Annotated in this window: 55 protein-coding genes and 2 pseudogenes (1 of these 57 running past the window's edge); 24 read left to right on the forward strand and 33 right to left on the reverse strand. The window is 59.6% G+C overall.

The window, feature by feature from the left end; translation table 11 throughout:
• The 5 genes and pseudogenes from QP891_RS05360 to QP891_RS05380 all read right to left on the reverse strand — a co-directional run.
• A pseudogene (locus QP891_RS05360) lies at positions 1-131 on the reverse strand (IS256 family transposase); the annotation flags it as partial.
• Between the two features lie 85 nt (positions 132-216).
• The gene (locus QP891_RS05365; protein ID WP_284770297.1) at positions 217-348 is read right to left on the reverse strand and encodes a DMT family transporter; all 132 of its coding nucleotides are present in this window, start codon (positions 346-348) and stop codon (positions 217-219) included.
• A gap of 145 nt (positions 349-493) precedes the next feature.
• A complete protein-coding gene (gene accC, locus QP891_RS05370; RefSeq protein ID WP_284770296.1) occupies positions 494-1,867 on the reverse strand; it encodes an acetyl-CoA carboxylase biotin carboxylase subunit in 1,374 nt (457 codons plus the stop codon).
• Between the two features lie 17 nt (positions 1,868-1,884).
• Positions 1,885-2,436, reverse strand: coding sequence for an acetyl-CoA carboxylase biotin carboxyl carrier protein (gene accB, locus QP891_RS05375; protein ID WP_284770295.1), 552 nt, complete (start codon positions 2,434-2,436; stop codon positions 1,885-1,887).
• Positions 2,437-2,438: 2 nt separating this feature from the next.
• Positions 2,439-3,995, reverse strand: a complete 1,557-nt coding sequence (locus QP891_RS05380; protein WP_284770294.1) for a hydroxymethylglutaryl-CoA lyase-like TIM-barrel protein — start codon at positions 3,993-3,995, stop codon at positions 2,439-2,441.
• A 425-nt stretch (positions 3,996-4,420) separates the two neighbouring features.
• On the opposite strand from QP891_RS05380, the gene QP891_RS05385 reads away from it, so the two are divergent.
• On the forward strand, positions 4,421-5,767 hold the full coding sequence (locus QP891_RS05385; protein ID WP_284770293.1) for an MFS transporter: 1,347 nt from the start codon (positions 4,421-4,423) through the stop codon (positions 5,765-5,767).
• 74 nt (positions 5,768-5,841) lie between these two features.
• Here the strand turns inward: QP891_RS05385 and QP891_RS05390 are convergent, their stop codons facing one another.
• Both QP891_RS05390 and QP891_RS05395 read right to left on the reverse strand, forming a co-directional pair.
• Positions 5,842-6,483, reverse strand: coding sequence for a 3-oxoacid CoA-transferase subunit B (locus tag QP891_RS05390; protein ID WP_237792597.1), 642 nt, complete (start codon positions 6,481-6,483; stop codon positions 5,842-5,844).
• Positions 6,483-7,226 (reverse strand): CoA transferase subunit A, encoded by a 744-nt coding sequence (locus tag QP891_RS05395; protein WP_284770292.1) that lies wholly within the window; start codon positions 7,224-7,226, stop codon positions 6,483-6,485. Before QP891_RS05395 ends, QP891_RS05390 begins: the two co-directional genes overlap by 1 nt.
• Positions 7,227-7,341: 115 nt before the next feature.
• Between QP891_RS05395 and QP891_RS05400 the strand changes: the two genes are divergently transcribed.
• Positions 7,342-8,115, forward strand: coding sequence for an IclR family transcriptional regulator domain-containing protein (locus QP891_RS05400; protein ID WP_284770291.1), 774 nt, complete (start codon positions 7,342-7,344; stop codon positions 8,113-8,115).
• 9 nt (positions 8,116-8,124) lie between these two features.
• Positions 8,125-9,342 carry an acetyl-CoA C-acetyltransferase gene (locus tag QP891_RS05405; RefSeq protein WP_284770290.1) on the forward strand — a complete coding sequence of 406 codons (1,218 nt, stop codon included), beginning with the start codon at positions 8,125-8,127 and terminating at the stop codon, positions 9,340-9,342.
• 46 nt (positions 9,343-9,388) lie between these two features.
• On the opposite strand, the gene QP891_RS05410 is transcribed toward QP891_RS05405, so the two are convergent.
• Positions 9,389-10,675, reverse strand: a complete 1,287-nt coding sequence (locus QP891_RS05410; protein ID WP_284770289.1) for an acid phosphatase — start codon at positions 10,673-10,675, stop codon at positions 9,389-9,391.
• 125 nt (positions 10,676-10,800) lie between these two features.
• Complete coding sequence (locus tag QP891_RS05415) at positions 10,801-10,944, reverse strand: hypothetical protein (protein ID WP_284770288.1); 144 nt, start codon at positions 10,942-10,944, stop codon at positions 10,801-10,803.
• 138 nt (positions 10,945-11,082) lie between these two features.
• Here QP891_RS05415 and QP891_RS05420 point away from each other — a divergent pair, with 138 nt between their 5' ends.
• Complete coding sequence (locus QP891_RS05420; RefSeq protein WP_023023385.1) at positions 11,083-11,364, forward strand: hypothetical protein; 282 nt, start codon at positions 11,083-11,085, stop codon at positions 11,362-11,364.
• 66 nt (positions 11,365-11,430) lie between these two features.
• Here QP891_RS05420 and dnaG read toward each other — a convergent pair whose 3' ends face one another.
• Positions 11,431-13,350, reverse strand: coding sequence for a DNA primase (gene dnaG, locus QP891_RS05425; protein ID WP_284805855.1), 1,920 nt, complete (start codon positions 13,348-13,350; stop codon positions 11,431-11,433).
• 225 nt (positions 13,351-13,575) lie between these two features.
• Here dnaG and QP891_RS05430 point away from each other — a divergent pair, with 225 nt between their 5' ends.
• Positions 13,576-13,998 (forward strand): guanyl-specific ribonuclease, encoded by a 423-nt coding sequence (locus QP891_RS05430; protein WP_284770286.1) that lies wholly within the window; start codon positions 13,576-13,578, stop codon positions 13,996-13,998.
• A gap of 2 nt (positions 13,999-14,000) precedes the next feature.
• Positions 14,001-14,234, forward strand: coding sequence for a hypothetical protein (locus QP891_RS05435; protein ID WP_284770285.1), 234 nt, complete (start codon positions 14,001-14,003; stop codon positions 14,232-14,234).
• A 188-nt stretch (positions 14,235-14,422) separates the two neighbouring features.
• On the opposite strand, the gene QP891_RS05440 is transcribed toward QP891_RS05435, so the two are convergent.
• Both QP891_RS05440 and QP891_RS05445 read right to left on the reverse strand, forming a co-directional pair.
• Positions 14,423-15,715 (reverse strand): deoxyguanosinetriphosphate triphosphohydrolase, encoded by a 1,293-nt coding sequence (locus tag QP891_RS05440; RefSeq protein WP_284770284.1) that lies wholly within the window; start codon positions 15,713-15,715, stop codon positions 14,423-14,425.
• Positions 15,716-15,726: 11 nt separating this feature from the next.
• On the reverse strand, positions 15,727-16,314 hold the full coding sequence (locus QP891_RS05445; RefSeq protein WP_284770283.1) for a YdcF family protein: 588 nt from the start codon (positions 16,312-16,314) through the stop codon (positions 15,727-15,729).
• A 71-nt stretch (positions 16,315-16,385) separates the two neighbouring features.
• Here QP891_RS05445 and QP891_RS05450 point away from each other — a divergent pair, with 71 nt between their 5' ends.
• A complete protein-coding gene (locus QP891_RS05450; RefSeq protein WP_284784829.1) occupies positions 16,386-18,425 on the forward strand; it encodes a TPM domain-containing protein in 2,040 nt (679 codons plus the stop codon).
• Between the two features lie 63 nt (positions 18,426-18,488).
• On the opposite strand, the gene QP891_RS05455 is transcribed toward QP891_RS05450, so the two are convergent.
• From QP891_RS05455 to QP891_RS05465, 3 genes are read right to left on the reverse strand one after another with little or no spacing between them, the layout of a single operon-like run.
• Positions 18,489-19,022: a hypothetical protein gene (locus tag QP891_RS05455; protein WP_284770281.1), complete on the reverse strand. Its 534-nt coding sequence runs from the start codon at positions 19,020-19,022 to the stop codon at positions 18,489-18,491.
• The gene (locus QP891_RS05460) at positions 19,022-19,531 is read right to left on the reverse strand and encodes a hypothetical protein (protein ID WP_284770280.1); all 510 of its coding nucleotides are present in this window, start codon (positions 19,529-19,531) and stop codon (positions 19,022-19,024) included. The genes QP891_RS05455 and QP891_RS05460 overlap by 1 nt, the downstream gene beginning before the upstream one ends.
• A 4-nt stretch (positions 19,532-19,535) precedes the next feature.
• On the reverse strand, positions 19,536-20,915 hold the full coding sequence (locus tag QP891_RS05465; RefSeq protein WP_284770279.1) for a glycine--tRNA ligase: 1,380 nt from the start codon (positions 20,913-20,915) through the stop codon (positions 19,536-19,538).
• Positions 20,916-21,103: 188 nt separating this feature from the next.
• Between QP891_RS05465 and QP891_RS05470 the strand changes: the two genes are divergently transcribed.
• Together QP891_RS05470 and QP891_RS05475 are read left to right on the forward strand one after the other, a co-directional pair.
• Positions 21,104-21,394: an ArsR/SmtB family transcription factor gene (locus tag QP891_RS05470; RefSeq protein WP_005278104.1), complete on the forward strand. Its 291-nt coding sequence runs from the start codon at positions 21,104-21,106 to the stop codon at positions 21,392-21,394.
• A 68-nt stretch (positions 21,395-21,462) separates the two neighbouring features.
• Positions 21,463-21,882, forward strand: coding sequence for a Fur family transcriptional regulator (locus QP891_RS05475; RefSeq protein ID WP_034658244.1), 420 nt, complete (start codon positions 21,463-21,465; stop codon positions 21,880-21,882).
• A 44-nt stretch (positions 21,883-21,926) separates the two neighbouring features.
• On the opposite strand, the gene QP891_RS05480 is transcribed toward QP891_RS05475, so the two are convergent.
• The 12 genes from QP891_RS05480 to hemW form a co-directional block, all read right to left on the reverse strand.
• Positions 21,927-22,679: an isoprenyl transferase gene (locus QP891_RS05480; RefSeq protein ID WP_284770278.1), complete on the reverse strand. Its 753-nt coding sequence runs from the start codon at positions 22,677-22,679 to the stop codon at positions 21,927-21,929.
• A 10-nt stretch (positions 22,680-22,689) separates the two neighbouring features.
• Positions 22,690-23,406: a DNA repair protein RecO gene (gene recO / locus QP891_RS05485; protein ID WP_284770277.1), complete on the reverse strand. Its 717-nt coding sequence runs from the start codon at positions 23,404-23,406 to the stop codon at positions 22,690-22,692.
• Positions 23,407-23,412: 6 nt separating this feature from the next.
• The gene (era, locus tag QP891_RS05490; protein WP_284770276.1) at positions 23,413-24,450 is read right to left on the reverse strand and encodes a GTPase Era; all 1,038 of its coding nucleotides are present in this window, start codon (positions 24,448-24,450) and stop codon (positions 23,413-23,415) included.
• Between the two features lie 65 nt (positions 24,451-24,515).
• The gene (locus QP891_RS05495) at positions 24,516-24,758 is read right to left on the reverse strand and encodes a hypothetical protein (protein WP_284770275.1); all 243 of its coding nucleotides are present in this window, start codon (positions 24,756-24,758) and stop codon (positions 24,516-24,518) included.
• A 599-nt stretch (positions 24,759-25,357) separates the two neighbouring features.
• Entirely contained in the window at positions 25,358-26,377 is a 1,020-nt protein-coding gene (locus QP891_RS05500; RefSeq protein WP_284770274.1) for a formamidase, read from the reverse strand.
• Positions 26,378-26,503: 126 nt separating this feature from the next.
• Positions 26,504-27,352, reverse strand: a complete 849-nt coding sequence (gene pdxY / locus QP891_RS05505) for a pyridoxal kinase PdxY (protein ID WP_284770273.1) — start codon at positions 27,350-27,352, stop codon at positions 26,504-26,506.
• A gap of 51 nt (positions 27,353-27,403) precedes the next feature.
• The gene (gene ybeY, locus QP891_RS05510; protein WP_284770272.1) at positions 27,404-28,024 is read right to left on the reverse strand and encodes an rRNA maturation RNase YbeY; all 621 of its coding nucleotides are present in this window, start codon (positions 28,022-28,024) and stop codon (positions 27,404-27,406) included.
• Positions 28,025-29,002, reverse strand: coding sequence for a PhoH family protein (locus QP891_RS05515; RefSeq protein WP_284770271.1), 978 nt, complete (start codon positions 29,000-29,002; stop codon positions 28,025-28,027).
• 10 nt (positions 29,003-29,012) lie between these two features.
• A complete protein-coding gene (locus QP891_RS05520; RefSeq protein WP_284770270.1) occupies positions 29,013-29,756 on the reverse strand; it encodes a 16S rRNA (uracil(1498)-N(3))-methyltransferase in 744 nt (247 codons plus the stop codon).
• Complete coding sequence (gene dnaJ / locus QP891_RS05525) at positions 29,756-30,913, reverse strand: molecular chaperone DnaJ (RefSeq protein ID WP_284805854.1); 1,158 nt, start codon at positions 30,911-30,913, stop codon at positions 29,756-29,758. Before dnaJ ends, QP891_RS05520 begins: the two co-directional genes overlap by 1 nt.
• A gap of 80 nt (positions 30,914-30,993) precedes the next feature.
• Complete coding sequence (gene hrcA / locus QP891_RS05530) at positions 30,994-32,034, reverse strand: heat-inducible transcriptional repressor HrcA (protein ID WP_284770268.1); 1,041 nt, start codon at positions 32,032-32,034, stop codon at positions 30,994-30,996.
• A gap of 164 nt (positions 32,035-32,198) precedes the next feature.
• Positions 32,199-33,338 (reverse strand): radical SAM family heme chaperone HemW, encoded by a 1,140-nt coding sequence (hemW, locus tag QP891_RS05535; protein WP_023023436.1) that lies wholly within the window; start codon positions 33,336-33,338, stop codon positions 32,199-32,201.
• Between the two features lie 149 nt (positions 33,339-33,487).
• Here hemW and QP891_RS05540 point away from each other — a divergent pair, with 149 nt between their 5' ends.
• The 4 genes from QP891_RS05540 (at position 33,488) to QP891_RS05555 (ending at position 38,330) form a co-directional block, all read left to right on the forward strand.
• Positions 33,488-34,876, forward strand: coding sequence for a hemolysin family protein (locus tag QP891_RS05540; protein WP_284770267.1), 1,389 nt, complete (start codon positions 33,488-33,490; stop codon positions 34,874-34,876).
• Positions 34,876-35,934, forward strand: a complete 1,059-nt coding sequence (locus tag QP891_RS05545) for a CNNM domain-containing protein (protein WP_284770266.1) — start codon at positions 34,876-34,878, stop codon at positions 35,932-35,934. Before QP891_RS05540 ends, QP891_RS05545 begins: the two co-directional genes overlap by 1 nt.
• Positions 35,935-36,044: 110 nt before the next feature.
• A complete protein-coding gene (locus QP891_RS05550) occupies positions 36,045-37,199 on the forward strand; it encodes an ATP-binding protein (RefSeq protein WP_284770265.1) in 1,155 nt (384 codons plus the stop codon).
• A gap of 165 nt (positions 37,200-37,364) precedes the next feature.
• Positions 37,365-38,330, forward strand: coding sequence for a hypothetical protein (locus tag QP891_RS05555; RefSeq protein WP_284770264.1), 966 nt, complete (start codon positions 37,365-37,367; stop codon positions 38,328-38,330).
• Between the two features lie 131 nt (positions 38,331-38,461).
• Here QP891_RS05555 and QP891_RS05560 read toward each other — a convergent pair whose 3' ends face one another.
• From QP891_RS05560 to QP891_RS05575, 4 genes are all read right to left on the reverse strand, one after another.
• Positions 38,462-39,142 carry a hypothetical protein gene (locus QP891_RS05560; RefSeq protein WP_005284226.1) on the reverse strand — a complete coding sequence of 227 codons (681 nt, stop codon included), beginning with the start codon at positions 39,140-39,142 and terminating at the stop codon, positions 38,462-38,464.
• Between the two features lie 224 nt (positions 39,143-39,366).
• Complete coding sequence (locus QP891_RS05565; RefSeq protein ID WP_284816984.1) at positions 39,367-41,199, reverse strand: AMP-dependent synthetase/ligase; 1,833 nt, start codon at positions 41,197-41,199, stop codon at positions 39,367-39,369.
• Between the two features lie 151 nt (positions 41,200-41,350).
• Complete coding sequence (locus QP891_RS05570) at positions 41,351-41,626, reverse strand: hypothetical protein (RefSeq protein WP_284770262.1); 276 nt, start codon at positions 41,624-41,626, stop codon at positions 41,351-41,353.
• Positions 41,619-41,822 (reverse strand): hypothetical protein, encoded by a 204-nt coding sequence (locus QP891_RS05575; RefSeq protein ID WP_284816986.1) that lies wholly within the window; start codon positions 41,820-41,822, stop codon positions 41,619-41,621. The genes QP891_RS05570 and QP891_RS05575 overlap by 8 nt, the downstream gene beginning before the upstream one ends.
• 38 nt (positions 41,823-41,860) lie before the next feature.
• Here QP891_RS05575 and QP891_RS05580 point away from each other — a divergent pair, with 38 nt between their 5' ends.
• Positions 41,861-43,123 carry a carboxylesterase family protein gene (locus QP891_RS05580; RefSeq protein ID WP_284770260.1) on the forward strand — a complete coding sequence of 421 codons (1,263 nt, stop codon included), beginning with the start codon at positions 41,861-41,863 and terminating at the stop codon, positions 43,121-43,123.
• Between the two features lie 12 nt (positions 43,124-43,135).
• Here the strand turns inward: QP891_RS05580 and idi are convergent, their stop codons facing one another.
• Both idi and QP891_RS05590 read right to left on the reverse strand, forming a co-directional pair.
• Entirely contained in the window at positions 43,136-43,678 is a 543-nt protein-coding gene (idi, locus tag QP891_RS05585; RefSeq protein ID WP_284770259.1) for an isopentenyl-diphosphate Delta-isomerase, read from the reverse strand.
• Positions 43,675-44,223 (reverse strand): hypothetical protein, encoded by a 549-nt coding sequence (locus QP891_RS05590; protein ID WP_284770258.1) that lies wholly within the window; start codon positions 44,221-44,223, stop codon positions 43,675-43,677. The genes idi and QP891_RS05590 overlap by 4 nt, the downstream gene beginning before the upstream one ends.
• Positions 44,224-44,390: 167 nt before the next feature.
• Here QP891_RS05590 and QP891_RS05595 point away from each other — a divergent pair.
• The 10 genes and pseudogenes from QP891_RS05595 to QP891_RS05640 form a co-directional block, all read left to right on the forward strand.
• Positions 44,391-46,276: pseudogene (locus QP891_RS05595) on the forward strand (ABC transporter ATP-binding protein).
• Positions 46,277-46,318: 42 nt separating this feature from the next.
• Positions 46,319-47,449 carry a MalY/PatB family protein gene (locus QP891_RS05600; RefSeq protein ID WP_284770256.1) on the forward strand — a complete coding sequence of 377 codons (1,131 nt, stop codon included), beginning with the start codon at positions 46,319-46,321 and terminating at the stop codon, positions 47,447-47,449.
• Between the two features lie 213 nt (positions 47,450-47,662).
• Positions 47,663-49,090, forward strand: a complete 1,428-nt coding sequence (gene brnQ, locus QP891_RS05605) for a branched-chain amino acid transport system II carrier protein (protein WP_284770255.1) — start codon at positions 47,663-47,665, stop codon at positions 49,088-49,090.
• Between the two features lie 187 nt (positions 49,091-49,277).
• Positions 49,278-50,297, forward strand: a complete 1,020-nt coding sequence (locus tag QP891_RS05610; RefSeq protein WP_284770254.1) for an LLM class flavin-dependent oxidoreductase — start codon at positions 49,278-49,280, stop codon at positions 50,295-50,297.
• A gap of 188 nt (positions 50,298-50,485) precedes the next feature.
• Positions 50,486-52,006, forward strand: a complete 1,521-nt coding sequence (locus QP891_RS05615; RefSeq protein WP_284805853.1) for an ABC transporter substrate-binding protein — start codon at positions 50,486-50,488, stop codon at positions 52,004-52,006.
• Entirely contained in the window at positions 52,003-52,968 is a 966-nt protein-coding gene (locus QP891_RS05620) for an ABC transporter permease (RefSeq protein ID WP_284770252.1), read from the forward strand. The genes QP891_RS05615 and QP891_RS05620 overlap by 4 nt, the downstream gene beginning before the upstream one ends.
• Positions 52,965-53,786 (forward strand): ABC transporter permease, encoded by an 822-nt coding sequence (locus QP891_RS05625; RefSeq protein ID WP_284770251.1) that lies wholly within the window; start codon positions 52,965-52,967, stop codon positions 53,784-53,786. Before QP891_RS05620 ends, QP891_RS05625 begins: the two co-directional genes overlap by 4 nt.
• Positions 53,783-55,231 carry an ATP-binding cassette domain-containing protein gene (locus QP891_RS05630; protein ID WP_284770250.1) on the forward strand — a complete coding sequence of 483 codons (1,449 nt, stop codon included), beginning with the start codon at positions 53,783-53,785 and terminating at the stop codon, positions 55,229-55,231. The genes QP891_RS05625 and QP891_RS05630 overlap by 4 nt, the downstream gene beginning before the upstream one ends.
• Before the next feature lie 60 nt (positions 55,232-55,291).
• Positions 55,292-56,983, forward strand: a complete 1,692-nt coding sequence (locus QP891_RS05635; protein WP_284770249.1) for an FUSC family protein — start codon at positions 55,292-55,294, stop codon at positions 56,981-56,983.
• A 144-nt stretch (positions 56,984-57,127) separates the two neighbouring features.
• On the forward strand, positions 57,128-57,671 hold the start of the coding sequence (locus QP891_RS05640) for a BCCT family transporter (protein ID WP_284770302.1). It continues 1,259 nt past the right edge of the window; only the first 544 of its 1,803 coding nucleotides appear in the window; the start codon lies at positions 57,128-57,130; its stop codon lies off the right edge, out of view.

Genomic DNA, 57,671 nt, shown 5'->3' on the forward strand with positions numbered 1-57,671 from the left:
TGGTCTGCTTGAGTCGATAGGATTTGGTTGATGAATCCTTGAAGCATCTCGCGCATGAGATCTGGGGATGCTTGGGCAAGCAATTCGTCTAAGTAGGTAGTCGGGTCTATAGAATATGGGCTAGCGGCCATCGTGGTTATCCCTTTCGAGGAAGTGTGGTTACGGAATCGAAAGGTACTACGGTGGTCGCCAGCCTCATTCATAAGGGGCCCACCGTCAGTTACAGATACACCACGCTACTGGACGCAACCCGGCGATGGGTGAGCCCACGGACTCGCGCAGACGCGTATTAATGGCCGTTTGCGCCGGGACGATGGCGCCGACCAGCATGGCGGCGATAACCAACATTGTTTTTCCTTCCCCACAGGTTTGGGTCTAAGCAAAGCCTGGGACTAGGCGTGACATAGAGATGTAATTTTAGAGACTTAAAATGCAAAAGAGTGCAGGCCGGCACAAAGCGGAACCTGCACTCTCTCGCTAGAAGGAGCCGGGTTTAGTCATCCGTAGGGATGGAGTCGGTACCTTCCAGCAGCTTGGCAACATAACCAGTGTTGAACTCGCCGCTGCGGAACTTTTCACTGTCCAACAGCATGGCCTGGAATGGCGCCGTGGTGACAACGCCTTCTACCTGCAGCTCGTCGATGGCACGCAGCATACGGGTAATGGCCTCATCGCGGTCTTCTGCCCATACGATGAGCTTGCCCACCATGGAGTCATAGAACGGCGGAATGGTGTAGCCCGTTTCGATATGGGTATCCATGCGCACACCGAAACCACCTGGCACGCGGTAGTGTTCGATCTTGCCCGGCCGCGGCGCGAAGTTCTGGTTCGGATCCTCGGCGTTGATGCGGCACTCGATGGCATGGCCACGAATCTCCACATCATCCTGGGTGATGGACAACTTCTGCCCGGAGGCAATGCGCAACTGCTCCTTGATGAGGTCCACACCGGTGATCATCTCCGTTACGGGGTGCTCCACCTGGATGCGGGTGTTCATCTCGATGAAGTAGAACTTATCCTCGGTGTTATCGAAGACGAACTCGATGGTTCCGGCGTTCCTGTACTTCACCTCTTTACACAGGTTAATCGCGGCTTCCTGCATTTCCTGGCGCAGCTCATCAGTCAGCACCGGCGAAGGGCCTTCCTCAATGAGCTTCTGGTTGCGGCGCTGCGAAGTGCAGTCGCGCTCTCCCAGAGCGACGGCATTTTCGCCATCTGCCAGCACCTGAATCTCGATGTGGCGGATATCCGTCAAGAAGCGCTCGATGTAGACCGACGGGTCATTGAACGCGGACTCAGCCTCGTTCATGATCTCGTTGAGGTCCTTTTCCAGCGTGTCCTCGGATTCCACGACGCGCATACCGCGTCCACCACCACCGGCGGCAGCCTTAATCAGCAGCGGGAAGCCGGTCTCGCGGGCAACCTCCAGGGCCTCATCGAACTCGGTGACCACGCCGTCGGAGCCCGGCACGGTGGGAACACCGGCGGACTTGGCGATGCGCTTAGCCGCGATCTTGTCACCCATCAAGCCGATGTGCTCAGCCGAAGGGCCAACAAAGCCGATCTCTTCTTCCACCATGCGGACAAAGTCCGGCTTTTCGGACAAAAAGCCATAGCCCGGGTGAATGGCATCAGCCTTGTATGCCATGGCGGCAGAAATAACCAGCTCGGGGCTGTTGTAGCTCTTGGAGACATTCGCTGGGCCGATGCAGACTGCTTGATCGGCGAGCTTTACCGGCAAGGAGTCCTTATCGCCTTCGGAATAAGTAAGGATGGATTTGATGCCCAATTCCTTGCAGGCGCGAATGATGCGAAGCGCAATCTCACCGCGGTTAGCAATGAGCACGCTACCTAATAGATCTGACATATTTTCCTCCAGGTCGATTACTTCGGCTGGATGACCATGATGGGCTGGCCGTGCTCCACGGCGTCCTCGTTATCAACGAGGATTTCCTTCACGGTGCCGGCAACCTTGGACTCGATGTTGTTCATCAGCTTCATAACCTCGACGATGCACAGCACCTGGCCAACCTCGACCTCGTCGCCGACCTTGACGAACGGATCTGCGCCCGGCTTCGGAGCAGCGTAGAAGGTACCGACCATGGGAGCCTTAACGGTCTCGCCCTCTGCGGACGGCTCACCGGAGCCGGAAGCCTGTGGCTCTTCCTTCGGTGCTTCCTCTTGTGCAGAAGCAGGCTTGGACTCAGGCTCAGCGGCAGGCGCGGAAGCCGGTGCGGCTTCCTGTGCTGGTGTTGCTGCTGGAGCTGCGGCCGGAGCGGCTTCCGGAACCGGCGCCGGACGGTTCAGGCCGCCCGGGGTGCGGGACATCGCGAGCTCGACATCGCCGTACTTAATCTGCAGCTCTTGGATGTCATCAGAAAGGTTGGCCCACTTCAGCAGGGACTTCAGGTCGTGCAAGTTGGTGGAATCAGTCATGATTACTTTTCTCCTTTGGTGAGGTTGATTTCCAAGTCGGAAGTCTTGAGGTGGAAGTCGGTGGTATCGGAAGAGTCGTAGATTTGCTGTACCAGGGAGGTAAGGACGCCGCCCTTGACGCCTTCGCCCTCGCCGCCGCGGCCTTCGGCCACAAAGCGCTTCATCTCATCGACCTGGCTGCCGGCGAACATCACGCGAAGCAGCAGGGTGTCGATGTCCTCGTCCGGGTGAGCCTTCTTCAGGTCCGGCAGAACCGGCTTGAGTTCTGGGATTTCCTCCGTGATTTCGGAGGAACCGTTGGCCATGATCTTCTCCAGCACGTCTGGGTCCAGCGGGGCGAGCGGCTCGCCGTAGTAACCCAAGGCGTACTTTTTAATCTCGTTCGGGACCACGGAGTAACGGTCACCCGTCATCACGTTCATGACGGCCTGGGTACCCACGAACTGGGCAAACGGCGTAATCATGATGGGGTATGCGAGCTCTTCACGGACGCGAGCTACCTCGTACAGCAGCTCTTCGAAGCGGTCACCCAACCCAGCGGTTTCCAGCTGGGATTCGAAGTTGGTAAGCATGCCGCCGGGTAGCTGGTGCATGTAGTGCAGGCCATCGAATGCGCGCGGAACGCCTACTGGCTTATCTTCCGTATCGGCAATTTCCTGAATGCGCTCGCTGGCAGAATCGATGCGCTCATCGTCGACGTCCACCGTGTAACCCAGTGCGCGAAGGTCGCGCACCAAGGCCTGGGTGGCCGGCTGTCCCGGGCCATTAGCCAGAGGAGCGATGGAGGTGTGGATGGAATCCACGCCCAATTCCGCCGCGAAGAGGTAGGAAAGGGGCGACAGGCCGGTCAGCGAGTGGGTGTGCACCTCGAGCGGTACGTCACCGATGGAGCTGCGGATCGCCGGGATGAGGGTCTTCAAACGGTCCGGAGTAAGCAGGCCGCCGGCGTCCTTCAGCATGATGCGGTCCACATCGGTGCGCTCGAGCAGCTCCGTAGCCTTCCGCTTGTACAGGTCATCGGTGTGCACTGGGCTCAAGCAGTAGGACAATGCGCCGAAGGTTTCGGCACCGAGTTCCTTGGCCAGTTTGAGGCCCTGGTCGATGTTGTCGATGTCATTCAAGCCATCGAAGGAGCCGATCACACGGAAGCCATTGGCGTAGAGACGCTCGGTCCAGTTCAAGATGGCGTCATCCGGCAGGAAGTCGAAAGAAGCCAGGTTCTTGGAACGAATGAGGGCGCGGAACTTGGTGCCCGGCGCGGCGTTCTCATGCACGAGGCGAACGCGCTCCCACGGGTCTTCCTTGAGGTAGCGCACGGAGACGTCGAACTGGATGGGCGCTACCAAGTCCACGTGCTCGAAACCAGCGTTGGTGATGTCATCCAACAGCGAAAGGATGTGGTTCGTGGTCATGCGGGTGGCCCAGATGCTCTGGTGCGCATCACGCAGGGTGGTATCGATGATGTTGATCTTGCGCTCGCTATCGGCTGGGCGTCCGCCCGCGGCCATGATTTCGGCGAGGCCTTCTGTGCTTAGTTCCTCGGGACTAAGAGCAGTCATAAATCCCTCCTTAGGGTGTGGCTCCGGAAAGACTCGGTTGGTTCACAGTGATGGTTCACTTTGGTGGTTCAAGACTCTTCGAAAACCTTCCGTGTCGTGGCTCACACGCTACACCACACCTAAATTCTCGGTGCTGGAATTCCGGCCAGAAATGTCCTTTTCCTGCGAATTCCAAGCTCGTTACGGCAAAGAATTTGCCCAAATACCCCTATACGGGGTCACAGTGCGCACTACTGTTCACCTGGCGAACGCGTAGTTTTTTCGGCCTCCTCCCCTAAAAAGTGGTGGAAGACATGCAGTTTCTAGTCAGTAACCAAATCCACCTCGATAGTGCCGGGATTTTCGTGGTCCACATCGCGGACTAATCGAAGTGTGATGTGCGTAATATCTTCTTCAATATTTCGGACCCATCCCTAGGAGGAACATTGACTTCTACCGCCCCGCCGAGCCCCACACCCACTTCGCCATCGGGCTCAACCAAAACGGACCGCAAATCCCTCGCAGCCAGCCTGACCGGCCAGGTCCTTGAATGGTACGAGTGGAGCTCCTATGCGGTTTTCGCCCCATTTATCGCCGCGGCGATGTTCGACAAGAGCGATCCTGCTTCCGCACTGCTTGCCACCTTCGGTGTTTTCGCCGTTGGCTTCTTGGTCCGCCCGCTGGGCGGCATCATCTTTGGCCGCATCGCTGACCAGCGCGGCCGCAAGACCGTCTTGATGACCACCATCATCATGATGGCCAGCGCCTCCGTCCTCATCGGCTTGCTACCCACCTACGAATCCATTGGCATCTGGGCTTCTGTCGGCCTGCTCTTCATCCGCGTGCTGCAGGGCTTTGCACACGGCGGTGAATCCGCAGCCGCCAATAGCTACATCCCCGAGATCGCTCCAAACGCCCACCGCGGCCGCTGGGGTTCCATGGTCTATGTCTCCATCTTCGGCGGTTCGGTCATCGCCTACGTCTTGGGCGGCGGCATTTCGCTGGTCCTGACGGACGAGCAGATTGGTGCTTGGGGCTGGCGCATTCCGTTCCTCTTGGGTGCCGTCGCAGCGCTGATCGCGTTGTACCTGCGCCGCCACATGAAGGAATCGGATCACTTCCAGGAAATCGATAGCGCCGAGCCCACCGTTGAGGCTCCGAAGCGCACCAAGAAGTCCGTGAACTCGGAAAAGCCGGCTTCGGTTGCCCGCCCGGCATGGCAGAATATCTTGCTCGTCGTGGGTATGGTCTCCGGCGTTACAGCCTCGCACTACACGTGGACCTCCTATGTTTCCACCTACGCCATTAGCCACGAGGGCATGTCCACTCAGGGTGCTTATTGGGTCACCGTGGCCGCACAGACCGCTGGTCTCATCGCCCTCCCGCTGTGGGGCAGCCTGTCCGATAAGATCGGCCGCAAACCCGTCATTTATATCTGTGCCATTGGCCTAGCCATCCTGCAGATTCCACTGATGAACTTCATCGATGATCGCCCCTGGACCCTGCTGGTGGCCTCCACCATCGGCGTAGTCATCGTTGCTGCCGGCGGCGCGCTGTTGTCCTCCATCATGTCCGAGGTCTTCCCCACCGCTCAGCGCACCCGCAGCATCGGCCTGGCCTACTCGCTGTCTGTCGCCGTCTTCGGCGGTACCGCACCGTATATCTACCAGTGGTTCGTGGCCCACGGCCTTACTTGGGCTTCTGGCTTCTACGTCGTCGCACTGTGCATCCTGACGCTTATCAGCATGTACATCCTGCCTGAAACCAAGGGCGTAGACCTGCGCGATGTCTAATCCACTCACGGAACACTAAATCGCCGCTTCCCAGCCTTTCCCGGGAAGCGGCGATTTTTCACGTCCACAACTAATTAGTCGAGCGCTACCTTAAAGGGTGCGTCCGTGACCTCGCGGATGGACTCCTCGGTTTCGCCCTCGGCGACCTCGATAAGTGTCAGACCCTCCAGCTCGTCCACGGTGAATACGGCGCGGTCCGTGATAATCAGATCCACACAGCGAGCGCCGGTCAGCGGCAGCTGGCACTCCGCCAGAATCTTGGAATCGCCGTGCTTGGATACGTGCTGCATCATCACCACGATGCGCTTGGCTCCATGCACTAGGTCCATCGCACCGCCCATGCCCTTGACCATCTTGCCGGGGATCATCCAGTTGGCTAGGTCGCCAAACTGGGATACCTCCATGGCGCCGAGCACCGCAACATCGATGGCGCGGGAGCGGATCATGGCAAAGGACTCGGACGAGGAGAAGAAGGATGCACCAGGGGCTTCGGTAATGGTTTCTTTACCGGCATTGATTAGCTCCGGATCCACCTTGCCCTCTTCAGGGTAGGCACCAACGCCCAAGATTCCGTTCTCAGAGTGCAGGACCACCTCGCGGCCCTCTGGCAGGTAGCCGGGGATGAGCGTCGGCATGCCGATGCCCAGGTTGACGTAGTCACCATTGTCCAGTTCTTGTGCGGCGCGTGCCGCCATTTCTTCGCGTGACCAGGTCATTACTTGCTCACCGTCCTGAATTCGATTCCGGTTTCTTGCTTACCCACTTCCACTACGCGGTCTACGTAGATTCCGGGCACATCCACCTCAGCGGACGGTACGGCCTCGACCAGCTGCTCCGCTTGCACGATGGTGATATCGGCGGATTTAGCCGCATCGGGGTTGAAGTTCTGGGCGGTCTTATTAAAGGCGAGGTTGCCAAAGCGATCCGCGCGAGCGGCGTGGACGAAGGCAAAGTCTGGGGTGAGGGCTTCTTCCATGACGTAGAGCTCGCCGTTAAACTCGCGGGTTTCCTTCGGTGCAGAGGTCTCCGCAATGGTGCCGTCGGGGTTGTAGCGGGTGGGGATATCGCCATCGGCAAGCGGCGTGCCCACGCCAGCCTTGGTATAGAAGGCTGGAATGCCCGCGCCACCGGCGCGCATGCGCTCTGCCAAGGTACCCTGCGGGGTGAACTCGACAGTGAGCTCACCCTCGAGGTACTGACGTGCATATTCCTTATTGGTTCCCAGGTAGGAACCGATGGAACGGGCGATGCGGTGATCCTTGAGCAGCAGGCCTAGGCCAAAATCATCCGTACCGAGGTTATTGGAAATGATGGTGAGCTCGCTCGCGCCTTGGGAACGCAGCGCAGCAATGAGTTGCGCCGGGATACCCACAAGGCCGAATCCGCCCACCGCGATGGAGGAACCGTCCGGGATATCCGCGACGGCCTCCTCTACTGAGGCTATGACTTTATTCAACATGGCCTTAGACTACGTGTGGTTCACAGACAGCACAAGGGTTCAGAATGCGAACATTATCGGGTACACTAAAGAGACCTGGGCCACTTAACCCTGAAAATAGCTTGGAGGACACACCGTGGCAGACACCCCCGTAGTGCAATCACTAGCCCGCGGACTCAACGTCATTCACTCGTTCAATGGCGAACGCCGGCGGCAAACACTGGCCCAGGTTGCCGAGGTCACAGGCTTAGCGCGCGCCACCGCACGTCGCTTTTTACACACGCTTGTCGCAGAAGGTTATGCCCGCACCGATGGCTCAGATTTTTGGCTCACCCCACGCGTTTTGGAACTGGGCTATTCGTACCTATCGAGCTTGGGCCTGCCGGATATTTCCCAGCCCCATTTGAGGGAGTTATCCACCAAACTCGATGAGTCCTGCTCCGTGAGCGTGCTCGACCGCGACACCGTGGTCTATATCGCCCGCGCCGCAGCGCACCGCATCATGTCCACCAATATCACCATCGGTACGCGCTTCCCGGCGCACGCCACCTCCATGGGCCAGGTGCTACTCGCCGATTTAACGCCGGCAGAGCTGGATGAGTATTTCGCCACCACCGCTCCGCTCGAGCAGGTCACCCCGCATACCCTGGTATCCCAGGACGCGCTGCGAGCCCGCCTCGGCGAGGTGCGGCGGCGCGGCTGGGTCATCGTGGATCAAGAGCTAGAAATCGGCCTGCGCTCCATTGCCGTTCCCATCCGGGATCGCACCGGGCGGGCCGTGGCGGCCATCAACATTTCCACCCAGACCTCCGTGTATTCCCCCCAAGATCTCACCGCGCAGATCCTCCCGGAGCTCCTCACTACGTGCGCGGCCATTTCCCACGATCTCACTACCACCGAAATTTCCTAAGGAGAATCCATGCAAACCCAAGACGTAGTCCTGTGCTACCCCAAGCGCACCCCGGTCGGCCGCTACGGCGGCGCGCTGAAATCCGTCCCCGTCCAGGATCTGGCCAGCCTGGTGGTATCCACCATCGTGGAAGAATCCGGCATCGACCCAAACATCATCGATGACGTTATCCTCGGCCAAGCCTCCCCCAACGGGGCTGCGCCTGCCCTCGGCCGCGTCGCCGCACTCGATGCCGGCCTGCCCGTCTCCGTGACCGGCATGCAGCTCGACCGCCGCTGCGGCTCCGGCCTGCAAGCCATCGTCACCGCCGCCGCCCACGTCGCCACCGGCGCAGCCGAGGTGGTCATCGCAGGCGGCGCCGAATCCATGTCGCGCACCGAATACACCGTGGACAGTGACATTCGCTGGGGCGCTAAGGGCGGAAACATGGTCTTTCGCGATCGCCTCCAGGAGGCCCGCGAAACCGCCGGTGGCAAAAACCACCCCATCCCCAGCGGCATGATCGAAACTGCCGAAAACCTCCGCCGCGAGCGTTCCCTGTCGCGCGAGGACCAAGATGAACTTGCGGTGCGTTCCCACCACAACGCCGCACGCGCGCAAGAGCAGGCGCTTTTCGATGCCGAAATCGTCCCCGTATCCGTCCCCCAGCGCAAGGGGGATCCCATCATCGTGGACAAGGATGAACACGTGCGCGCTGATTCTAGCGTGGAAAAGTTGTCCAAGCTGCGCCCAGTGATGGGCAAGCAGGACGACGAGGCCACGGTGACCGCGGGTAACGCCTCCGGCCAGAACGACGGCGCCGCCGCCGTGCTCGTGACCACCCGTGAAAAAGCCGACGAGCTCGGCCTCGAGCCAATGGTGGCCGTGAAGGGCTGGGCGCTGGCCGGTGTAGAACCAGAGCGCATGGGCATCGCCCCAGTTGAGGCCACCCGAAAGGTCATGGACCGCCTCGATCTCACCTTCGATGACCTCGACCTCATCGAGCTCAATGAGGCCTTTGCCGCCCAAGCCCTCGCGGTACTAGATCAGTGGGGCATCTCCCCCGAAGATCCTCGCTTCAACCCCAACGGTTCCGGCATCTCGCTGGGCCACCCGGTGGGCGCGACCGGTGCCCGCATCGTGGTTACCGCCGCGCACCACCTGCGCCGCACCGGCGGCAAGCGCGCGCTAGTCACGATGTGCATCGGCGGCGGCCAGGGCCTTGCCGCCATAATCGAAACCGCCTAGTCCTCGCAGTGAGGGCCTAGGCGGTATCGGGGGGCGGGCGACCAAGCTAGCCTTGGACGCTCACGCTGCCATCTGCATTTACGTTGACTTGCGCCGCCATGGCGCGGGCCACGTTAAGCCGCTGCCAGGAGCCGTCCTTGCCTTGCCAATCCAATGGATTGCCGGCAGGACGTGCGGTCTGGCGTAGCACCTCGGCGCGCTGTTCCGGAGTCAGGTCCGGGTGTGAAGCGGCGAGTAGTACCGGGGCGGCCTGCGGAACGACCATCGGCGCATCCGTCGGATTGCTTGGAGTGAAATCATAATCCAAGAAATCCGTGTATTCGTCTACAGCATCTGTAGTGGACCGGTATTCCTTGCCATCGGCCTTATCCTGTGCGACGAGTTCTTCTACAGATTTGCCCGTACGCCACTGAATCTCTTCACGAATTTCCTGCGCAGCCTGCTGCAATGCATCGCGCATGCGGTCATCGTTCAAACGATCCGCCGCCGCAGCTTGACCAGTCATGCGGCCACCAATGACGTCCAATGGGTAGTGCACACCCAGAACGACGCGGTGATTTCCTGCTTCGGCGCCGCGCAGCATTAATTGCGGGCCTACCTCTGGAAGCATAGAGGCCATCAAAGTGGTGATCCACGTTGCCTGGTTAGTGTGCCCGGAGGGGAAAGCCGGCGAGGTGGAATAGAGATCCTTCGACTCATCTTCGTAGCGGTTAATAGCATCGGGTGCCTGCACGAATGGGCGGTCATAACGGAAGTAGTACTTTTCTGCGAAGGTGGAGCTAGCCAGCCCACCAGCACGGGCGGCGTAGCCATTGCCCAGCAGGTACTGTGTTTTTGGCAGGCGATGCTCTGCCAAGGCCTCGCGGAATGCGCCGCCCAGGCTCTCCCCCATGGAGTCAGAAATGGCTTCTAGCATCCCACCGGAGCTTGCTTTGGCATCAGATTGCGCACGGGCGATCAGCTCAGGGTCATCGGCAGCCGCATTGTTAATAGCCACTACCTTATCCATGTTTTCTGCAAGGACCTCAGGCTGGTGCTTAATCTGGTCAAACCCGCGGACAACCTGCCAATAGTTGCCAAATTGGTAGGACGAAATATCGGATTCAAAGCCTGCCAGATAGTCCACACCAAAGGGCTGAGGAACCGGCGCGCCTGGGTGCTGCACTGGAGAGGGGCCAATGCTGGATCCACTGCTAGATCCCTGTACCTGCGGCACCTTGGACGAAAGCTCACCCGCCTGCGCAGCGGGTGCAAAGGAAGCAACGGTGAAGCTGGCGGCCGCTCCGAGAGCAAGTACTCGGCGCGAAACACCACGATTGAAAATACGGGTCATATATCGCAACTTTCAGCTAGAAGTGATTTCCTCTGCACACTAACCAGCTAACGTTAAGGAAGTATGAACTGCGCACTAACCTTTTTCAGCGCTTTTTTAAACAAATAGTTATATGACCGCTCAAGCTAATCGATGTCCCCAGCCTGCTCCACCCAGAACCGTGTTTCCTCGGACGGTTCAGCACCAGGCGCGGACAAGCCCGCAGTGGCGAGCGCGGCAAATGCCACTGCGGCGGCCATGGCCGAATCTCGCTGCTGATGAAGACTCATTAACTCAACCTAGCGCGAATGGGCGCCGATGAAAACAGTAAGGCGCTTCCAGCGGGCAGTTTCGGCGCGAAAGCGTACATACGCGGTAAGCTAGAGAAGAACTTTTGCTCGCATAGAATAAAGGGGAATTAGTCAATAATGATCCAATTCGTCTTCGGCGCCGCCGCAGGGTACGTATTTGGCACCAAGGCGGGCCGCAAGCGCTACCACCAAATGAAAAGCGCCTACCAAAAGACCGTCAACTCCCCCGCCACCAAATCTGCGGTGCGTTCCGCGCGCAAGATGGTAGCCAACCGCCTGGATCCAGAGCCACGCATGCGCGAAATCCACGACCTTTCTGAAAAGCGCCGTGGCAAAGGCAAGGCTCGCGGGAACCAGGCTCCACAGGCCGACCGGATTTATGAACCCGATGAGGACTAAAGCCTTCCCCGCAAACCCCTCCCCGGGCAGCGCCTGAACTAGCGCTCGAGTGCTTGCCCGGGGTTTTTATATACCTGGGGTACCGCGAAAGGCGCGATCATTGAGCTCGCGGCGAGCCTGCTCCAAGGCAATGAGGTCTGCAAACAGGGAGTTATAGCCTGCCTCATCATCGGTTGGCCGCATTCGGCCCAATTGGGCTTTCAGCTGCGCAATCTGATCACCCACGACGGTTTCCTGCAGCCGCGAGAGTACGGAATCCGCATATTTTTCTGCGCCCACGTCCGTGGGCAGAATGGCCTCGACTGCCAGCTCGGAGACGAAATTCCTTCCCGTAAGATCCTGCATTTCCCCGGCAACGGCGGCAATCCAGTCCACTCCGGACATGGTGGCTCCCTTGTCTGCCCCGCCCACGGCGGAAATCGCTTGGCGCACGATGCGGTAGGCGTCGTTGGTGTAGGCATCGGCAGTAATGCCATCAAAATACGAGCCAACGACCTCCGGCATCTGCAAGGCCAGCTTTAGCGCTTCCCGCTGCGGCCACAGGTGGGTCTCCTTTGGGCTTGGCGGATGGATCATGGGCACATCCTGCTGCGCCGGCTGCGGCTGTGCATTTTCAAAGCGGCGAATCGTAGGCTTGTCCGCCTTCTTCGGCTTCTTTGCCTCCGCGCGCACTTGGCGCAGCACCTCTTCCGGATCATTCCAGCCCACCCAGCCGGCCAGCCTGCGGGCGTACTCGCGCTGCAGGGGCTGGTCACGGATCTGTGCGACGATGGGCACCGCCCGCCGCAAGGCCTGCAAGCGGCCTTCGGCCGTATCGATCCGGAAATCAGCAATTACTGACTGAATGACGAACTCAAACATGGGGATGCGGTCTGCCACCAGATCGCGCACCGCGGCATCGCCCTTTTCAAGGCGCAGATCGCACGGGTCCATGCCGTCTGGGGCTACTGAGACGAAGGATTGTCCGGTAAATTTCTGCTCTCCGTCAAAGGCACGCATCGCGGCCTTCTGTCCCGCCTCATCACCATCGAAGGTGTAGATGAGCTCGCCGTGGAAATAGGAATCATCCAGCATGAGCCGACGCAGCACCTGCAGGTGCTCCCCACCGAAGGCCGTACCGCACGAGGCCACGGCAGTCTTTATGCCTGCCGCGTACATGGCCATCACATCCGTATAGCCTTCCACCACCACAGCTTGGTGGCCTTCTGCGATATTGCGCTTGGCCAAATCCAACCCAAAGAGCACCTTGGACTTGTGATAAAGCATGGTCTCGGGCGTATTCATGTACTTGCCCAGCTTGTCATCATCAAAGAGCTTGCGCGCACCAAAGCCAATGACGTTGCCGGAAAGATCCTTAATGGGCCACAGCAACCGGCGGTGGAAACGGTCAATGGGACCGCGCTTTCCCATCTTGGAAATGCCAGCTGCCTCTAGCTCTTCAAAGGAAAAACCCATGCGCAATAGGTGCTTTGTGGCGGTGTCCCAACCTTCCGGAGCGTACCCGCACTCGAAATCATAAATAACCTCGCGGCTAAACCCGCGGTCCAGCAAGAAATTGCGCGCCGTTGCCGCCTCTGGGGTTTCCAGCTGCTTCCGGTAGAACTCGTGCACCGCTTTATTCGCGGCGATTAGCCGCTGCCGCGTACCCGGCTTCTCATTGCGGGCACCGGTCGAGCCACCCTGGTAATTAATGTGGTAGCCAATCTTCTGCGCCACAGCTTCCACGGCCTCCGGAAAAGAGACCTGTTCCATCTCCATCAGGAAGCTGAATACATCGCCACCCTTACCGGTGGAAAAGCAGTGATAATAACCGCGCTGCGGGCGGACGTGGAAGGACGGCGTCTTTTCATCCTTGAAAGGGCTCAACCCCTTCAAAGAATCATGCCCGGCAGGTTTGAGCTGCACATATTCGCCCACGATTTCTTCTAAAGGCGCGCGTTCACGGATAGCTTGGATATCACTGTCCGGAATTCTGCCCTTTGCCATGGCTACAGACTACCCCGCCCATTTATCGAATGCTCAACCGCCAAAGCCAGGATGGTCGCATTGGGTTGTCCCGCTCAACAAGTACACAGAATCACCGTGTTTTACCCACATGTGGGGCAGCCTTTCGCCGAGTATTCCCACCCCCGGGACGGGGCAATTTTGGATATTGCTCTTGACGCAGTGGACGTTTATGTTTTCGCGATATTTCCTGCAACAATAGGGAGCATGTCCAAGTCCAAAGCGTCTAAGAAATCGCTTCCAGTGGCCCTTGGTGGACTCGCCATCGTCGCAGGCGCTAGTTATTTTGGCTTCGACCTCGGCGGTAACGAGGATGCAACGTCAACGGATGAGACCTGCGCAATTTCTTCCCTTCCCAGCGAGGCCGAAGAAACCGCAGACGATATTCTCGCCGGCGGCCCTTATGACTATCCCGACAAAGACAATTCCCATTTTGGCAATTATGAAGGCGTCCTCCCCCAGCAGGCGCAGGACTATTACCGCGAGTACACGGTAGAAACCCCTGGCAGTAATCATCGCGGATCGAGGCGCATCGTCACCGGCGGCGGCACCGAAGTCGACCCCGATGTGTGGTACTACACCGACGACCATTACCAAACATTCTGTTCTATCCCGGACGCAGAGGATTAATAGTGCACCGCATTTTAATTACGGAACCCATCCGTACCCGTACGGATTTCTTCAATGCCTTAGGACGCACCCATGGATGTGTGGATTGTGGCCCGCGCAGCCTAGAGGATCTAGCTAACTTCCTGCGTAAGAATGAAGTATCCACCATCGTGGCTGCCAATATGGAAATGGAATTGGATGACTTCACGGCCATCGCGGCCGTTGTCCAAGATGAAGGCGTTAGGCTCGCACGCTAATAGCTAGTCCGCGGATGCTGTTACTCCGCAGATGCTGACATTTCGGGATGCTATAGGTCCTCTGCAATAACTGAGCATCGTGCGCCCTCAATTATCACTTTTTCGCCTCAAAAATAGCAGCGGAGGTTGCACTTTTAGAGAAAGGCCGCTGCCGGAACCATCTGACCGAGCCCACGGCCCATATGCTATTAGCCCAAGAACCCCGAAAGGTCAGCGCTCCGGCGGGCCAGCCGCTCGAGGCGGGATTCGGTCATGGAAGCGATCTGATCAATGATGGCGCGGTCGCGAGCGGCGTCGGTATCAGCCTGCTCCCACCACAGGCGGAAGGTGGCATCGAGCGAACCGGGCGCACCGGCCACGAGGTAATCGTAGACGCGGTAAATGCGCTCGCGCTGGCGGTCTTGGCGCGCTAAGTGCGCTGGTTCATCCATTACATAAAGCACGGCGATCGTCTTTAAAAGCTTGACCTCTGCCTGCGCCAAGGGAGGAACGCGCAGGTCACCGTGCATGCGGCCAAGCTTATTGGCACTGATGAGCTCGGCATTTGCCTCCGAGGTGGCACCGATGGTGGCGCCCACATAGCGTCCCACCAGCTCAGAGGTCATCTTTTTCAGCTTGGCATAATCGCGCAAGGTGTAGTTGAAATTGCCAAGAGCATTGATGACATCGAGGTTGCGCAGGCTATCGGCGGCTTCCAAGAGTTCATCGGCGGTTCCGCCAAAGGCCTCGGCGCCCTTTTCTGCAAGGTGGGCAAGCTCCACCAAATCCCACAACACGTTCAAGGAAATGCGCTGGGAGATGATGCCGTCTTCCACGTCGTGCACGGAATAGGCAATATCATCGGACCAGTCCATGACCTGGGCCTCGACGCACTTACGGTTATCGCTGTGGCCCTCGCGCAACCACGCTAAAAGGTCCGCGTCCTCATCATAAGCGCCGTATTTGCGGTTGATGGTGCCATCCGGATTGGTCTTAGTCCAAGGGTATTTGCAGGCCCCATCGAGCGCGGCGCGGGTGAGGTTGAGACCGAAGCTGTGGGCGGTGCCATCGGCGTCCTCGACTAGGACTTTGGGCTCGAGGCGGGTCAGGATGCGCAGTGTTTGCGCATTTCCCTCGAAACCGCCTTGTGCAACCTCATTGAGCGCATTTTCACCATTGTGGCCATAGGGCGGGTGGCCAATATCGTGGGTGAGCCCGGCCATGTCACAGAGATCCGGATCAAGCCCGAGTCCTGTGCCGATGCCGCGGGCAATCTGGCCTACTTCGAGCGAGTGAGTTAGGCGAGTGCGCGGGGTATCGCCATCGCGTGGGCCTACGACCTGGGTTTTATCCGCCAATCGCCGCAGCGCAGCCGAGTGCAAGACGCGGGCGCGGTCGCGGGAGAATACCCCGCGGTGTTCTTCGATATCGCTAATCGTGGATCCCTTGGGCCGTTCTTCGGCCAGCCGGGAAAAATCAGCTGCAGCATAAGAGTAAGGCACGGCGTTTTAGTCTATTCCCCCAGCGTGCGGTCTGCGTCTTTATTTTGCATCGTTTCGTGCCGCAGCTTCTGATTCGGCCGCAGCATCAGCTCGATGCGGTACAGGCGCCTTTTCCAGGCCCGCGCGCACCGAGGAGAGACAATGCTGGCCAGCCCAATATAAAACAGACCGCCGCATTCGTGCGCGAGGTAGCGCCACCAGGGCTTGGAAAAGCGCCGGGCGGGATAATAGGGCGTGCCCGAAACCGAGGCATCGAGCCCTTCCTGCTTGGCGATGACCCACGTGCGCAACCTATGCAAGGAATCGGTGACGATGATGGCATCGGCAAGCCCGTGGGCATCGATAACCGCAGCTAGGGACTCGCGCGTATCGAGGCCTTTTTCCACGGCAGAAACCTGCAGCTCAGGGAAGTGCTCACGCAAGTAATCGCGAGCTACCCCGGCCTCGGTAAACCGATCCCCGGGCAGCTGGCCGCCCACGGTAATCACTGGCAGGCCGCGGGAAATGGCCAGCTCCCCGGCATGGCGCAGGCGCCCGGCCAGGATGCGGGAGGGGCGGCCATCGTATTGCGCGGTGCCTAAAACAACGACGTATTTCACAATGCTTCCCACCCTACTGCCTGCGAAGGAGGTTCTCCGGATTGGGCGTTCGGGCAGGTATGGTTGTGGGCATGAATCTTAGTGCACGAATCGGCCGCGCTACCATCGCGGCATTTTTGCTCGGCTGCACCTCCATTGGCGCAGGCCAGGCCCTAGCCGCGGAGACCACTACCATCGCCCAAGCCCCGGATACGACGGCGGTGACAGACAGGGTAAATGATGAGGCAGGGGTCTTAAGCACCGAGGAAATTAGGGAGATCAATGAGAAGATCACCCAGCTGCAAAAAGACCAGTCGCTCATTATCTTCGTTGTCTTCGCAAACGATCTTGGCACTGATCCGGAAAGCTATGCCCGCAGCATCGTCAAAGAGAAGGGCCCGAATTCCGCGGCCTACGTCGTTGGTGTGAACGAGCGCCAAGTGGGCGTGCAGACCGGCGATCAATGGCCCGAGGGCCGCCTGGATCAGATGTATGATGCCGCCTACAGCAAGCTATCCGCAGAGGAATACGGCGCTTCTGCGATCGCGCTTGCCGATGCCGCCCTCGGAACCTCCAGCTCCTCCGATTCCTCCGGCATAGCCTGGCTGGGCGGTGGCGCCGCCGCCATCATCGCTGCAGGCGGTGGCGTCTGGTACTACTCTCGCCGCAATACAAAAAAGAATCAGGCTAAGACTTTAGAGTCTGCCCGCGAGATTGCGCCAGAAGATACCGACCAATTAAACCGGCTGCCGCTAGATACCCTGGATAAGTTGGCCCAGGAAGAATTGGTCTCCACGGATGAATCCATCCGCCGCGGCAAGGAAGAGCTCAATATCGCTTTATCTGAGTTCGGACCGGAGCGCACCCGCCCGTTTACCAAGGCGATGAATCATTCCACCTCTACCCTGCAAAAAGCCTTCAAGATTCGCCAGCGCCTCGATGATGCGGTACCAGAATCCCAAGCCGAGCGCCGGCAAATGCTAGTAGAAATCGTCTCTACCTGCGGCCAGGCCGATGATGCCCTAGATAGCCAGGCAGAAGAGTTCGCCCAGATGCGCGACCTGCTGCTACAAAGTGACTCCAAGTTGGACGAGCTCACCCAGCGCACCGTCGGGCTGCGCACTCGCTTGCCGGGCGCCGAAGGTACCCTCACAAAGCTCCAAGAGGACTACTCCGCAGAGGTCCTATCCTCCATTGCGGATAACCCTGAATTGGCGAGTGCCTCCCTCGATGAGGCGGAAAAGCTCCTGGGCCAAGCCCGCAAGGTGCAGGGCCAGCCGGCTGGGAAGCAGGGTTCACTCGTGGGCCTTATCCGCGATATCGAGCACGCCACGGAGGTCACCGATAGGCTCCTGACCGGTGTAGAGCACGCTGAGGAGAATATCTCCTCCGCGCGCCGCAATTTGGGCGCGCTCATCACTGAGGTCGAGGACGAAATAGAGGAAGCCCGCGAGCTAGAGCGCCAGGGCAAATCCCAGGGCACCCAGGCGGATTGGGAGGCCCTCGAGGAGCTTCTGCAGCGCGCCTCTGCTGCGGTCACTGACGCCAAGCAGCAGGGCGATACGGATCCCTTGGGCCAGCACACCGCCCTTATGAGCATCGATACCGAGCTTGATGAGGGCCTCGACCGCGTGCGGGAAAAGACTTCCACCCACGCGCGCCAGCTCGAGCTTTTCCACCAGCAAATGTCGGTGGCAGAATCCAATATTCAGGCCGCTGAGGATCTCATTTCCTCGCGCGGGCGCATCGTTGGTTCCGGCGCCCGCACCGCGCTTGCCGATGCCAAACGTCTCCACGCCCAAGCCCTGCACACCCAACGCAGCGATATCCGCGGCGCGTTGCAATCCTCCCGCGAAGCCGTTGCCGCAGCGCAAACCGCCTTGCAACGGGCCAAGGATGATTCTGACGAGTATCGCCGCCAGCAACAACGCCAGCAGACGAGTTCCGCTGCCGGAAATATCATCACCGGAATGGTCTTAGGCCAAATCCTTGGCGGCGGTGGCCGCGGCTTCGGCGGCGGTGGCCGCGGCTTCGGCGGCGGTTTCAGCGGAGGCGGCGGTAGCTTCGGTGGCGGCGGAGGAGGATTCTCCGGCGGCGGTGGCGGAGGCGGTTTCCGCGGCGGCTCGTTCTAGAGCGGCTCCTTCCAGAGCGGCTCCTTCTAGACCGCCGGCTTAGAAGACCGGCTTGGTCGGTTCTTAGCCGCGCACGATGCGTGGTGTGGTATCGACAAGCAGGCAGCCATAACTCAGCACCACCGCATCCACGTCCGGCAAGCCGTGCCCGCTGGGGTTAGAGGCCGATACTTCCAGGCCACTGCCCCGCGGGGTAAGGCGCGCAACTTCGGCGCCCTCCGAGCTACCGTCTTCAGCAAGGGCCACGATGCGGCGCTGCTTGCCAAAGATCGCGGAGCGCTCCAAAAGGTAGTGGGCGTCTCCGCAGGTCGCGCGCAGGCGCGTGACGGTCAATCCCGCCTGCGAGACTTCACACTGCTTCGCGGCCTCGGAGCCCGCGCTGCGGTTGGCACGCGGACTAGCCCGCAGGAAAAAGCGCGGGGAGGCGGTTGCCCCGTCTAGCGAGGTCTCCACGTCAAAAAGCGTATCTGGTTGTGTGGGATCCCCAGAGAGCGCGCCGGCAATGGTCAGTACCCCATCTCGCACCCAAGCGATATCGGTTCCGCGCGCATCGCGCAGCGTAGTACCGTTCCACCGCCACGGCATCGTTCCCGCCATTAGAAAATGAACACCGCCAGCAAGGCGACGATGGAAGCCAATACCAGCGTGATGATCCATACCCACGCGGAGTTTTTGGTGTTCTTTTCCAAAATGGCGCGGGTAAACCAGCTGAGACCGGCGATCTCGGCGGTGCTCAAGCCTTTCGCATCCTCCTCGAATTCCAAGATGGCCTTGCGCACACCGGAGTTCTTAGCAGAAAACTGCGCCACTTTATTGTCATCGACGTCATCGATGATCCAATCGCCACTGTTTTCATTGACGTAATGAAAGGTGCGGCCATTGAGCGAGGCTTCAAGGCGCTTGTCGCGGCCGAGACGGCCGGCGAGGCGGTAGACGGAGCCATCATCAAGCGTGGCCGAAGCCCCCAAATCGCTGACCTCGACGCGCCAAAAGTTGCCATCCACCTCCGCGGAATGTTCCGCAAAGACGCCTAGGCGCTCCGGGCCCTCCTCAACGAGGAGGACGGGCTTGTCGCGCTCGGAGCGATCCCAGCTGGTGTAGTGCATCTTCTTAGCACCCAATCAGGCGCGCTGCGAGGTAGGACTCAAGATCCTCAATCTTTACGCGCTCCTGCTCCATGGTGTCGCGCTCACGGACGGTCACGGCGTCATCCTCGAGCGAATCGAAGTCGAAGGTGACGCAGAATGGCGTACCAACCTCGTCCTGGCGGCGGTAGCGGCGGCCGATGGCACCGGAGACGTCAAAGTCCACGTTCCAGTAAGCGCGCAGCTTATCCGCCAGCTCGCGGGCCGGAGTGGAGAGCTCTTCCTTCTTGGACAACGGCAGGACGGCAACCTTGATGGGCGCCAAGCGGCGGTCCAAGCGCAGAACCACGCGCTTGTCGGTGCCGCCCTTAGCGTTCGGCGCTTCTTCCTCGTCGTAGGCATCTACCAGGAAGGCCATCATGGAACGGCCCAGACCAGCGGCTGGCTCGATGACGTAGGGAATCCAGCGCTCATCATTGGCCTGGTCATAGTAGGACAGGTCCTCGCCAGAGCCCTTGTCGTGGACGGAAAGGTCATAGTCGGTGCGGTTGGCCACACCTTCCAATTCGCCCCACTTGGAGCCCTTGAAGCCGAAGGCGTACTCCACGTCCACGGTGCGCTTGGAGTAGTGCGACAGCTTTTCCTTGGGGTGCTCGTACAGGCGTAGGCTTTCTTCCTTGATGCCCAGGTCGGTGTACCACTTGTAGCGGTCATCAATCCAGTACTGGTGCCACTCTTCGTCCTCGCCAGGCTTGACGAAGAACTCCATCTCCATCTGCTCGAACTCGCGGGTGCGGAAGATGAAGTTACCCGGGGTGATCTCATTACGGAAGGACTTACCAATATTGGCAATGCCGAATGGCGGCTTCATGCGCGAGGAGGTCATCACGTTCTTGAAGTTGATGAAGATACCCTGTGCGGTCTCGGGACGCAGGTAGTGCAGACCCTGCTCGTCATCGACCGGACCCAAGAAGGTCTTCAGCAGGCCAGAAAAGGCCTTCGGCTCGGTCCAGTCACCTGGCTGGCCGGTTTCTGGATCGTTGATATCCGCCAAGCCATTTTCTGGCTCGTGGCCGTGCTTTTCCTCGTAGGCCTCAATCAGGTGGTCGGCGCGGTAGCGCTTACCGGTGTGGCGGGATTCCACTAGAGGATCAGTAAAGACCTCCACGTGGCCGGAGGAGACCCACACCTGGCGCGGCTGGATGACGGAGGTATCCACACCCACGACGTCGGGGCGGGATTGGACCATGTGGCGCCACCACTGGCGCTTAATGTTTTCCTTCAACTCCACACCAAGAGGACCATAGTCCCAAGCGGAGCGGGAACCGCCGTAAATCTCACCCGCCTGGTAGACCAAGCCGCGGCGTTTACACAGATTAACAACGGTATCGATAAGGGATGCCATGGTTGTAAAGGACTCCTCTGGTAGGGGACAGTCGTGACAATCTCATTCAGTCTAACCCTTATCCCCCATCAGTAGTGAGATCAGGGGGTGCAAATTTAAATCGGTTAATGTACAGGTAATGACCAACTTGAGGTAATATAGTAGTGGTCGACAGATAATAGATACCGTATTGAAGGTGCCCACTCCCTATGACGACCGTTCAATTAGCATTTAATAACTCTGCGGCCGCAAGCGTTATCGCGGCCCTCGATTCCCCGCTGCGCATTTCCATCATTACCCGCCTGGCGGAGCGCGACCATTACGTACATGAGCTGGTTAAAGCCACCGGCAAGTCCCAGCCGCTGATTAGCCAGCACCTACGAGTTCTTAAGCAGGCAGGGATTGTCAGCTCTGAGCGCAATGGGCGCGAGGTGACCTACTCTCTGGTCGCACCGGAGGTTTTAACCCTTTTGGAAGACGCCGCGAAAATCGCCTCTTAATAACCGGCCTGCATATAAAGACGATTTATTATAGCGCTTGTTGAAAAAGAGTTGATAATATGAATGTCATGTCCATTCATGAGAGTATCCCCAAGCTCGGCTCGCGCAATACTAAACAGCGAACCGCGGTTGTTGAGGTCCTGCGGGACATCGACAAGTTCGCCTCCGCCAAGGAAATTTATCACCAGCTCCAAGAGCGGCAAGAAAAAGTCGGTCTCACCACTGTCTACCGCACCCTACAATCTCTTTCCGATATTGATGCCGTAGATGCACTACACATGCCCAATGGCGAGACCCTGTACCGCCATTGCGAAACCGATGCGCACCACCACCACTTGGTATGCACCAAATGCGGCCGCACCGAAGAAATCGATGGTGGACCCATTGAAAAGTGGGCTTCGGCCGTAGCCGCCGAGTACAACTTCGAGCTTACCGGCCACGACGCGGAGATCTTCGGCGTCTGTTCGCAGTGCGCGGCCGCACAGTAGTCACCGCACGGTAGTCTCGCGCGCCTTACTTAGCTGCTACTTCCCTACTTCACAGCACCGAAGCGGCGATCCCGGCGGGCATATTCCTCAATGGCGGCGAAGAGGTCCTCCGGGGTGAAATCAGGAAATAGCTTGTCCTGATAAATCATTTCGGCATAGGCGGACTGCCACAATAGGAAGTTCGAGGTGCGCTTCTCACCGGAAGGCCGCAAGAATAGGTCCACGTCCGGCATGCCGGGATCATAGAGATGCTCTGCGATGGTGCTTTCTTTAATATCGCGCGGCCGGACTTCACCAGCGGCGACCTTTTCCGCAAGCTGGCGCACGCCATCGACCATTTCCGCCCGGCCGCCGTAATTAACGCACATGGCCAGCGTCATTTTTGTATTATTCTTGGTCAATTCTTCGGCGGTTTCGAGTTCTTTAATCACCGAGCGCCACAGGCGCGGACGACGCCCCACCCACACCACGCGGACACCGCGCTCATTGAGCCACTCTCGCTGCCGGCGCAGCACGTCGCGATTAAAGCCCATCAAAAAGCGCACCTCTTCAGGGCTGCGCCGCCAGTTTTCAGTGGAAAAGGCATATGCCGAAAGGTACGGGACACCGGCGGCGAGGCAGGCATCGACGACATCGAGAAGCACCGCCTCTCCCTTGCGGTGGCCTTCCGTGCGTTTCATGCCCTTTTCCTGGGCCCAGCGGCCGTTGCCGTCCATCACCAACGCGATATGGCGCGGCAGCAGCTCTTCCGGGATATTCGGCGGGGTCAGGCGACGAGAAGGATCTGGGGTAATCACGGACTACAGTTTACTGTTCCATCACCTGTAATGCGGACACATTTCGCTCCATGTGCCACTGCAGGTGCGCCCGCGCTAGCCGATGCCCCTCCTGCCGCTGCGCATTCGTCGGATTCGTCGGGTAGCCATGTGCCAAAAGCCACAAATGGTGGAGGGTTTCCGGATCCACCTCTGCAGCACCTGGTGGCCGGCATTCGTGGCAGGCGGCGCCGCCGACGGCCGGGTGAAAGGCGTGGTGCGGGCCGGGGCGCTGGCACTGGGCGCAATCAAAAAGGCTCGGCGCCCACCCGGCATGCGCCATGGCCTGCAATAAGAATGCATCAAGCGTTTGCGTCGGCTCCTCGGTTTGCAATTGCTCGAGCGTAGCTACCACCGCGTTGTAGAGGTACGGGTCGCCGTCGCCATCCGCGTAGATGAGCCGCTCGGCCGATTCCAAGACCGCGCAGGCAGCAGTATAACGCTCGTAGTCTTCAATCAGGCGCGCGCCAAAATAATTCACCGTATCCGCCTGGGAAATCGTGGCCAAATTCTTTCCCACATACAGCTGGACGTCCAAATTGACGAAGAGCTGCAGCCGCGATCCAAAACGGGATTTTGCTCGGCGCACGCCCTTGGCCACCGCACGCACCAACCCATGGTTTTGGGTGAGAAGTACGATTACGCGGTCGGCTTCCCCAAAATCATAGGAGCGAATGACCACGGCGCGGTCGCGATAATTTTCGCGCATGGCCTCTTAGAACCCGAGCCTGCCCAGCGACTTGGCATCTGACTGCCAATTTTTCAGTACTTTGATGCGCAGGTCCAGGTACACATTCTGGCCCAATAGCTCCATGATTTCCTTACGGGCATTGCCCACGATGCGGCGGAAACGCAGGCCACCTTTACCTTCGATGATGCGCTTTTGACCTTGGCGCTCCAAGTACACGATGGCGTGAATGTCCAGCACTCCCTCACGCGTGCGCGAAGGCAGCATTTCATCGATCTGCACCGCAACCGAGTGCGGTAGCTCCGCCTTCAAGCCAGATAGTGCGGCCTCACGGATGAGTTCTTCAATGCGCTTTTCTTGCCCCTCATCAGTGATGTGATCGTCCGGATAGAACTTCGGGCCCTCCGGCAAATGCTCTACGATGACCTGCACCAAGTCATCCAGTTGCACGCCCTTTTTACTAGAAACCGGAATCACCACTGCCTCTGGATCTTCTTGCGCCAAGAGCTCGTGCAAGGCCAAAAGCTGTGCGCCCACCTGGTCCTTGGACGCTTTATCCAGCTTGGTCACGATGCCGATGATGGGGGTCTTCGGCGCAATCGAGCGCACATTGTCCAAGATCCACCGGTCACCCGGACCAATCTTTTCATCTGCCGGAATGGTCAATCCGATGACATCCACATCCGCATACGTTTCTTTGACCACTTCATTAAGCCGCTCGCCCAACAAGGTGCGGGGGCGGTGCAGACCCGGTGTATCCACCACGACGACCTGTGCATCCTCGCGGTGAACCAGACCGCGGATGGTGTGGCGGGTCGTTTCCGGCTGGTCCGCGGTAATGGCAATCTTTTGGCCCACCAGCGCGTTAGTCAGCGTGGATTTACCCGTATTCGGGCGGCCCACAAAGGATACGAATCCAGAGTGGAATCCTTCTGGGGTATCCGTGTACTGCGAATAATCTAACGGAGCTGCCTTCTCCCCGGCGGCTTCCGGAGCTGCATCATCGGGGTCATCTGGCAGGCCCTCGAATGCCGCATCAAACTGTGCATCAATATCAGAACTCATTACCTGCAATGATAGCCCACAGCACCAAAATCTCCGATTGTTTCACGCACTAACAAATCTGCAGGCTAAGCTAAGACCGTTCTCTCCTCCTCGGTGTATTTCTCACCGCTTCCTGAAAGGCACTCCGCCATGCCAACCAAGTCTCCCCTACTGCTCCTGGGCGCTCTTCTCACCATTTCCCTTAGTGCCTGTTCATCCCCTGTTGCTGGTACTTCGCCTTCCGAAGAGGAATCCACCAGTACTTCTTCCAGTTCAGCATCCAGCTCATCGAGTGCGTCCTCTTCGAGCAGCGTTGCACAATCCACCACGCAAGAGCCGACCTCCGAAACCCCAGCAGAACCAGAAACCCAAGTAGCAACTGAGAAGTCAGGCGCACAACCGCAAGCGGCCGCGACGGAGCCTGAGCTGCTGTACTGCGAAATCGGCCTTGGCGCATTCGGGAGATTTTCTGATGGCTCTTCGCACCAAACCGAACTGTGCAATACCCCTGCACTCCAGCGTTCCGTACGCGCGGAAGGAGTATGCGGTGGCCTTAATGGGCACTTGCTTTATCCAGACGAATGGCCAGAGCTTTGCAACGGCGGCGCTCCATATTCGGGACCGCCGCAGGGTGGAGCGTCACCAGAATTCTATGACGAAGGTTCTCTCGCGGGAACGCCCTTGGAAACACAAGGGGAAGGCCTTTAGAGCGGAGCCCCGAAACTGTACCGCGCCGTTCTTTTCGCAGATGCTATAGGTCCACTGCAATAACTGAGCATATTCGCGCCTGAAATGTAGCAAATCGCGCTCAGATATACCTGAGGACGTTGACCTTTTGATGTTCCTATCAGGTCAACACCAGTCCGAAGGCCCCGCTCCCTCAAAATAAACGAGGGTGCGGGGCCTTCAGTAGCTAATAGCCGAGTGTCTAGTTCTTGAATTCATCCGGAAGCGGACCAAGCTGCGGTCCGTCCGGGTAGTACTTCCAACCGTCCTTAATGCGAACATCATCGGACCATGGCAGTTTGTACTCGCCCTTGGCAAGGTCTTCTACCCAGGTGAGGTAGTTTTCGGTCTTTCCGCCTGGGTAACCGACGTAGCCACGGTTGCCCAAGTTGAAGATGTTGTTTTCGAGGCCCCAGTTGATGCGCGCCTTATCAGCCAGCGCTGGGAATACCTCTGCGGTGACGATTTCGCCGGGGTTGCGGTGACCCTCAGAAATCATGTGGCCATCGTAGTTGCAGACATTGCCTTCACCGAAGTAGTAGAAGACCTGGTCATAGCCCGCCAAGTTCACCGATGCCGTGTACATGAGGTTCTGGAAGGCGTTAGTCTTGTTGGTCATCACCCACTGGTCTTGGGTCTGGGTGGAATAGCCCGAGATGCGGATGTAGACATTGGCGCCCTTATAGGCCGCTTCGCGGGCGAGCTCAGGGAACATGCCATCGTGGCAGATATTGACTGCAAGCTTGGAGCCCTTGGGGCCATCGCACACCGGCATGCCCAGGTCACCTGGGTACCACGGCTCGATGGGGGTCCATGGCTGCAGCTTGCGGTAGTGCAGCGCAATCTCGCCATCGGAGTTGATGATAATCGCCGTGTTGAACGGTGGCTTTCCCTCTTCATGGTTGGGTTCCATGATGGAGAAGACTCCCCAGACGTCGTTGTCCTTACAAGCCTGCTTGTACTGGTCCACCTTGGGGTCATCGAGCCCGATGAGGAATTCATCGTAGGACCAGATCTTGGTGTTCAGTCCTGACGAGGAGTATTCCGGAAAGACGATGAGATCCAAGTCTGGGTAGCCTGCCTTGGTCGAGGCCACCATGCGGCAGATTTCATCGACGTTTGCTTGAACGTCTTCTGGGGTATTGACTACGGGAACTGGGTATTGGATAAGGGCCATCAACAGGCCGTCGGGGGATGCGCTGATGCTTCCGGTGCTGGACAAGACGAAACTCCAATCGCGTCGTTGATTAAGTTACACCTACCACTTTATATGGTGAACATCACGTATCCACTAGAAAAACGACGCGCTTGTCTCGGATTGCAGACGCACCCCCGCTGGGAGAAAGCTTTAGAGCTCCTCGGCCTGGAATTGCATGCTCGGGTGGGCGAAAGCGTCTTGGGCCTGAATGAGCTGCAGCTCAGTGGATTCTGCTTCATACGTCGTGCGCAGAAGCTCGTAGACGGAAGACGCGGTACGGCGCAGCGCTTCTTTCACGTCATGGGTTTCAACGTAGTGGCCGGTAAACAGCGCGGCGGTCACGTCGCCGGAGCCGTTGCGCTTAAACGGCAACAACGGGGTGGAGAGCAAGAAAGCGCGCTCACCGTCAACGGCCAGCATCTCGATCTGATCCGCAGGGGTTTCCGGGCGCTTTACGGAGGTAACCAATACCGTCTTCGGACCCATTTCCTGCGCCTTCTTCACCGCCGCCAAGGTCTCGTCCAAGGTGCTGACCTCGGTATCGGTCAGATAGCCCAGCTCAAATTGGTTAGGAGTGATGATATCGGCAACCGGCACCACGCGGTCGCGCAGCAGCGGCGGGATGTCATCGGAAACGAAACAGCCCGACTTCGCATTACCCATCACGGGGTCGCAGGCGTACAGCGCCTTGGGGTTGACGGCCTTGATTCGGCGAACGGTGTCCACGATGGCATCGGCAATATCGGAGCCGCCCTGGTAGCCAGAAAGGATGGCGTCGATACCTTCAAAAGCACCGCGCTTTTCGATGCCATCGATGATCGACGTGACATCGCTGGCCGGAATCATCGGTCCGCCCCAGTCACCGTATCCGGTGTGGTTGGAGAAGTTCACCGTGTGCACGGGCCATACTTCGTGGCCGGCGCGCTGGAGGGGAAAGACGGCCGCGGAATTTCCCACGTGGCCGTAAGTGACGTGAGACTGAATGGAAAGGATAGTCATAGCTATCCATTGTGCTACTGACTGTGCACAGAGACAAAGGAACGGGCGAAATTATTCTTGGAGTTCCTCGTCCTTTGGCTCCCCGATGGCCGGAATTCCGCCGCCGGGTACCTGTTCATCGAGGCGGGCTCGCTCGGCGGCATCGGGAAAGGCCTTCGGGCCCGAGGGCTTTGGCTGGTAGCTTTTCCCGCGAGCGGTGAGGTCATCGTACCAATCCGCCAGCAGCTCATTCTGCCGGGCAAACATTTCCTTTTCCTCCGCCGCGGTGGCGTGATCGTAGCCCAGCAAGTGCAGGCAGCCGTGCACCGTCAAAAGCGCGAGCTCGTGCCCGAGCGAATGCCCGGCGGCATCGGCCTGGCGGAGGGCAAACTCGGGGCACAATACGATATCGCCAAGCATGGCAGGTCCCGGATCGGCGGCATCGGGGCGCCCGCCACCAGAAGTGGCGCCGGGGGTGAGCTCATCCATGGGAAAACTCATCACATCGGTAGGGCCTTCCAAGTCCATCCAACGGATGTGCAGATCCTCGATGGATTTCAGGTCCACGCAGGTAATGGTGCATTCCGCATCGGGGTTGATATCCATGGCGCCGAAGGCATAGGAGGCGACATCGATCAGCATCTCCTCGTTGACGCCATCAAAACCCGACTCATTGAGAAATTCGATACTCACTTATTCCCCTTCGTATTCCGCAGCCTTTTTATTATCAAAGGAATCATAAGCATCCACGATGCGGCCCACCAGCTGGTGACGCACCACGTCTTGGGCGCTGAGATCCGCAAAGTGGATATCATCCACGTTATTGAGGATCCGCCGCACGATACGCAGACCGGAAATCTGGCCGCGCGGGAGATCCACCTGGGAGATATCGCCGGTGACCACGATGGTGGAACCAAAGCCCAGGCGGGTCAAAAACATCTTCATTTGCGCCGGCGTGGTGTTTTGCGCCTCATCAAGGATGACAAATGCATCATTGAGCGTGCGCCCGCGCATATACGCCAGCGGGGCGACCTCGATGATGCCGGCATCCATAAGCTTGGGGATCATCTCTGGATCGAGCATGTCTCGCAGCGCGTCATAAAGCGGGCGCAGATACGGGTCAATCTTGTCATTGAGCGTACCCGGCAAAAAGCCCAGGTTTTCGCCCGCCTCAACCGCCGGACGGGTAAGAATAATGCGCGAGACCTGCTTATTTTGCAGGGCCTGCACGGCCTTCGCCACCGCCAGATAGGTCTTTCCTGAACCGGCCGGGCCAATGCCAAAGACCACCGTATTATTGTCGATGGCCTGCACATATTCGGATTGCCCCACCGTCTTGGGACGGATCGACTTGCCTCGGCGCTTGACGATGTCCGCCGCCATCGCCGCCGCTACCGACTGCGGCGCCTCCACGGCCACCATGTCCATGGTGTGCTTTACCGTATCGGTGGATACGGCATGGCCGCGCCTGGCGATGGCCTCGAGCTCGTCGAGGATCTTCGCCGCGCGGGCTACCTCGTAATCGGGGCCGGTGACGGTGACAATATTGCCCCGGGCAAAAAGGTCCGCATCGAGGCGGTCATTGAGCACGCGGAGGTTATCGTCCGCGCTGCCCAATACGCTGCTGACATACGCGGAATCGATCTCACATTTCTTGGTGATGATAGGCACGTCTAATAGGCTACCAGCGCTCAGTCCGCATGCCGATAGCCGCCAAAGCCACCATCGCCGCGCTGGCGGTGCGCAAAACCTCTGGGCCCAATTTGATGGGAACGGCCCCGGCCTCGCACAGTGTTGTCAGCTCTTCTTCCCCTATGCCGCCCTCGGGGCCGACCAAGAGGAAGACCTCGCCGCGCAGGTCCACCTCGCGGATGGATTCGGTGGCTTCCTCGTGTAGGACTAATACGCTCGCCGATTCTGCGCGCTCTGTCAGTTCCACAACCAATTGGCGGGTGGTCAGCGGACCGCGAACCTGCGGGATGCGGTCTCGCCGGGATTGCTTTGCGGCTGCTTCAGCGGCGGCCTGCCATTTGGCGACGGCCTTCGGAGCCTTCTTCCCATCCCACTTAGCCACGCAGCGATCCGCCTGCCAGGCGATGATCTCATCCGCCCCAGCTTGGGTAGCCAGGTCAACGGCCAGCTCAGCGCGCTCGGATTTAGGGATCGCCTGCACCACCGTTACCCGCGGATTCGGCTCGGGGATGTGGGTAACGGACTCGACGGTGCCGGCTAAGCGGTCCTTGCCCGAGGTCTCGGTAACGGTGAGGGTGAGGCGGATACCGGTGCCATCGATAAGCGCTAGCTTCTCCCCCTGTTGCATCCGCTTGACCGTCACGGCATGGCGCGCCTCGGGCCCCGACAGCGTGATGCTGTCTCCGGCCTCGGCGGCGGAGAGATCCGGGTGGATGAAGACGGGCAGCGACATTAGCGGCGGAACTTATCGCGCAGGCGGGTAAAGAAGGAGTCTTCCTGCCCGTCGCTGGCGGTGCGCACACGGGCGCCCTCATCGCGGGTATTGCGGATCTTTTCCAGCGCCTCGCGGCTCTTGCGGTCCAAGTCCTTGGGAACGACCACGTCCACGTGGGCAAACAGGCTGCCGTAGCCATCGGTGCGCAGGCGTGGCATGCCCGCGCCTTCGACCTTGATGGACTCGCCTGGCTGGGTGCCCGGCTCGATATCGATGGTGAGCTCTTCGCCATTGAGTTGATCGATGGTGAAGTTGGTGCCCAGCGCAGCATCGATCATCGGCACGTGCACGGTGACGTTCAGGTCATCCGCATTGCGCTGGAAAACCTCGTGTTCTTGGGTGTGTACCTCCACGTAAAGGTCACCTGCGGGTCCGCCGCCGTGGCCGACCTCGCCCTGGGAGGCCATGCGGATGCGCATGCCATCGTTAATGCCGGCCGGGATAGAGACCGTAAGATCGCGACGCTTTTTCACGCGGCCATCGCCGGCGCACTGGTTGCAGGGATCCTCAATGATTTCGCCAAAGCCCTGGCACTTCGGGCACGGGCGGCTGGTCATCACGTTGCCCAAGAAGCTGCGCTGCATCTCCTGGATTTCGCCCATGCCGTTGCAGTTATCGCAGGTAACAGGCTTGGACTTGGAGTTCGAGCCGGTACCGCCGCAGGAATCGCACAGCACCGCGGTATCAACGGTAACCTTCTTCTTTAGACCGGTATAGGCCTCTTCCAGGCTAATGCGGGTGCGCAGGAGGGCGTCGTTGCCAGGCTGCACGCGCGACTTAGGTCCGCGGGATCCGCCGCCGGCGCCACCGCCGAAGAACTCGGCGAAGATATCGCCTAAGCCTCCGCCGCCGAAGCCGCTAAATCCGCCGGCACCGGCGCCGCCACCGCCGCCTTGCTCCATGGGATCGCCGCCCATATCGACGATCTGGCGCTTTTGCGGATCCAGCAAAACTTCTTGGGCTACCGAGGCCTCACGAAATTTCTCCGCCGCTGCCTCATCATCCGGGTTCACATCCGGGTGATACTTGCGGGCCAGCTTGCGGTACGCCTTCTTAATTTCCTGGTCCGTTGCGTCCTTATCAACACCGAGGATGCCGTAATAGTTACGAGCCACTGTTAGAGATATTCCTTCTCGATCGTCTTGTTGGTATTACCTTGAAAAAATTTATGTAGCGACCGGCTAGTCTACCCGCACTACTCGCCGGCCAAAATTTCGCTTACGTATTGTGCAACAGCAGAGACCTTAGAGATTGTTCCCGAATAGTCCATAAACGTCGGACCCACCACACCAAGGCCGCCCAGCGTCGCCACCTGTCCCCCGGTTCCAAAGCCATAGCCGGCGGCCACGACGGAGGCATCACGCAGTTGATCCTCTTCGTTTTCGTCTCCAATCACCACGGAAACATTGCCCAGATCCGGCACCCGCGCCAACAATTTCAGGACGACGACCTGTTCTTCTAAAGCCTCGATAATTTTGGGCAGGCCTTCTGGGAATTCGCGGGCGACGCGGGTGAGGTTGGAGGTCCCCGCCATAATCAGGCGATCAGAAGGCTGTTCCACCAAGGTTTCAATGAGCGTGGTCGCCACCTTGAGTACGTGGTGGCGGATATCTAGAGGAGCGTCATCGACGAGGTGGGCGAGCTCCACGGAGGCATCAGTAAGCGTTTTGCCCACCAGCGCATTATTGACGATGTCCCGCAGGCGATACGTCTGGTCTTGGTCAATGACCTCATCCAGTTCCACGTTTCGTTGATCCACGCGGCCATTATCCGTAATCAGCACGAGCAGCACCCGCACCGGAGATAGCGTGACCACCTCGCAGTGCTTAACGCGCGAGACCTTCAAATTAGGCAGCTGCACCACGGCCGCCTGCTCCGTGACCTGGGCCAACAGCTGCACGGAGCGGCGAAGGACATCTTCGAGGTCTACCCCGCCTTCCAGGAAGTTCAGCATCGCTTTGCGCTCAGGGGTAGAAAGCGGCTTAACCTCGTGGAGAGAATCAACGAACTGCCGGTAGCCCTGCTGCGTGGGAACGCGCCCTGAGCTGGCATGCTGCTGCGAAATCAGACCCTGAGATTCCAGCACAGCCATGTCATTGCGGATGGTCGCGGAAGAAACGCCCAGCCGGTAGCGCTCTACCAGCGTTTTGGAACCGACGGGTTCTTGGGAGGCAATGTAATCCGCAACGATGGCCCGCAGGACCTCCTTGCGGCGGGCATCAGTTGAGGTGGACACTTCTCAACGCTCCTATTCTCTGCGGGTTAGTTTAAGTCGATGTACCGGCGTCTCTCTATAAATACAGCGTAAATCCAGTGCCAATCTTAAAAGTCTAACAAGAATAAGCCCGAATAAGAGGTTTTGGTGGTTCAGGGGAAAATATAAGAACTTTCTGACGGCGGCTAGGACTCTTCGGCGATGAGGAGATCGGAGACAATGCCATCGGCAAGCAGGCGCCCGCGCTTGGTCACGCGCACGCGCTGGCCGGCGCGCTCGAGCAGGCCGCGGTCGATGAATCCCTCCAATGCAGGGGCTGCGTGGGCATCGAGCCAGGATTCTGGGATGCCCTCGCGCAGGCGCAGGCCGAGCATCACCTTTTCCATGTGGCGATCTGCCCCCGTTAGGGTTTCACTGTCTTTGATGGGCAGCTCACCGTTTCCTATCGTTTGGATATAGCGGTTGGGGTGCTTGACGTTGTAAAAGCGCTCGTCGCCTAGGTGGGAGTGGGCACCGGGACCTGCGCCCCACCAGTTGCCGTCCACCCAATAAATGCGGTTGTGCTCGCATTCTCCGCCGGGCAGCGACCAATTGGAGACCTCGTACCACTCGAATCCGGCGTTTTCCAGAGTGGAGGAAATCATTTCGTAGCGCCGGGCCAGCACGTCCTCATCCGGAGCGGGCAACAGTCCCTTATTCACCTTGCGGGCCATACGGGTGCCGTCTTCTACGATGAGCGAGTACGCGCTGACGTGGTCGACGCCGGTCTCGAGCACGCGGTCCAAGGTCTCGCGGACGTTATCGTCGGTTTCGGTGGGTGTGCCGTAAATCATGTCGAGGTTAACGTGCTGGAAGCCGGCAGCACGGGCCTCGCGCGCGGCGTCGAAGGCGCGCCCGGGGGTGTGGGCGCGCTCGAGCACCTGGAGCACGCTGTGCGAGGCGGACTGCATGCCGAGGCTGATGCGGTTAAAGCCGGCATCGGCAAGCGCGGCAAAGTACTCCGGCGAGGTGGACTCCGGGTTGGACTCGGTGGTGACCTCGGCACCTGGGCTAAGCCCAAAAGTAGAGCGCACCGTATCCAGGATGCGGCTCAGGCCCTGGCCTCCCAAGAGCGAGGGGGTGCCGCCGCCGATGAAAACCGTATCCGCGGTGCGTCCCACGCGGCCAGCCGCCATCTCCAGCTCCTTGTCTAGGGCGTCGAGGTACGGTCCGGTGAGATCGCGCGGGCTGCCCAACTCGCCGGGGGTATAGGTATTGAAATCGCAATAGCCGCAGCGGGTGGCGCAAAAGGGAACGTGGATATACAGCCCGAATGGTTCAGTCATGAATCAAACCCTAATAGGCGGGGAACAAAATGGCCGAAATGGGTGTTAAATATGTAGTATATTGCCAACTTCCCGCGTATAGAAAGGTACCTTCAGTGGAGCCTCCCAGTCGATGTCCCCGCCACCTTATAGGCGGTGGGGAGTAACTCATGTTATCGGCTATTTTGATGATCCTGGCTGGCTTTGTCGTCATCGGAATCATCATCGTCGCGAACGCTTATTTCGTGGCGCAAGAGTTTTCATTCATGTCTGTGGACCGCACCCAATTGCGGTCCATGGCCGCTGAAGGTGATAAATCCGCCCAGCGCGCGCTCGACATCACCAAGCGCACCTCTTTCATGCTTTCCGGTGCGCAGCTCGGCATTACCATTACCGGCCTGCTCATTGGTTATGTGGCAGAGCCCCTAGTGGGCCAGGGCCTTGGCGTGCTGCTCGGCGGCGTAGGCATTCCCACCGGCGTATCCGTGGCTATCGGCACCATCGCGGCGCTGTTTATTTCCACCATCGCCACGATGCTTTTCGCGGAGCTCTTCCCCAAGAACTACACCATCGCCGCGCCCATGAAAACGGCGCTGCGCTTGGCCGCGTCCACGCAGTGGTATCTGCGCATTTTCGGCTGGCTCATCCGCTTTTTCGAGTACTCCTCCAACGCGATTTTGAAGCTATTTCGCATCGAGCCGGTAGAAGACGTCGATTCTTCCGCAACAGCCGATGACCTCGAATCCATCGTCGATTCCTCGCACGAAACCGGCGTTTTGGATGAGGATACTTATATGGTCTTGGACCGTTTGCTCGACTTTCCAGAGCACGACGTCGAGCACGCCATGATCCCCCGCTCCCGCGTGGACGTGATCGACCCAGGCACCACCTTGGGTGAGGTGCGCGAATTGATGTCTGAAAACCACACGCGCTACCCCGTCATCGATGATGAGCACAATCCCATCGGCGTGGTGCATCTTTTCGATGTCCTTGGCTCCGATCTCCCTGCTGCCACTAGCGCTACTGCCATCATGCGCGAGCCCTTGGTAGTTCCGGAGCTTATGCCGCTTCCTGATGTCGTCGATGAACTGCGCGGCGAGGAACAAAAGCTGGCCTGCGTCATCGATGAGTACGGCGGATTTGTCGGCATCGTCACCATGGAGGACTTGGCCGAAGAGATCTTGGGCGATGTCACCGATGAGCACGATATCGAGGAAACTGAAGAAATCACCGAGCAGGACGAATCCCACTGGCTTGTCGATGGCGATACGCCGCTGGATGAAATCGAGCGCGCCATTGGCCACGATCTTCCAGAGGGCGATTTTGAAACCATCGCCGGCCTGCTCATCGCACATGCCGGCGCCCTGCCAGAGGTAGGCGAGATCCACACCATCGACCTAGAGGCCGAGCCGGACGACTGGGTGGATCATGACGAAGCACCGACTCGCTCCATTCGCATGCGCGTGGATGATGTAGACCGCCACGTGCCATCCTCCCTGGCCATCGAACTCATTGAGGAATACGTTCATGACAGCGAAGAAGAAGAGGAGGAGGCATAATGACCGATACGTGGTGGTTCAACCTCATCGTCACGCTGCTCATTATTGCGGCTTCCGGCTTCTTCGTGGTCATCGAGTTTTCCCTCATGGGCTCGCGCCGCAACCGGCTTGAAGAAAACGCGGAATCCTCGCGCACCGCCCGCGCCGGCCTGCGCTCGCTCAATGAGCTGACCATCATGCTGGCGGGCGCGCAATTGGGCATTACCGCCGCCACCTTCGTGCTCGGTGCCGTGACCAAGCCCTGGGTCCATCACCTTTTGATGGCCCCGCTGGAGGCCCTTGGCCTGCCGCTGGGCATTGCCGATGTCGCCAGCTTCATCCTCGCCCTGTTCATCGTCACCTTCCTGCACTTGGTACTGGGTGAAATGGCGCCCAAGTCTTGGGCCATTGCGCACCCAGAATCCGCCCTGCAGGTCATTGCCATCCCCGCCCGCGGATTCGTGTGGGTCTTCCGCCCGCTGTTGAAGTGGATTAACACGATGGCCAATAAATTGGTAGCCATGACGGGTGAGGAACCGGTCGATCGCGCCGGTGCCGCCGGCTACGACGCCGAGACGCTGCGCACCTTGGTCGAGCACTCCCGCGAGACCGGCGCGCTCGACGATAATTCTGCTAACCAGATTTCCGATGTCATCGAGCTCGAGAACTCCACGGTAGGCGCCATGGCGCGCGCCCACGGCTCAGAGGTAGTGCCGCTGCCTTCCGATGCCACGGTGGAACAGCTCCAAGAGCTCGTCCTGCGCAAAAACATTATGCGCGTGCTCGTCTTCCCCAAGGATTCCCGCGTGCCCCGCGTGGTGCACGTGCGCGATACCCTCTTGGCCAATCCCGATACCCCAGTCCTCGAGTTTTCCCGCGACCCGATTTCCGTCTCTTCTGCCACCACCGTGCAAAAGACTCTCGATCACATGCGCGCCCGCAATGAGCAGCTCGTGGTCGTAGGCAAAGCGGACAAAGACAAGGCCGTGTGGATCCTTACCTGGGATGACATCATGGGCCAGCTGTGGCCGCAGATTACCGAGCAGCTGGACAAGGTCACCCCTCCCCCTGCGGTATAGCGTCCTCACCGAAACCAACCAGTCCCGTTGGTTTCGGTACCTAATAGTTTTATAAACAAAATTCAAAAGATAAACAAGCGTACACAAGCGCGGTGTTTTACACTTGGGCTATGACCCACCGGAAGAATCCGTTTACCGCCACGCTTGGAGCCACGCCTCCCTACCTAGCCGGCCGTAAAGACTCCATTGAGGAGTTCGCTTATGCCTTAGACGATGGCCCCGGATCCCATGAACGTATTTCTCTCGTCGTGGGTCCACGCGGTATCGGCAAGACGGTGTTGCTCAATGCTTTCGAAGACACCGCGTCAGATCGCGGTTGGCGCATCCTTAATGACACGGCATCTGCCGGTTTTGCAGAGCGGCTCCGAGCTGAAATTATTAATACCCTTCAACTCAACCGCACAGCGCTAAAAGGTTTCAACCTGCACCTTTTTCAATTAGGCATCGGGATGGAATGGGATCCAAGGACATTATCCGCGGAATCTTATCCCTTAAGAAGGGCTTTGAAAGACCTTCTCCATGCGCAGCGCGAACTCGACCGGATTTCCCACGGCGAGCCCACCGGGGTGCTCATTACGTTGGATGAAATGCACCACCAGCGCAGTGATGAGGTCATCGATTTTGGTGCTACCATCCAGCACCTCGTGCGAGAAGGGGAAAATATTGCCGTGGTCATGGCAGGGATCCCTTCCTCGATTAAACCGCTTTTAGCCAGCCAGGATGACTCTAATCCTGTCACTTTTCTCCGCCGTGCGAACCGTATTGAATTGGACCGAGTGGCGGATACGGACGTCCGGAAGGCACTCAAGGCTCCCGTAGAAGAAACAGAGGTTAATTGGGACAAGGACGCGCTGAATTCTGCCGTATCCGCTTGCCAGGGATACCCCTTTATGATTCAGCTCGTCGGCCTATGGGCTTTCCGCCACCGAACAGACAATACGATTTCGGTGGACGCTGCGCAGGAAGGCATTTCCAAAGCACGACGAAAGCTAGGGCAGCTAATCCATGAGCCCGCCCTAGCGGAGCTTTCCCCCATCGATCGGACATTCCTGCTCCATATGGCGCAAGACAATGGCCCCTCATCCATGAGTGATATCACGGCCCGCCTAGGAAAAAGCTCGCAATATGCATCCAATTACCGCCGCCGCTTGCTTGACTCGGAATTAATCGAGATACCAGCCAGTGGCCAAGTAGACTTTGCCCTGCCCTACCTTCGAGATTATTTGCGCGAGCATGCCGCTAGCTTGGTAATCGATTCGTACTAATCGAGCTCAGTCGCGCAACCCACCCATAGCGCGGGTGTGGATAACTTAAGCTCGTGGCGCCACTCGAGCACCACGGTTCACACTTAGTGAAGATTCAACGAGAACTCCACAGCCTCGCGCGCATTCGGGTAGCAGGCATCGTGCGCCTCATATGTGCTCGGGGTCATGAGCAAAGCACTAACTAATATTCCTTCCATCCGGCACAACCATCCCACCTTCGGCCGCGACCTCGATAACGGCACCTACCTCAAGCTCGCACCCCGCATCGCGGTACACCGCGACCATTACCACGGTTTGAGCCTATCCTCCCAGCTGCGCCTGCGCGCCATCGCCGCCGCCCGCAGCGCTTATACCGCGGTGCTCATCTCTAAGTCCGCCGCCCGCGTCCACGGGCTATGGGTGCTTGCCTCCGCGGAAGAAAAGGTGGAAATGGCCCTTCCCCATAACTCTTTGCCAAATAAGGACCGGCGCCATCCAGAACGCATTTACCGCAAAACGAAATTACCCGAACCGATGCTGGTGCATGGCTCCCGCACCGTTTCGCCAGCCCGAGCTGTGATCGATATCGCCCGATTCCACGGTTTTCGCGAAGGCCTCATTGCCGCCGACTCTGCCTTGCGGGCAGGGATAACGAAGAAGAAACTCAGGCAGGAGTTCGCGCGGATGGGCAGGGTGCGCAATAGCGCGGTCGTCCGGGACGTGATCCACCACAGCTGCGCCGCCTCCCCGTCTCCCCTTGCTTCCTTTGCCCGCGCCCTGCTCATCCAGGCGGATTTTCCGTGGCCAATGTTTTTCGAGGTTCAGTACACTGCCCTTCCCGGCATTACCGCGAAGTTGTGTATCAATAAGACCTACATCATCGACATCACTGAACCGAACGATGACCATACGGCCGGGGCTTCTTCCACAGCGGTCGGGAGGCCAGACGACGCCGCGGCCACCACGATGCCAACGAAGCCGCGGGACCAAACCGGCCAATCCCACGAAAAGCGCCTGCACGATGCGGGTTTTACCGTCATACGATTTTCCCCGCGCCAGTTAGTACAGCACCCGGGACGCTTCATCTCTGAGGTCACTGCCACTATCTCTGCGCGCCAGAACGCGGTACGCACCCAGCGATCCTGCCACTAAGTTATTGCCGGTGGCGCCCGAGCTATCAACAGATTCGCGGAATGGTCATTTACAAATGAAACGGCCACCGAGAGAGGGAATCTCGGTGGCCGCTAAAATCCCCTTGCTTTAAGCAAGGAAGTCTAAAGGATTTATGCAGTTGTGGCCCTGCGTGCCGCCTCGCGCTTGGCGCGGACCTTTTCCACGACCGCGGCAATGCGGGCGCGTTCTTCCAGAAATTGCGGCGGGTTATGCCCGCGCATGGAGCGCACGTACGCCGGGTGTGTATCGAGCACGGTGTGCTTCCATGCCTGCACGGCAATGAGAGCGGATTCCCCTGTGCACTTATAAAGGTGAGGCAAGGACACCATGTCGAGGTTGCGGGCTACGGCATCGGTTTGCGCCAGCACGTATTCCACGACCTCGCGGAGGTAATCTGCTACCGCCTGTGTGCGCTGGCGCAGCGCCTCTGCCAGTTCGTGCACGACGATGGGCTTGGCAATGGGATAGCGCTCATCCAATAGGCGCGGGGTGAGCTGCTCCGGCTCCTCCGCATCATTCGCGCCGGAGGGAGCGGCAGAAATGGTTCCCGAACGCACGCCGGACACTAGCGCTTGGCGAAGCCCAATTAGCTCACCCACGCAGCGCCCCGAGTCCACGCGGGCATCGTCGACGATATCGCCGAGTTCTGCCAGGCAATCCATGGATAGTTCCTCATCCCAATCCTCGATTGCTTCAATAAGGTGCTCGAGGTATTCCGCGACTTCGTCGCCGATATTATAAATCTCCTGGGTGAGCTCGCGGTGACGCAGCTCGGCGGCGATCTTCTGCATAGGCTTCGAGCCACTCCTTCCGCGGTTTTCTTTTTCTAACCTCTAGTAGAGGTTGAGGTTTTCGGCGACGACTCATGACTCTATGCCAGATCGCCCACCGCGAGAGCGCGACACTCCGAAGCGTTTCACAGGTTTATGGCAGGTTCGCGCTTGCGCCATTGTGACCTGCAAGAAGGAAAACACCCGGGGAATAAAATCCCCGGGTGTACCCGTTTGGGCTCTTTCTAGCGCTTGTAAATGTGCTCAATAGCGCTGGCATAGCGTTGGGCCACCACGTTGCGCTTGACCTTCATCGTTGGGGTGAGCTCATTTTCATCCTCAGTAAGGTCGCTTTCTAGGATGTAGAACTTCTTGATGCCCTCCGCATGGGAGACCGTGGAGTTCACCTTGTTGACGGCGTCTTGCACCTCGGCGCGCAGGGTGGCGTCGGTAGCGATATCGCTCATGGAGCGGTTTTCTGGGATATTGTGGTCCAATTTCCACCGCTTGAGAATATCCGGGTCCAAGGTGATTAGTGCTCCCACGAACGGCTTGCCATCGCCTACGACCATGGCCTGCGAAATCAGGGGGTGGCCGCGCAGAATATCCTCCATCGGGCCAGGCGATACATTCTTGCCGCCCGCGGTGACAATCAAGTCCTTCTTGCGGCCGGTGATGGTGAGCTTGCCATCATCGTCGATTTCCCCCAAGTCACCGGTGTTGTACCAGCCATCCTCGAAGGCTTCCTCCGTGGCCTCGGGGTTATTCCAATACCCTTGGAAGACCATGCCACCCTTGATACAGACTTCGCCGTCATCGTTAATACGCATGGTCACCCCGCCCAGCGGCGGTCCGACGGTACCAATGGATTGGTCCAAGTAGTCCACGGCCGCGGCCGCAGCGGTCTCGGTCAAGCCATAGCCTTCATAAACGAGAACTCCGATGCCGCGGAACCAGTGCAATAAATCGTGGCCCATCGCGGAGCCACCGGTAATGCAGTACCGAACATTGCCGCCCACGCCCTGGCGGATGGTGGAATAGACCAGCTTGTCAAAGAGCTTGTGCTTAATTTTCAGCAGGTGGTCTGGGCCTTCCGGCGTATCGAGCGCCTTGGAGTACTCGATGGCAATCTTTTCGGACTGCTCAAAAAGGAAGCTCTTGATGCCAGAATCCGCAGCCTTAGAGGCCGCGGAGTTGCGGACCTTTTCAAATACGCGCGGCACGCCCAAAATCACGTTGGGGCGAGAGCGGGCGAACTCGATGGAGATGGTGGAAAAATCGGACCAGTGATTCTGCGAAGCACCGCGAATAGCCACGGCAATCGATACGGCACGGGAAAAAACGTGGGCCAAGGGCAAAAATGTCAGGGTATGGCTACCCGGCACGGCGAATACGCCGATGGGATTGGTGGTCAGCGCCCTAGCTTCCGAGAGCCAATTCCGGTGCGTCAGGATGCAACCCTTCGGCCGACCGGTGGTGCCGGAGGTATAAACCAAGGAGGCAAGATCATCGGTATTGGTGGCGGCAATGCGCGCAGATACCTCGTCGGTGCCAACGCTGCGGCCTTCGAATTTCAAGGTATCAATGGCGGAGGAGTTAATCTCCAATACGCGCCGCAGCTGCGATGGCGAGCCTTTTAGGTTTGGTTCCCCGTCGTCTTGTAGGACTAAGTTTTCTACCAATTCGGAGTGCTCGCGGGTTTCGGTAATTGCAAGCACTGCCCCGGAGTCCTCGATAATCCAGCGCACCTGGGAGGCAGATGAGGAAGGATAGACCGGAACCGATGCCGCGCCGGCTGCCCAAATGGCGTAGTCCAGCAGGGACCATTCGTAACGGGTAGCAGAAATGAGGGCAATGCGATCGCCCTGCTTCACGCCTAGCGCGATTAAGCCTTGAGCTACTTCAAAAACCTCATCAATAAATTCTTTTCCGGTGACATTAACCCACTCGTAATTAGCTGGGCGCGTAAACATCACGCCGTGCGGGCGCTTCTTCGCGGTATCCATCAGGGCGGTGAGGCAGGTTTCCCCCGGCTCAATGGTAAATTCCGCCGGAGTGTGCACTTGTTGCAGGGTCACGCGATGTCCTTTCGCACAGCTAATAATAATCTGTGCCTACTGTACCAACCGGATGGCGAATCAACGCGTTTCACCCACGATCGAAGTGGTAATTATTCAGGGCTTATAGCACCAGAGCGGTCCATTTATTGGAGTAATCCACCAATTTGCCCTAGGGCCACAGGCTGCCGATTAGCGCAACGATGAGAACCAACGCAATCATGGACCACAGCGTGAGCGAGACCCGGGATTTAGGCAGAGAGCGTTTGCGGCGAACGGGCTGGGAGGTGCCGACAACCGGCGTAGTTGCGGCGCGCTCATCTTTTTTGCGCTCTGGATCCCACAGGCCTTCGCGGGGATCTACCGGCTGGATCCTATCCGAGCTGGCGCCGGGTACGTCGCCGCTCGCTGCGTTATCGCCCGCGTCCTCCGAATGTTGATCAGCCATGGTCTTTTACTGTAGTGCCGCGATTGCGAAACTGGGAAATTAGGCCGGCGCTGCGGTCTACGGCCCACATCAGGCACCAGGCCAGCCCAATCATGATGGGAACCACGATGATTACCACGATGATCATCTGTACCCACACGGGCGCCTGCACCAAGAACTGCGAAAATGCGCTGCTCACGTCAGTCAACCACTCCATGGGTTCTTATATTACTGCCCCACGGTAATCTGGCAGGTATGTCGAGCGCACAGATACCCGTCACCATTGCCACCCCATCTGGACGTATCACCGGCTTTAGCCGCGATGGCCTCTCCTATTTTCATTCGCTGCGCTTTTGCGAAATACCTAGCCGCTTTGCCCCAGCGCGGCCGCTGGAAAAACCCCTCGACCAGGATGCACGCACACCGCAACCGGATGAGGTAGCACTCAGCATCACCGCCCCCGACAACGCTGCGGATTGCCCCGTGGTGGTCTATATCCACGGGGGAAGCTTTGAAGGCGGCTCGCATGAGGACGAGCGGGTGCCAGGCACGGTGACGGCCCGCAAGGGCATCATCCAAGTCCGGGTGGGCTACCGCGTGGGCCTGGCCGGTTTTGCTCGCTTTGCTGACGATGAAGCGGACCGCTACCGCGGCATCGATGACTGCGTGCTGGCTTTGGAGTGGTTACAGGACAATATCGAATCCTTTGGCGGGGATAAAACGAATATCACCCTGGTAGGCCAATCCGCCGGGGCGGCGATTAGCCTGTGGCTTGCCCGGCGCGATCACTACCGCGGTGCTTTTCGGCGCGTCCTCGCCCTATCGCCTGCCTATCCCCGCGATACCTTTGAGCACCGCGTGGCGGGATTGCACAGGTGCCTGTCGGTACCCATCGAGCCCAATGCCCTGGAATCGCTGTCGCCCGAGGCACTAGAAAAGGGCTATAAAAAGTTCCGCAAGAAGCACCGCTATGACTTGGCCCTCGGCCCGGCACCAATGCAGGCATCTGAATTGGCGGATATCCCCATCGTGGTGAGCTCCACCCGGGATGAGTTTTACGATCTTCCAGCCGGCAAGCGCATCGATAATATGGCCCTGGGCAAGTTTATTTGTAACTACCTTTCCCAGCGCTTCGGCTTCCCACACGGGCGCTACACGCAATGGCGCCAGCTCGCGCAGTACGTGGACCCGGACCGCCTCATGGGCCGGATGATAGGCGATTCCCTCGTTCGCCGCTGGACGGCGCAGGTAGCCTCCGGCGCTCCGGGGCCTACCTGGATGATGGAGTTTACGAGGAAGCTTAAGCCGGCGTTGCACTGCGATGAGCTCTACCCGCTCTTCGGCACCGACTGCGAGCTGAATGAGTGGCTCTGCCACTTCGCCACCACAGGGGAGCCGGGTTTCCCCCGCTATGGCAGCGACCACCGCGTGCTCGAATTTGATTTGGATACCGGGGATCGGCGCATTGCCTATGCCACCTTGGATTACGTGGCCGCGGCGTTTTATGAGGAAGACTAACTGCTGCTGTGCCTATGCCTGAAGCGCCGTGCGCAATTCGGCTTCCGCCAGTTCCTCGCACATCCACGGGCTAAATACCGCCGGCACGGCATCGGCCGCGGTGATGAGGCGGGTTGGCTCGACCCACTCCCAGGAGTCGACCTCGTCCGGGTTCGGCTGCCACTGCGCCTGGGAATCGAGCTCTATGCAGTAGACGGGGCAGATTTCATTTTCCACCAGGCCGGAGGAATCTACCGCGCGGTAGGAAAAGGTGGGCAGCACCTCGCGCAGGTTGGACAGCGCGTCTGCCGGAATCCCTAACTCGAATTCGGCGCGGCGAATGACGGCATCGGCAGTCGACTCCCCCGGACCAGGATGCCCGCAGAAGGAATTGGTCCACACGCCGGGCCAGGTTTGTTTGCTCAGCGCCCGACGGGTGATGAGTACTTTTCCTTGGCAGGTAACCCACGCGGAAAAGGCAAAGTGCAAGGCAGTGTCGGTGGTATGCACCTCGGATTTGAGGGCAGTACCAATGGCTTTTCCATCAGCACCCGCCAGGACTACCCGTTCCGTCATAGGTTCAGATCCCCCACCCACGTGACGTTTCCAATGTGTAGGCGGGCATTCCAGAGGTTGCCCGGTGCGACATCGTAACGATATTGCAGGTTAACCGCGGCACCCGCGCCCAGCGGGTGATCGAGGCCCGGGGGTTCCACGCCAGGCGCGGAGTTCTCGTCAAACGGCAGGGCTTTTACCTTAGACCAACCGCCATTTCCGTCGGCGCGCTCGAGGACGGGGTCGTCGAAAGCATCGGTGGGCAGGGCCATTTCGTTTTCGTTCTTGAGCAAAATGGTCACCACGGAACCGCCGGAATTACTATCCGTATAAACCCCCTGCAGCTCCCAGCTGACGCCGAGGCCGACATCTTTCACCGGGCTCGCCAGGTTGGAAGTAACTTCCTTATCGTCGGTGTCTTCCGCTTGATAAGGCGCTTCTTCCGAGCTGGAGACGGTGATATTGTCCCCCAAACCGGTCTCTTCCGGCTGGAGAATGCTACATCCGGCCAGGGTCACGGCGAGAAGGCTGACCACGCCTGCGCCTAAAGTGTGAGAAATTTTCACCGTGGATGGATCCTTTGCACGCGAAGATAACTTTATTTCTGCACAGATACCTTAGCCGAAAGCCCGCCCAAGGTATGCATCTGGGCTGCGCGCCGTGGCGTGTGGTATACTGGACTGTCTCTTTTAGGTACTCTCCCTCCACGCGTCTTTGAATTGAGCAACCCTCTATGAAATCCCTCGTACGCATTACCCGCAGCGCTTCTGCCCTGTGGCCCTATTATCTCGGCGTGTTGCTCGCAGCGACGGTCACCGCCGTCCTTGCGTTGATTTCACCCTTTTTCACCAGGGAAGCCACCGACATCATCGTTGAGGCGCTCCAAACAAGCGAGCCGCTTGGCGATGCCCTGCGTGCCGTCCTCTTCCTCGCCCTCGCCCTTTTCCTGGCCGATGCCGCCAATGCCTTATTCCGTAATATCGGCGGCTACATCGGCGATGTCATGGTCTCGCTCTTGCGCCAGATTTTATCCAACCGCTACTTTGCCAAGCTCTTGGCGCTGCCGCAGGGCTATTACGATAATCAGGTCACCGGCACCATCATCGCCCGGCTGGATCGCTCCATCGCGAATATCACGCAGTTTATCCAGTCCTTTGCCAATAACTTTTTCACGATGATCATCCAGACCATCGCGGTATTAGCCATTACCGCTTGGTATTACTGGCCGCTGACCATTTTATTGGCGCTGCTTTTCCCCATTTATATGTGGCTGACCGCGCTGACCTCGAAGCGCTGGCAAAAATTTGAGGCCATTAAAAACGAAAACATCGACCAAGCCAATGGCCGCTTCGCCGAGGTCATAGGCCAGGTCAAGGTCACCAAGTCCTTCGTCGCCGAATCCCGCGAGTTGGACCACTTTGCCCAGCGCTATGGCACCGTGGTCGATACCACGCGTCCACAGTCCCGCTGGTGGCACATGATGGATACTTTCCGCGGCATCGCCATGGCCGTAATCTTTTTAGGGATCTATGCGGTCATCTTCTGGCGCACCCTCGAAGGCCACTTTTCCATCGGCGATATGGTCATGCTCTTGCAGATGGTCACCATGGCCAAGCAACCCCTCTTCATGATGAGCTTGATGATCGATACGGCCCAGCGCGCTATCGCCGGCTCGCGCGACTACTTCAAGGTCATGGAAGAAGACCTAGAGCCCACCGCCTCGCGCGAGCTGGTCGCCGCTATCACGGATTCCGGCACCCCCGAGCTCAACCTCACCCCCATCACCCCATTAGAGCCAACGCCCGGCGCGCCGGTCTTTGCCTTTGATGACGTCTCCTTTGCTTATGAAGAAGGAAAGCCCGTCGTCAACAACATCTCCTTTACCGCCCACGAGGGCCAGAAGGTCGCGCTCGTGGGTGAATCGGGCGGCGGTAAATCCACCCTGGTCAACCTGCTGCTGGGCCTGTATCACCCCTCGGCTGGCCACCTCGATGTGCTGGGGCACCGCGTCGATGACCTCACTGCGTCTCGCTTGCGCGCCTCTGTTGGCGTGGCTTCCAGGAGTCTTACCTCTTTTCGGGCACCATCCGCGACAATATTGCCTATGGCAAGCCTGGGGCCACGGAGGAAGAAATCGTAGACGTCGCCAAGCGCGCCAATGCCCATGACTTCATTGAGGCCTTCCCGGATGGTTATGACACGGTCATCGGTGAGCGCGGGCTAAAACTTTCCGGCGGGCAGAAACAGCGCGTTTCCGTTGCGCGCGCCATGCTGAAAGATGCCCCTATCTTAGTGCTCGATGAGGCCACCTCCGCGCTTGATACCAAGGCCGAACGCGCCGTCCAAGCAGGCCTGGATGAGCTGATGAAGGACCGGACCACGCTGATTATTGCGCACCGCCTATCCACCATCGCGGATGTCGATACCATCATCACCCTCGAGGCAGGGCGGATCGATGAAATGGGCTCGCCTGCCGAACTCGCGCAATCCGGCGGCATTTATGCCGAGCTGCTCAAACTCACCCAATCCAGCTCCGCGGCGGACCGCCGCCGGCTGAAAAAGTACGGCTTTGTCACCGGCACCAACTCCCACAGCCAGCACGGCGAAGAAAGTGAATAAATCCACTGGGACTGCTGCGCTTAAAGCGTTAAGCTTGTGTGCATGCAGTTTCCTAGCCTAGAAGAGTTGCAAGCCCGCGGTACCCGCAAGTGGACCGTCTTTGATGAGGACATCCTCCCGCTGTGGATCGCGGAGTCCGATTTCCCCACCGCCCCCGCCGTCAAAAAGGCGCTGCAGGAGATGGTGGATAATGAAACCTTCGGCTATACCCCCTCCCCCAAGGCCTCGGGGCTGCGCGAGGCAGTCGCCGATTTCTATGCGGAGCGCTACGACTGGCGCCCCAATGCCGATCACATCTTCTGGATAGGCGATGTCGTCCGCGGCCTCTTGCTCGGCGTGCAGTACTTTACCCGCGATGATTCCCCCGTCATCGTGCCCGTACCCTCCTACCCACCGCTGCTCGAACTCCCCCGCACGGCGGGGCGCGAGAAGATCGAAACCAGCCTCGAGCTAGATGAAATCGAGCAAGCCTTCAAAGACGGCGCCGGTTCGATTCTCTTGGCCAACCCCTATAACCCGCACGGCCACGTCTTGTCGGAGGACTACCTCCGCGGGTTGGTGGAGTTGGCGGAGAAATACGATGGCCGCATCTTGGCCGATGAGATCCATGCCCCGCTGGTTTATGAAGGAAAGCATATTCCGGTGGCATCGCTAAGCGAGGAAGCAGCGCAGCGCACCATTACGGTCACCGCCACCTCCAAGGCCTTTAATACCGCGGGCCTCAAGTGCGCGCAGATTATCTTTTCCAATGCCGCCGATGCCCAGAAGTGGAACGGGCTTACCGGCGTGGCCAAAGACGGCACCGGCACCTTGGGCGTGCTTGCCGCCGAGGCCGCCTACCGCCACGGCGGGGGCTTCTTGGACGAGGAAATCGAGTACCTGCGCGAGACCCGCGACTGGCTGGTAGAAGAATTGCCACAGCGCATCCCTGGACTGAAGACTACGCAGCCCCAAGCCACTTACCTGTTGTGGCTGGACTTTTCCGATACCGCCATCGCCGGCAATCCGCAACCTGCCAAGTGGCTGCGCGAAAACGCCCGCGTGGCCCTCAACGAGGGCGATACCTTCGGCACCGGTGGCCCAGGTCATGCGCGGTTGAACTTCGCCACTTCCCGCGAAATCTTGAGCGAGGCACTCGACCGCATGGAAAAGGCCTTCGCCGAGCTCGACTAGTTCCCAGCCACCCTTTCTCCTCGCCCCATCGCACACGCGATGGGGCATTTATTGTATTTTCACCATGCTTTGATTTCTCAACAGGTGGGCAGTAATATCTCATTACATGAATAGCCCCTATAGGGCTACAGAATTCACATTCCTGGTCGCGCCCTCGCCACCTCGGCTCTCGGCGCGGCTGATGGTTTTAGTACGCAATGTTAAGGAGCCAGGATGGCTACCACCACTGCCTCAGGCACCCCCAAGAGCAAGGCCACCGTTGTCATTGCCTCGCTCATGCTCTTTTCGATGTTCTTCGGCGCCGGCAACCTCATTTTCCCACCGATGGTGGGCGTTTCCGCCGGCACCAACTTCTGGCCCGCCGTGCTGGGCTTCCTCGCCGCCGGCGTGCTCTTGCCCGTCCTGGCCATTATCGCGGTCGCGATTTCCGGCCGTTCCGTCCGTGACTTAGGCGCAAATGGCGGCGCGATCTTCGGCGTCGTCTTTTCCGCCCTGTCCTATCTTTCTATCGGTGCTTTCTACGCGCTCCCGCGTACCGGCGCGGTATCCATGGAAACGGCGATTACTCCCCTGTTGGGCTGGGAAGGCACCATGGCCAGCGGTGCATTCAATACCGTCTTCTTCCTTATCGCGCTGGGCCTGGCGTGGAAACCCAATTCCATCATCGATACCCTGGGCAAATTCCTCACCCCGGCCCTGGTTGCGCTGCTGGTCGTCCTCATTACTTTGGCGGCGCTGAATCACCCGCGCGATCCCCAGATGCCCACCGAAGATTACGTCTCTTCCCCCATGGTCACCGGCCTTTTCGAGGGCTATAACACCATGGACGCCATCGCTGGCTTGGCCTTTTCCATCGTCATCGTGGGTTCCCTGCGCTCTAAGGGCTTTAAAACCCAAAAATCCCTGGTGAAGGGCACCATTACCGCAGCGCTGGTCGCCGGTATCCTGCTTGCCGCCATCTACCTGGGCCTTGCCTGGGTGGGCCAGACCTTGCCCGATGGCCAGTCTTATGAATCCGGTGCGCCGCTGCTTGCCGAGGCCGCCAATCTCACCATGGGCACCTTCGGCCAGGCCCTCTTCTCCGCCATCGTCGTCCTCGCCTGCCTGACCACCGCGGTGGGCCTTATCACCGCCACCTCCGCGTTCTTCGAGATGCTGGTGCCGAAGACGAATTACCACTTGTGGGCCTGCATCTTTACCGCGATGTCCATCCTCTTCGCCTTCCAAGGCCTCGACACTGTGCTGTCCATCGCGGTGCCGTTTATCACCTTCCTGTACCCACCGGCTATCTCCCTTATCCTGCTCACGCTTATCCAGCCGGCGGTAAAGAGGTCCGTCGTGTTCTACTGGACCTACCGCCTTGCCCTGTGGGTATCGGTCATCTGGTCCGCCCTGACCGTCATTTCCGCGCAGGGTTGGGGCACCGCCGCCCTGGATCCCATCTTGTCGCTGGCGCCGGGCCAAGCGGTGGATCTCGGCTGGATTGCACCTACCGTCATCGCGGCAATCATTGGCCTGATTGTGGATATCTCCACCAAGGCTGGCGAGAAGCACTCCAACTCCGTGACCGCGGCGGCCGATGCTGACGGCGATGCCGTCGTTGACTCGCCGCTCGATGCAGCGGCATCGCCAAAGAGCTAAGCTCTCTCCTTCCACTCCCCGCCGCGGGCCCGCATTCCTCGGGTTCCGCGGCGGGTTTCTGTCTGCGGTTCAACTCAGCTTGGGTCGCCGGGATGCGCATGGTCGCGTGAAAAAGGACGGAATAGCCCCGCCCCGCGTACCGTTGCACTATAGGTACTATCCCCGCGAGAAAAAGGATTATTTTCCCATGACTGATCACGCGCCACTTTCCGTATTGGACTTTTGCACCATCTATGACGGTGAAACCCCTGCCCAATCCATTAACCGGTCGGTGGAATTAGCCCAAGAAGCCGAAAAACTGGGGTATTCCCGCATGTGGTACACCGAGCACCACAATATGAAGTCCATTATGTCCTCCGCGCCCGCCGTCCTCATCGCACACATCGGCGCTAAGACGGAACGCATCCGGTTGGGCTCTGGCGGCGTGATGCTGCCCAACCACTCGCCGTACGTCATCGCCGAACAGTTCGGCACCTTGGAGGAGATGTACCCGGACCGCATTGACCTAGGCGTCGGCCGTGCCCCCGGCACGGACTTGAATACCTTGGGCCGTGCGCTGCGCCGCGATGGGCAATCCGCCGAGCGCTTCCCAGAAGACGTCAAAGAGCTCAATGCGTACCTCGAGGGCAAGGCCTATATCCCCGGGGTCAGCGCGATTCCCGGTGCTAATACGAACGTTCCTATCTATATTCTAGGCTCGTCCATGTTCGGCGCTTCGCTCGCGGCAAAACTCGGCCTGCCCTATGCCTTTGCCTCCCACTTCGCCCCGCAGCACCTCGAGGAAGCAACCACCTACTACCGGGAGAACTTCCAGCCTTCCGAGCGGTTTAGCGAGCCCTACGTCATCGCCGGAGTAAACGTCACCGCCGCCGATACTATGCAAGTGGCGGAAGCCGAGTACGAGCGCGTGTGCTTTAACCGCGTGAAGTCTTTCGCCGGCCGCGGCAAGTACTTGACCGACCAGCAGGTAGAGCAGATCATCGAGTCCTACCAAGGCCAACAAATCCTGGACATGCTGCGCTACTCCGCGGTCGGTACCACCAAGGAAGTCACCGAATACTTGGAGAAGTTCCAAGAGCATGCCAAGGCCGATGAGCTGATGATTTCCCTGCAGTCCAGCTCGCACGAAAACGTCATCAAGAACATGCACGTGCTTGCTGAGGGCTGGCAGCTCGATCCAGCCAACGTGGCGGGCACCCCGCGCTAAACCCCGCCTCGCTGCGCTACACAGCGCCGCGTTGGGCCGCCCTCGGCCTCAACGCTGGCCGCGCAGCGCCACCGAACCCGCCGCAAAACAACCCGCTGAAATTGCCTTAATTAATGGCAATATATGCCTCCCCCCGAATGGTTTTAGGGCGTTTATGTGTTGAGTAACACACAAGTTATTCTTCATCTATGAAAATTTTGCGTGCGCGCTCAGCGCTGGGCTGTCTCGCGATGGTGACAGCGCTGGGCACGATAACAGCTTGTTCAGCGGGCCATACGGCGGTCGTCGATACCTCCGGCGACAACGCCGCCCTAACGGTGGCATCTAGTTCGGGGGCCACCTCGCTCGACTTCACCACTACCGGTGGGGCCGCCGCGCCGTCGGTGCTCATGGATAACGTCTATGAGACCTTGGTGCGCATCGATGAAGATGGATCCATCACCCCAGGCTTGGCCAAGGACTGGGACATCAGTGAAGATGCGAAGACCTATACCTTTCACTTGCGCGATGACGTGGCCTTCTCCAACGGCGATCCCTTCACCGCGCAGACCGCCGCCTTTTCCATTAATTACGTAAAAAATGACTGGACCAACGGCATTTCCGCCGCAATGGACCCAGTCGAAAGCGCCACCGCGGTCGATGATCACACCCTCAAGGTGCGCCTGGAAAAGCCCTCTAACCGCTGGCTGTGGTCCATGGGCACCACCATCGGCGCGATGATGTCACCTAAGGGCATGGATGACCTTGCAGCGAAGCCTATCGGCACCGGCCCCTACGAGGTGGCTGGATTTTCCCCCTCAGAATTCGTCTCCTTGCACAAGCGCGATGATTACTGGGGCACACCGTCTGAGCACGATGTCACGGTGCGCTACTTCCCCGATGCCATTTCCTCGGTCACCGCGCTGCGCTCGGGCGGCGTGGACGTCGTCTGGGGCGTGGGTAATCCCGAAATCCTCGATTCCCTGGATGATTCCATCGATACCAACGTAGGCACCACCAATGGTGAGGTCCTGCTATCGATGAATAATGACCGCGCCCCCTTCGACGATCCGCGCGTGCGGCAGGCCGTGGCCTACGCTGTCGATCGCGAGGCGGCCAATGACATCGTGTGGTCCGGCATGGCCACCGATACCGGCGGCGCGCCCATGCCGCCTACCGATCCTTGGTTCGAGGGCAAGAACTATTACGACTTCAACCTGGATAAGGCCCGCTCGCTGCTTGCCGATGCCGGCGCCGAAGGCACCCCACTCACCATCACCGTGCCCACGCTCTACTATGCCCAGGCCATCTCCGAGCTGCTGTATTCGCAGCTTTCCGATGTCGGCTTCGATGTCACCCTCGAAACCGCCGAGTTTCCCGCCGTGTGGCTGGGCCAGGTCCACGGTGCCAAGGACTACCAGATGTCGATTATCTCCCACGTGGAGGCCCGCGATATCCCGGCGCTTTTTGGCAACCCGGATTACTACCTGAATTACGATTCCGCCCGCACGCGCGAGCTGCTCGATGAGGCCGATACCGCAGCGCCTGAAGACTATCCCCACCGCATGACGCAGGTCGTGGACCAGATCATGGCCGATGCCGGCGCGCTGACCGTAATGAATATGCCGAATGTCGTTCTAACGCGCCACGGCATCAGCGGCTTGCACACCGATCAAGTCACCGACGCGATCGTATTGCGCGATCTCACCGACAAAAAGGAGGACCAATGAGTAGTTCTCGGGCACAGGCCATAATCCGGCCGCTGCTGCGCTTCGTGCTCACGCTTTTTCTCGCCTCCCTCATCATCTTCGCGCTCATGCGCGCCGTGCCCGGCAACCCGGCGCGCGTCGCGTTGGGGGTCAATGCCACTGATGACGCCATCGCCGAGCTCAGCGCAGAACTCGGCCTCGATCGTCCGCTGTTCACGCAGTACGGCGAGTGGGTAAAGGGCCTTGCCACCGGCGATTTCGGCAAGTCACTGTCCTCGCAGCAGGACATCACCCCGCTCGTCCTTGACCGCCTGCAGGTCACGCTCATCCTCATCGGCCTGGCCATGGCCTTGGCGCTGGCCTGCGCGATTCCCATTGGCATGTGGCTGGCGCATAACCGCAATTCGCGGGTTGCCGGCTTGGTCTCTGCGGGAACGCAGCTGGGCATCGCCGTGCCGAGCTTCTTAGTCGGCATCATCTTGGTGGCCATTTTTGCAGTCCACCTGGGCTGGCTGCCGGCCAATGGTTGGGTGCCGCCCAACCGCGGGGTGGGCGATTTCCTGCGCCACCTCATCCTGCCGGTCATCGCCTTGGCCCTGGTCCAGGGTGCAATGCTCACACGCTATATGCGCTCCTCGGTGCTCGACGTTATGGACCAAGACTATATCCGTACCGCGCGCGCTCTGGGCGATTCCCCGCGGGAGGCCCTGCACCGCCACGGGCTGCGCAATGCCGCGCTGCCGGTACTGACGGTGTCTGGCCTGCAATTGACCTCGATGGTGGTAGGCGCCGTGGTCATTGAATCCGTCTTCGTCATCCCCGGCGTAGGTTCCATGCTGCTCGATGCAGTCTCCGTGCGCGATCTGACCACGGTGCAGACCCTCGTCATGCTGCTGGTCACCTTCGCGCTGGCAGTAAACATGCTTACCGATGTCGCCTACCGCCTCATCGATCCCCGAATCAAGGCAGGTGACGCACGATGAAAATGCGTTTTTCTGGTTGGCTAGGCGCCGTGCTCGTCGGCGCGGTCGTAGTAATCGCCCTCGTATCGCTGGTGTGGACGCTGTACGATCCCACCCTCGCGCAACCGGGCAGCCGACTGTCCGGCCCCACCGCGGATCACCTCCTGGGCACGGACCGCTTCGGGCGCGATACCGCCTCGCGCATCATGGCGGGCGCGAAAATCACGGTCTTCGTGGGGCTTATCGCCGTCGGCATCGCAGGGCTTATCGGCATCCCGCTGGGGATCCTCGCGGGCATGCGCCGCGGCACCTGGGTAGAAGCGCTGGTCATGCGCGGCGCCGACGTCGTAATCGCCTTCCCAGCGCTCTTGCTCGCCATTATCGCCGGCGCGGTCTGGGGCCCATCGACGCTCACGGCCATGATTGCCATCGGTATTTCCGGCATCCCGTCCTTTGCCCGCGTGGCGCGTTCAGGCACGCTGCAGGTGGTCACGCAGGACTATATCGCCTCCGCCCGCATCTCCGCCGTGCCGGGATGGAAGGTGGCGGTGCGCCATGTCCTCCCGAATATCGCGGGCCTTATCATCGTCCAGGCCTCGGTGTATTTTGCCCTCGCCATCCTCGCGGAGGCGGGCCTGTCCTACCTCGGTTTGGGCACTCCTCCCCCGGCCGCCTCGTGGGGCCGCATGCTGCAGGACTCCCAGTCGCTGCTGAGCACCGATCCTCTCCAGGCCCTCTGGCCAGGCCTTGCCATCGCCGCCACGGTCTTGGGCTTTAACCTGCTTGGCGATGCCCTCCGTGACGCCCTCGACCCCCGCATGAAAGGAGCCACGCGATGAGCCTTTTAAGCGTGCGCGATCTCAGCCTCAGCGCCTCCGAATCCTCCCTCGTCGGCCCTATTAGCTTCCAGCTCGAGGCGGGCGAAAAGCTCGGCATCATCGGCGAATCCGGCTCCGGTAAATCACTGACCGCGCTGTCCATCATGGGGCTGCTGCCCACGAGCATTTCCGCCACCGGTGAGGTCACCGTGGCCGATCACCAGATAATCGGCGCGCGGGATTCCGCCATCCGCCCGCTGCGCGGCAAGACCATGGCCATGGTTTTCCAAGAACCCATGAGCGCGCTGGATCCCCTGATGCGCATTAGCGCCCAGCTCACCCACGCCGGCGCGCACGATACCGCCGCGGCCCTAGAAGAAGTCGACCTCGACGCCGACTTCGCCTCGCGCTTTCCCCACCAGCTATCCGGCGGGCAGCGCCAGCGCGTGCTCCTCGCCATGGCCATGGCGGGAAGCCCCGACGTGCTCATCTGCGACGAGCCCACCACCGCCCTCGATGCCACCACGCAGGACGGGGTCCTCCGCGTCATCGAGCGCGTGACCGAGCAACGCGGCACCGCCCTGCTTTTTATCACCCACGACCTCAACGTCATCCAGCGCATGTGCCCGCGGGTGCTGGTCATGCGCGATGGCGAAATCGTGGAAGAAGGCCGCACCGAGCGGGTGCTCACTCAGCCGCGCCACGCCTATACCCAAGAGCTGGTCTCGGCCTCGCAGCCGACGGACTTCGCCCTCACCCCGGCGGGTGAGGGGAAGGATGTGGTGGTGCTGGAGGGCATCGGCAAGCAGCATGGCTCCCAAGCCGCACTGGCGGGGATCGATCTCCGCGTGCGCCGCGGCGAGCGGCTCGGCATCGTCGGCGGCTCCGGTTCCGGCAAAACCAGCCTGCTGAAGATTGTGGCGGGGCTGGATGCCCCGACCTCTGGAACCAGCACCGTGGATGGGCGCGTGCAGATGGTCTTCCAAGACCCGCAAGGTTCTCTGAACCCGCGGCTGAAGATCTGGAAATCCATCGCCGAGGCCATTCCCGGGCGCCTATCCAAGGCCGAGCAGCGCGAGCGCGCCGCCGCCGCGCTGGAAGAAGTGGGCATTTCCGGCGAGGCGCTCGACCGCTATCCCCACGAGTTTTCCGGCGGGCAACGCCAACGCATCTCCATCGCCCGCGCCCTATGCGGCGAACCGGATATCCTGCTTGCCGATGAAGCCGTCTCCGCCCTCGACATGTCCGTGCAAGCCCAGGTGCTGGAATTGCTCGCCCGCCTCATCGAGGACCGCGGCCTGACCCTGCTATTTGTCACCCATGATCTCTCCGTGGTGCGCGGGCTCTGCGATAGGGTCGCCGTGCTCAACCGCGGCGAGCTGGTCGAACACGGGCCCACCGAGCGCGTGTGGTCGAAGCCCAAGAGCGACTACACCCGCCGGCTCATCGCCGCCGCTGGGCAATAAGCTCGCGCGGCGTAGGGTGGTTGCGGTAAACATTTCTAGCGAAAGGAGTCCCGCAGGCTCGTGAGCACCGACCACCCTATCCCGCAACGCCCCAGCACCACCCAGCTGCTAACCGCCTTTAATACCGCTTCCGTGCGCTGGCCCGGTGCCCTGCGCGCGGCCTTAGCGCTGCTAATTCCCGGCGCCTTCGCCATGCTCACCGGCCACGACTACGCCATCCTGCTGCTGGCCACCGGCGCCTTCGCCGTGATTTTCGGCGAAGGCCATCCCTTTCGCACCCGGCCCCGCGTCATCCTCACCGCTGGCTTGGCCCTGACCACCGTGGCGACCGTGGGTGTGCTGGTCGGCCACCTCATTTTCGTCCCCGGACACGGGCACTGGTGGCTGTTGCTCGCCGGTCTTTATTCCCTCCTGCTCGCCGCGCTCTGCGGCTTTACCCAGAACGCGCTGCGCCTGCCGCCGCCGGGCGCCTTCTTCCTCGTCTTGGTCGGCGGCGGTTCGGTGATGTTGGCGCGGACGGATACGAGCGTTAGCCAGCTGTTCCTGTGGTCCCTGACCGGTGTGCTGGCCAGCCTGCTTTTGGGCATGGCGCCCGCGCTCATTGATGTGCACGGCCCCGAACGCCGCGCCGTCGCCGCCTTGGAAAAGGCCACCGCTGCGTTTGTCTCCGGCGAGGATGATTCCCTCGCCCGCCACCACCAGGCCCAAACGGCGCTGTCGACGGCGTGGCAAGCGCTTGCCGATGCCGGCATCATCCGCGGCGGCCGCATCATCAATACCGCCGCCGCAGGCTTAGTGGATCGCACCTTGCAGGCCCAAGGGCGCATCGTCGCGCATAACCGCGCGCTGGATTTGGGATCTTCTTCGGATCTGCTGACCGATCACGCCACCGATGTGGATCCGCACCGCACCGCCATCCCGCACACCCGCCCCACCGGCCGCTACCGCATCTACCGCGCCGCGGTGCGGGACTCGCATGCCATGGTGACCACGCAAAAGATCGTGGTCTCCGCCGCCATTACCACGGTGGTGAGCCTGTCATTAGGTTTTGACCGCCCGGACTGGGGCGTGGTCTCCGCCTTCCTCATGCTGCAGTGGGGACCGGACCACGTCGCCGGCACCGTCCGCGGCATCCACCGCATGCTCGGATCCATCGTCGGCGTCATGCTGTTTTCGGTCTTCCATTACTTCGGAGTGTCCGGGTGGAGCTTGCTCTTCGCCCTCGCCGCCTGCCAATTCTGCGCAGAGATTTTTGTAGCCAAGAACTATGCCATCTGCGTCATCTTTTCCACCCCGCTCGCACTGCTGATGGGCAATTCCGCCCAGCGCCCCCTCTGGCCCACCATCCAGGCGCGCATCAGCGAGGTCCTCATCTCCATCATCGTGGCCACCATCGTGCTGTGGTTCTGGCAGCGCTCCGCACCCATCCGCAACCAGCACCGCCTGCAAACCCGCGCCATGGAATCCATGTCCACCCTGCTCGGTCTGCTGTTTATCAATACCCCCGAAGAGGTCCTTGCCAGCCGCCGCGACCTGCAATACGAGCTGCTATCCGAGCGCCGCGCCATGCAATCCCTCGCCGCTGATAACCCCGCCACCGCGCGAGAATTGTGGCAGCGACACATCGCCATCCAGCACGCGGGCTATTTCTTGCTCGACTATTGCTCCACGCACCCGTTCAGGATGGCGAGCAGGGAAGAACTAGATGGCATCGTCAAGCAGATTCACGCCGCGCATGCCCAACAGCGCTAGCTTGTGGAATGCGCTGCGGTGCTGAACAATTGAGGCCACGACTCCCGCCAAGCTAAGGACACCGTGACTTCTTCCTCCCGCGCCTATAAGCGCTCCCTCGAACCGCACGATAAGGGCAGCGCCGTAGGGCTCTACCCGCACAATATGCACCCCGGGCTGGTGCCCGGCATCAGCGTTGAGGACCAACGCAACCGCTTCGGCCTGGATAAATCGCTATTTTCCATCACCGCCGTCCTCATCGTAGCCTTCATCATTTGGGGCATTACCATGCCCGATAACCTGGCCGCCGCCTCCTCCACCGCCTTTAACTGGGCCATTACCAATACCGGATGGCTGCTGAACATCACCATGCTGCTGGCCACCGTGACCATGGCCTATATCGGGTTCTCCCGCCTCGGCCGCATCAAGCTCGGCACGGATACAGAAAAGCCCGAATTCAGCTACTTCAGCTGGGTAGCGATGATGTTTGGTGCCGGCATCGGCGTCGGCATCTTCTTCTACGGCCCCTCCGAGCCGCTATCGCACTACCTCAGCCCTCCCCCGCACACCGTGGATAACGGCAGCTCCGTCGAGGCATTGCACCAAGCCATGGCCCAATCGCACTTCCACTGGGGCATTTCCCCGTGGGCGGCCTATGCTTTGGTCGGCGCCGCGATTGCATATTCCTCCTACCGGCGCGGCCGCGTTC

This window comes from Corynebacterium sp. MSK310 (assembly GCF_030227355.1).
In the GTDB taxonomy this organism is placed as follows: domain Bacteria; phylum Actinomycetota; class Actinomycetes; order Mycobacteriales; family Mycobacteriaceae; genus Corynebacterium; species Corynebacterium rhinophilum.

What these genes read in the sequence shown, in the direction of transcription:
- QP891_RS05365 (WP_284770297.1), bottom strand. Translation starts at nt 348, where the DNA reads ATGTTGGTTATCGCCGCCATGCTGGTCGGCGCCATCGTCCCGGCGCAA.
- accC (WP_284770296.1), bottom strand. Translation starts at nt 1,867, where the DNA reads ATGTCAGATCTATTAGGTAGCGTGCTCATTGCTAACCGCGGTGAGATT.
- accB (WP_284770295.1), bottom strand. Translation starts at nt 2,436, where the DNA reads ATGACTGATTCCACCAACTTGCACGACCTGAAGTCCCTGCTGAAGTGG.
- QP891_RS05380 (WP_284770294.1), bottom strand. Translation starts at nt 3,995, where the DNA reads ATGACTGCTCTTAGTCCCGAGGAACTAAGCACAGAAGGCCTCGCCGAA.
- QP891_RS05390 (WP_237792597.1), bottom strand. Translation starts at nt 6,483, where the DNA reads ATGACCTGGTCACGCGAAGAAATGGCGGCACGCGCCGCACAAGAACTG.
- QP891_RS05395 (WP_284770292.1), bottom strand. Translation starts at nt 7,226, where the DNA reads ATGTTGAATAAAGTCATAGCCTCAGTAGAGGAGGCCGTCGCGGATATC.
- QP891_RS05405 (WP_284770290.1), top strand. Translation starts at nt 8,125, where the DNA reads ATGCAAACCCAAGACGTAGTCCTGTGCTACCCCAAGCGCACCCCGGTC.
- QP891_RS05410 (WP_284770289.1), bottom strand. Translation starts at nt 10,675, where the DNA reads ATGACCCGTATTTTCAATCGTGGTGTTTCGCGCCGAGTACTTGCTCTC.
- QP891_RS05415 (WP_284770288.1), bottom strand. Translation starts at nt 10,944, where the DNA reads ATGAGTCTTCATCAGCAGCGAGATTCGGCCATGGCCGCCGCAGTGGCA.
- QP891_RS05420 (WP_023023385.1), top strand. Translation starts at nt 11,083, where the DNA reads ATGATCCAATTCGTCTTCGGCGCCGCCGCAGGGTACGTATTTGGCACC.
- dnaG (WP_284805855.1), bottom strand. Translation starts at nt 13,350, where the DNA reads ATGGCAAAGGGCAGAATTCCGGACAGTGATATCCAAGCTATCCGTGAA.
- QP891_RS05430 (WP_284770286.1), top strand. Translation starts at nt 13,576, where the DNA reads ATGTCCAAGTCCAAAGCGTCTAAGAAATCGCTTCCAGTGGCCCTTGGT.
- QP891_RS05450 (WP_284784829.1), top strand. Translation starts at nt 16,386, where the DNA reads ATGAATCTTAGTGCACGAATCGGCCGCGCTACCATCGCGGCATTTTTG.
- QP891_RS05455 (WP_284770281.1), bottom strand. Translation starts at nt 19,022, where the DNA reads ATGGCGGGAACGATGCCGTGGCGGTGGAACGGTACTACGCTGCGCGAT.
- QP891_RS05460 (WP_284770280.1), bottom strand. Translation starts at nt 19,531, where the DNA reads ATGCACTACACCAGCTGGGATCGCTCCGAGCGCGACAAGCCCGTCCTC.
- QP891_RS05465 (WP_284770279.1), bottom strand. Translation starts at nt 20,915, where the DNA reads ATGGCATCCCTTATCGATACCGTTGTTAATCTGTGTAAACGCCGCGGC.
- QP891_RS05470 (WP_005278104.1), top strand. Translation starts at nt 21,104, where the DNA reads ATGACGACCGTTCAATTAGCATTTAATAACTCTGCGGCCGCAAGCGTT.
- QP891_RS05475 (WP_034658244.1), top strand. Translation starts at nt 21,463, where the DNA reads ATGTCCATTCATGAGAGTATCCCCAAGCTCGGCTCGCGCAATACTAAA.
- recO (WP_284770277.1), bottom strand. Translation starts at nt 23,406, where the DNA reads ATGCGCGAAAATTATCGCGACCGCGCCGTGGTCATTCGCTCCTATGAT.
- era (WP_284770276.1), bottom strand. Translation starts at nt 24,450, where the DNA reads ATGAGTTCTGATATTGATGCACAGTTTGATGCGGCATTCGAGGGCCTG.
- pdxY (WP_284770273.1), bottom strand. Translation starts at nt 27,352, where the DNA reads ATGACTATCCTTTCCATTCAGTCTCACGTCACTTACGGCCACGTGGGA.
- QP891_RS05520 (WP_284770270.1), bottom strand. Translation starts at nt 29,756, where the DNA reads ATGTCGCTGCCCGTCTTCATCCACCCGGATCTCTCCGCCGCCGAGGCC.
- hemW (WP_023023436.1), bottom strand. Translation starts at nt 33,338, where the DNA reads ATGACTGAACCATTCGGGCTGTATATCCACGTTCCCTTTTGCGCCACC.
- QP891_RS05540 (WP_284770267.1), top strand. Translation starts at nt 33,488, where the DNA reads ATGTTATCGGCTATTTTGATGATCCTGGCTGGCTTTGTCGTCATCGGA.
- QP891_RS05545 (WP_284770266.1), top strand. Translation starts at nt 34,876, where the DNA reads ATGACCGATACGTGGTGGTTCAACCTCATCGTCACGCTGCTCATTATT.
- QP891_RS05550 (WP_284770265.1), top strand. Translation starts at nt 36,045, where the DNA reads ATGACCCACCGGAAGAATCCGTTTACCGCCACGCTTGGAGCCACGCCT.
- QP891_RS05555 (WP_284770264.1), top strand. Translation starts at nt 37,365, where the DNA reads ATGAGCAAAGCACTAACTAATATTCCTTCCATCCGGCACAACCATCCC.
- QP891_RS05560 (WP_005284226.1), bottom strand. Translation starts at nt 39,142, where the DNA reads ATGCAGAAGATCGCCGCCGAGCTGCGTCACCGCGAGCTCACCCAGGAG.
- QP891_RS05570 (WP_284770262.1), bottom strand. Translation starts at nt 41,626, where the DNA reads ATGGCTGATCAACATTCGGAGGACGCGGGCGATAACGCAGCGAGCGGC.
- QP891_RS05575 (WP_284816986.1), bottom strand. Translation starts at nt 41,822, where the DNA reads ATGGAGTGGTTGACTGACGTGAGCAGCGCATTTTCGCAGTTCTTGGTG.
- QP891_RS05580 (WP_284770260.1), top strand. Translation starts at nt 41,861, where the DNA reads ATGTCGAGCGCACAGATACCCGTCACCATTGCCACCCCATCTGGACGT.
- idi (WP_284770259.1), bottom strand. Translation starts at nt 43,678, where the DNA reads ATGACGGAACGGGTAGTCCTGGCGGGTGCTGATGGAAAAGCCATTGGT.
- QP891_RS05600 (WP_284770256.1), top strand. Translation starts at nt 46,319, where the DNA reads ATGCAGTTTCCTAGCCTAGAAGAGTTGCAAGCCCGCGGTACCCGCAAG.
- brnQ (WP_284770255.1), top strand. Translation starts at nt 47,663, where the DNA reads ATGGCTACCACCACTGCCTCAGGCACCCCCAAGAGCAAGGCCACCGTT.
- QP891_RS05610 (WP_284770254.1), top strand. Translation starts at nt 49,278, where the DNA reads ATGACTGATCACGCGCCACTTTCCGTATTGGACTTTTGCACCATCTAT.
- QP891_RS05615 (WP_284805853.1), top strand. Translation starts at nt 50,486, where the DNA reads ATGAAAATTTTGCGTGCGCGCTCAGCGCTGGGCTGTCTCGCGATGGTG.
- QP891_RS05620 (WP_284770252.1), top strand. Translation starts at nt 52,003, where the DNA reads ATGAGTAGTTCTCGGGCACAGGCCATAATCCGGCCGCTGCTGCGCTTC.
- QP891_RS05625 (WP_284770251.1), top strand. Translation starts at nt 52,965, where the DNA reads ATGAAAATGCGTTTTTCTGGTTGGCTAGGCGCCGTGCTCGTCGGCGCG.
- QP891_RS05630 (WP_284770250.1), top strand. Translation starts at nt 53,783, where the DNA reads ATGAGCCTTTTAAGCGTGCGCGATCTCAGCCTCAGCGCCTCCGAATCC.